At 59.9% G+C, this 56,806-nt stretch carries 52 protein-coding genes, 4 tRNA genes and 2 pseudogenes (2 of these 58 running past the window's edge); 21 read left to right on the top strand and 37 right to left on the bottom strand.

Annotated features, from left to right (window positions below; genetic code table 11):
• The 8 genes from murB to ACMXYH_RS08535 form a co-directional block, all read right to left on the bottom strand.
• A protein-coding gene (gene murB, locus ACMXYH_RS08570; RefSeq protein WP_415766831.1) for a UDP-N-acetylmuramate dehydrogenase crosses the window boundary here: on the bottom strand, positions 1-770 show its 5' portion. It extends 250 nt beyond the left edge of the window; 770 of the gene's 1,020 nt are visible here — the first part of the coding sequence; its start codon is at positions 768-770; its stop codon lies beyond the left edge, outside the window.
• Positions 767-1,231, bottom strand: coding sequence for a low molecular weight protein-tyrosine-phosphatase (locus tag ACMXYH_RS08565; protein ID WP_415766830.1), 465 nt, complete (start codon positions 1,229-1,231; stop codon positions 767-769). The genes murB and ACMXYH_RS08565 overlap by 4 nt, the downstream gene beginning before the upstream one ends.
• Positions 1,231-1,995 carry a 3-deoxy-manno-octulosonate cytidylyltransferase gene (kdsB, locus tag ACMXYH_RS08560; protein ID WP_415766829.1) on the bottom strand — a complete coding sequence of 255 codons (765 nt, stop codon included), beginning with the start codon at positions 1,993-1,995 and terminating at the stop codon, positions 1,231-1,233. Before kdsB ends, ACMXYH_RS08565 begins: the two co-directional genes overlap by 1 nt.
• The gene (locus ACMXYH_RS08555; RefSeq protein WP_007945752.1) at positions 1,992-2,177 is read right to left on the bottom strand and encodes a Trm112 family protein; all 186 of its coding nucleotides are present in this window, start codon (positions 2,175-2,177) and stop codon (positions 1,992-1,994) included. Before ACMXYH_RS08555 ends, kdsB begins: the two co-directional genes overlap by 4 nt.
• A gap of 25 nt (positions 2,178-2,202) precedes the next feature.
• Positions 2,203-3,213, bottom strand: coding sequence for a tetraacyldisaccharide 4'-kinase (lpxK, locus tag ACMXYH_RS08550; RefSeq protein ID WP_415766828.1), 1,011 nt, complete (start codon positions 3,211-3,213; stop codon positions 2,203-2,205).
• A complete protein-coding gene (locus tag ACMXYH_RS08545; RefSeq protein ID WP_046049060.1) occupies positions 3,213-3,644 on the bottom strand; it encodes an ExbD/TolR family protein in 432 nt (143 codons plus the stop codon). Before ACMXYH_RS08545 ends, lpxK begins: the two co-directional genes overlap by 1 nt.
• Positions 3,641-4,276 (bottom strand): MotA/TolQ/ExbB proton channel family protein, encoded by a 636-nt coding sequence (locus ACMXYH_RS08540; protein ID WP_046049059.1) that lies wholly within the window; start codon positions 4,274-4,276, stop codon positions 3,641-3,643. The genes ACMXYH_RS08545 and ACMXYH_RS08540 overlap by 4 nt, the downstream gene beginning before the upstream one ends.
• 98 nt (positions 4,277-4,374) lie before the next feature.
• Entirely contained in the window at positions 4,375-6,597 is a 2,223-nt protein-coding gene (locus tag ACMXYH_RS08535; protein ID WP_415766827.1) for a DNA internalization-related competence protein ComEC/Rec2, read from the bottom strand.
• Positions 6,598-6,732: 135 nt separating this feature from the next.
• Between ACMXYH_RS08535 and ACMXYH_RS08530 the strand changes: the two genes are divergently transcribed.
• On the top strand, positions 6,733-7,251 hold the full coding sequence (locus ACMXYH_RS08530; protein ID WP_129437482.1) for a DUF2062 domain-containing protein: 519 nt from the start codon (positions 6,733-6,735) through the stop codon (positions 7,249-7,251).
• Positions 7,252-7,418: 167 nt separating this feature from the next.
• On the opposite strand, the gene ACMXYH_RS08525 is transcribed toward ACMXYH_RS08530, so the two are convergent.
• The 4 genes from ACMXYH_RS08525 to ACMXYH_RS08510 form a co-directional block, all read right to left on the bottom strand.
• The gene (locus ACMXYH_RS08525; protein WP_129437484.1) at positions 7,419-8,198 is read right to left on the bottom strand and encodes an ABC transporter permease; all 780 of its coding nucleotides are present in this window, start codon (positions 8,196-8,198) and stop codon (positions 7,419-7,421) included.
• Positions 8,195-9,127, bottom strand: coding sequence for an ABC transporter ATP-binding protein (locus ACMXYH_RS08520; protein WP_415766826.1), 933 nt, complete (start codon positions 9,125-9,127; stop codon positions 8,195-8,197). The genes ACMXYH_RS08525 and ACMXYH_RS08520 overlap by 4 nt, the downstream gene beginning before the upstream one ends.
• Before the next feature lie 133 nt (positions 9,128-9,260).
• Entirely contained in the window at positions 9,261-9,884 is a 624-nt protein-coding gene (locus ACMXYH_RS08515) for a glutathione S-transferase family protein (RefSeq protein ID WP_415757456.1), read from the bottom strand.
• Positions 9,885-9,927: 43 nt separating this feature from the next.
• A complete protein-coding gene (locus ACMXYH_RS08510) occupies positions 9,928-10,587 on the bottom strand; it encodes a transglutaminase-like domain-containing protein (RefSeq protein ID WP_415766825.1) in 660 nt (219 codons plus the stop codon).
• Between the two features lie 249 nt (positions 10,588-10,836).
• On the opposite strand from ACMXYH_RS08510, the gene ACMXYH_RS08505 reads away from it, so the two are divergent.
• Together ACMXYH_RS08505 and ACMXYH_RS08500 are read left to right on the top strand one after the other, a co-directional pair.
• Entirely contained in the window at positions 10,837-13,284 is a 2,448-nt protein-coding gene (locus ACMXYH_RS08505) for an acyl-CoA dehydrogenase (protein ID WP_415766824.1), read from the top strand.
• An 86-nt stretch (positions 13,285-13,370) separates the two neighbouring features.
• Complete coding sequence (locus ACMXYH_RS08500) at positions 13,371-13,778, top strand: PA2817 family protein (RefSeq protein WP_415766823.1); 408 nt, start codon at positions 13,371-13,373, stop codon at positions 13,776-13,778.
• A gap of 167 nt (positions 13,779-13,945) precedes the next feature.
• Here the strand turns inward: ACMXYH_RS08500 and ACMXYH_RS08495 are convergent, their stop codons facing one another.
• Positions 13,946-14,944: a LysR family transcriptional regulator gene (locus ACMXYH_RS08495; protein WP_129437494.1), complete on the bottom strand. Its 999-nt coding sequence runs from the start codon at positions 14,942-14,944 to the stop codon at positions 13,946-13,948.
• A 91-nt stretch (positions 14,945-15,035) separates the two neighbouring features.
• Between ACMXYH_RS08495 and ACMXYH_RS08490 the strand changes: the two genes are divergently transcribed.
• The 4 genes from ACMXYH_RS08490 (at position 15,036) to ACMXYH_RS08475 (ending at position 19,099) form a co-directional block, all read left to right on the top strand.
• Positions 15,036-15,662: an alanyl-tRNA editing protein gene (locus ACMXYH_RS08490; protein ID WP_129437496.1), complete on the top strand. Its 627-nt coding sequence runs from the start codon at positions 15,036-15,038 to the stop codon at positions 15,660-15,662.
• 92 nt (positions 15,663-15,754) lie between these two features.
• Complete coding sequence (locus ACMXYH_RS08485) at positions 15,755-16,525, top strand: 2OG-Fe(II) oxygenase (protein ID WP_056742718.1); 771 nt, start codon at positions 15,755-15,757, stop codon at positions 16,523-16,525.
• Position 16,526: 1 nt separating this feature from the next.
• A complete protein-coding gene (locus ACMXYH_RS08480; protein ID WP_129437498.1) occupies positions 16,527-17,162 on the top strand; it encodes a LysE family translocator in 636 nt (211 codons plus the stop codon).
• 197 nt (positions 17,163-17,359) lie between these two features.
• Positions 17,360-19,099 carry a dipeptidase gene (locus tag ACMXYH_RS08475; protein WP_415766822.1) on the top strand — a complete coding sequence of 580 codons (1,740 nt, stop codon included), beginning with the start codon at positions 17,360-17,362 and terminating at the stop codon, positions 19,097-19,099.
• Positions 19,100-19,400: 301 nt separating this feature from the next.
• Here the strand turns inward: ACMXYH_RS08475 and ACMXYH_RS08470 are convergent.
• The 4 genes from ACMXYH_RS08470 to ACMXYH_RS08455 all read right to left on the bottom strand — a co-directional run bounded on the left by ACMXYH_RS08470 (position 19,401) and on the right by ACMXYH_RS08455 (position 19,815).
• Positions 19,401-19,476, bottom strand: a tRNA-Gly gene (locus ACMXYH_RS08470).
• Between the two features lie 3 nt (positions 19,477-19,479).
• Positions 19,480-19,555, bottom strand: a tRNA-Glu gene (locus ACMXYH_RS08465).
• Positions 19,556-19,660: 105 nt separating this feature from the next.
• Positions 19,661-19,736 (bottom strand) — tRNA-Gly (locus tag ACMXYH_RS08460).
• A 3-nt stretch (positions 19,737-19,739) separates the two neighbouring features.
• Positions 19,740-19,815 (bottom strand) — tRNA-Glu (locus ACMXYH_RS08455).
• A gap of 393 nt (positions 19,816-20,208) precedes the next feature.
• Between ACMXYH_RS08455 and ACMXYH_RS08450 the strand changes: the two genes are divergently transcribed.
• Positions 20,209-20,967: a hypothetical protein gene (locus tag ACMXYH_RS08450; RefSeq protein ID WP_178082656.1), complete on the top strand. Its 759-nt coding sequence runs from the start codon at positions 20,209-20,211 to the stop codon at positions 20,965-20,967.
• 153 nt (positions 20,968-21,120) lie between these two features.
• Here the strand turns inward: ACMXYH_RS08450 and ACMXYH_RS08445 are convergent, their stop codons facing one another.
• The 4 genes and pseudogenes from ACMXYH_RS08445 to ACMXYH_RS08430 form a co-directional block, all read right to left on the bottom strand.
• Entirely contained in the window at positions 21,121-21,984 is an 864-nt protein-coding gene (locus ACMXYH_RS08445; protein WP_375154723.1) for a methyl-accepting chemotaxis protein, read from the bottom strand.
• Positions 21,982-23,046, bottom strand: a pseudogene (locus ACMXYH_RS08440) (HAMP domain-containing protein); the annotation flags it as partial. The pseudogene ACMXYH_RS08440 and the gene ACMXYH_RS08445, both read right to left, overlap by 3 nt.
• 147 nt (positions 23,047-23,193) lie before the next feature.
• Complete coding sequence (locus ACMXYH_RS08435) at positions 23,194-24,585, bottom strand: PLP-dependent aminotransferase family protein (RefSeq protein WP_415766821.1); 1,392 nt, start codon at positions 24,583-24,585, stop codon at positions 23,194-23,196.
• Between the two features lie 184 nt (positions 24,586-24,769).
• A complete protein-coding gene (locus ACMXYH_RS08430) occupies positions 24,770-25,531 on the bottom strand; it encodes an SDR family oxidoreductase (RefSeq protein WP_415766820.1) in 762 nt (253 codons plus the stop codon).
• Positions 25,532-25,632: 101 nt separating this feature from the next.
• Between ACMXYH_RS08430 and ACMXYH_RS08425 the strand changes: the two genes are divergently transcribed.
• Both ACMXYH_RS08425 and ACMXYH_RS08420 read left to right on the top strand, forming a co-directional pair.
• The gene (locus ACMXYH_RS08425; RefSeq protein WP_165353229.1) at positions 25,633-25,770 is read left to right on the top strand and encodes a hypothetical protein; all 138 of its coding nucleotides are present in this window, start codon (positions 25,633-25,635) and stop codon (positions 25,768-25,770) included.
• Positions 25,767-26,771: an NADP-dependent oxidoreductase gene (locus tag ACMXYH_RS08420; protein ID WP_415766819.1), complete on the top strand. Its 1,005-nt coding sequence runs from the start codon at positions 25,767-25,769 to the stop codon at positions 26,769-26,771. The genes ACMXYH_RS08425 and ACMXYH_RS08420 overlap by 4 nt, the downstream gene beginning before the upstream one ends.
• Before the next feature lie 123 nt (positions 26,772-26,894).
• Here ACMXYH_RS08420 and pyrF read toward each other — a convergent pair whose 3' ends face one another.
• Positions 26,895-27,593: an orotidine-5'-phosphate decarboxylase gene (gene pyrF, locus ACMXYH_RS08415; protein WP_008148060.1), complete on the bottom strand. Its 699-nt coding sequence runs from the start codon at positions 27,591-27,593 to the stop codon at positions 26,895-26,897.
• 293 nt (positions 27,594-27,886) lie between these two features.
• On the opposite strand from pyrF, the gene ACMXYH_RS08410 reads away from it, so the two are divergent.
• The 3 genes from ACMXYH_RS08410 to xopAW all read left to right on the top strand — a co-directional run bounded on the left by ACMXYH_RS08410 (position 27,887) and on the right by xopAW (position 30,799).
• The gene (locus tag ACMXYH_RS08410; protein ID WP_129437510.1) at positions 27,887-28,645 is read left to right on the top strand and encodes a response regulator; all 759 of its coding nucleotides are present in this window, start codon (positions 27,887-27,889) and stop codon (positions 28,643-28,645) included.
• Entirely contained in the window at positions 28,645-29,697 is a 1,053-nt protein-coding gene (locus tag ACMXYH_RS08405; RefSeq protein ID WP_415766818.1) for a sensor histidine kinase, read from the top strand. The genes ACMXYH_RS08410 and ACMXYH_RS08405 overlap by 1 nt, the downstream gene beginning before the upstream one ends.
• Before the next feature lie 247 nt (positions 29,698-29,944).
• Complete coding sequence (gene xopAW, locus ACMXYH_RS08400; protein WP_415766817.1) at positions 29,945-30,799, top strand: XopAW family type III secretion system calcium-binding effector; 855 nt, start codon at positions 29,945-29,947, stop codon at positions 30,797-30,799.
• Between the two features lie 141 nt (positions 30,800-30,940).
• Here the strand turns inward: xopAW and ACMXYH_RS08395 are convergent, their stop codons facing one another.
• The 5 genes from ACMXYH_RS08395 to ACMXYH_RS08375 form a co-directional block, all read right to left on the bottom strand.
• The gene (locus tag ACMXYH_RS08395) at positions 30,941-31,996 is read right to left on the bottom strand and encodes an AI-2E family transporter (protein ID WP_046046467.1); all 1,056 of its coding nucleotides are present in this window, start codon (positions 31,994-31,996) and stop codon (positions 30,941-30,943) included.
• A gap of 69 nt (positions 31,997-32,065) precedes the next feature.
• Entirely contained in the window at positions 32,066-32,872 is an 807-nt protein-coding gene (locus tag ACMXYH_RS08390; protein WP_415766816.1) for a DUF4892 domain-containing protein, read from the bottom strand.
• Between the two features lie 8 nt (positions 32,873-32,880).
• Positions 32,881-33,540 (bottom strand): glutathione S-transferase family protein, encoded by a 660-nt coding sequence (locus tag ACMXYH_RS08385; protein ID WP_056745055.1) that lies wholly within the window; start codon positions 33,538-33,540, stop codon positions 32,881-32,883.
• A gap of 50 nt (positions 33,541-33,590) precedes the next feature.
• Positions 33,591-34,445 (bottom strand): alpha/beta hydrolase, encoded by an 855-nt coding sequence (locus ACMXYH_RS08380; protein WP_129437520.1) that lies wholly within the window; start codon positions 34,443-34,445, stop codon positions 33,591-33,593.
• The gene (locus ACMXYH_RS08375; RefSeq protein ID WP_415766815.1) at positions 34,442-35,248 is read right to left on the bottom strand and encodes an alpha/beta fold hydrolase; all 807 of its coding nucleotides are present in this window, start codon (positions 35,246-35,248) and stop codon (positions 34,442-34,444) included. The genes ACMXYH_RS08380 and ACMXYH_RS08375 overlap by 4 nt, the downstream gene beginning before the upstream one ends.
• Positions 35,249-35,473: 225 nt before the next feature.
• Between ACMXYH_RS08375 and ACMXYH_RS08370 the strand changes: the two genes are divergently transcribed.
• Positions 35,474-38,494, top strand: coding sequence for an RHS repeat-associated core domain-containing protein (locus ACMXYH_RS08370; RefSeq protein ID WP_415766814.1), 3,021 nt, complete (start codon positions 35,474-35,476; stop codon positions 38,492-38,494).
• Between the two features lie 19 nt (positions 38,495-38,513).
• Here ACMXYH_RS08370 and ACMXYH_RS08365 read toward each other — a convergent pair whose 3' ends face one another.
• The 5 genes from ACMXYH_RS08365 to ACMXYH_RS08345 form a co-directional block, all read right to left on the bottom strand.
• Entirely contained in the window at positions 38,514-38,957 is a 444-nt protein-coding gene (locus tag ACMXYH_RS08365) for a hotdog fold thioesterase (protein WP_415766813.1), read from the bottom strand.
• A gap of 32 nt (positions 38,958-38,989) precedes the next feature.
• Entirely contained in the window at positions 38,990-40,657 is a 1,668-nt protein-coding gene (locus ACMXYH_RS08360; RefSeq protein ID WP_415766812.1) for an AMP-binding protein, read from the bottom strand.
• Between the two features lie 166 nt (positions 40,658-40,823).
• Entirely contained in the window at positions 40,824-41,276 is a 453-nt protein-coding gene (gene sixA, locus ACMXYH_RS08355; protein ID WP_129437530.1) for a phosphohistidine phosphatase SixA, read from the bottom strand.
• Entirely contained in the window at positions 41,273-41,620 is a 348-nt protein-coding gene (locus ACMXYH_RS08350; RefSeq protein ID WP_123364751.1) for a DUF4389 domain-containing protein, read from the bottom strand. The genes sixA and ACMXYH_RS08350 overlap by 4 nt, the downstream gene beginning before the upstream one ends.
• Positions 41,621-41,639: 19 nt before the next feature.
• Positions 41,640-42,665 carry an NAD(P)H-dependent glycerol-3-phosphate dehydrogenase gene (locus ACMXYH_RS08345; RefSeq protein ID WP_134419054.1) on the bottom strand — a complete coding sequence of 342 codons (1,026 nt, stop codon included), beginning with the start codon at positions 42,663-42,665 and terminating at the stop codon, positions 41,640-41,642.
• A gap of 196 nt (positions 42,666-42,861) precedes the next feature.
• On the opposite strand from ACMXYH_RS08345, the gene ACMXYH_RS08340 reads away from it, so the two are divergent.
• From ACMXYH_RS08340 to ACMXYH_RS08310, 7 genes and pseudogenes are all read left to right on the top strand, one after another.
• The gene (locus ACMXYH_RS08340) at positions 42,862-44,985 is read left to right on the top strand and encodes a TonB-dependent receptor plug domain-containing protein (protein ID WP_415766811.1); all 2,124 of its coding nucleotides are present in this window, start codon (positions 42,862-42,864) and stop codon (positions 44,983-44,985) included.
• A gap of 1 nt (position 44,986) precedes the next feature.
• Positions 44,987-45,919 carry an ABC transporter substrate-binding protein gene (locus ACMXYH_RS08335; RefSeq protein WP_415766810.1) on the top strand — a complete coding sequence of 311 codons (933 nt, stop codon included), beginning with the start codon at positions 44,987-44,989 and terminating at the stop codon, positions 45,917-45,919.
• Positions 45,916-47,817, top strand: coding sequence for an ATP-binding protein (locus ACMXYH_RS08330; RefSeq protein ID WP_415766809.1), 1,902 nt, complete (start codon positions 45,916-45,918; stop codon positions 47,815-47,817). The genes ACMXYH_RS08335 and ACMXYH_RS08330 overlap by 4 nt, the downstream gene beginning before the upstream one ends.
• Before the next feature lie 247 nt (positions 47,818-48,064).
• On the top strand, positions 48,065-48,580 hold the full coding sequence (gene fabA, locus ACMXYH_RS08325) for a 3-hydroxyacyl-[acyl-carrier-protein] dehydratase FabA (protein ID WP_046046480.1): 516 nt from the start codon (positions 48,065-48,067) through the stop codon (positions 48,578-48,580).
• Positions 48,581-48,591: 11 nt separating this feature from the next.
• Positions 48,592-49,812 carry a beta-ketoacyl-ACP synthase I gene (fabB, locus tag ACMXYH_RS08320; RefSeq protein WP_415766808.1) on the top strand — a complete coding sequence of 407 codons (1,221 nt, stop codon included), beginning with the start codon at positions 48,592-48,594 and terminating at the stop codon, positions 49,810-49,812.
• 377 nt (positions 49,813-50,189) lie between these two features.
• A pseudogene (locus ACMXYH_RS08315) lies at positions 50,190-50,375 on the top strand (hypothetical protein); the annotation flags it as partial.
• Between the two features lie 240 nt (positions 50,376-50,615).
• Positions 50,616-50,891 (top strand): hypothetical protein, encoded by a 276-nt coding sequence (locus ACMXYH_RS08310; protein ID WP_415766807.1) that lies wholly within the window; start codon positions 50,616-50,618, stop codon positions 50,889-50,891.
• Positions 50,892-51,291: 400 nt separating this feature from the next.
• Here ACMXYH_RS08310 and ACMXYH_RS08305 read toward each other — a convergent pair whose 3' ends face one another.
• The 5 genes from ACMXYH_RS08305 to cysM all read right to left on the bottom strand — a co-directional run.
• Positions 51,292-51,834: a DUF2058 domain-containing protein gene (locus tag ACMXYH_RS08305; RefSeq protein ID WP_415766806.1), complete on the bottom strand. Its 543-nt coding sequence runs from the start codon at positions 51,832-51,834 to the stop codon at positions 51,292-51,294.
• Between the two features lie 28 nt (positions 51,835-51,862).
• Positions 51,863-52,696 carry a nucleoside triphosphate pyrophosphohydrolase gene (gene mazG / locus ACMXYH_RS08300; RefSeq protein ID WP_415766805.1) on the bottom strand — a complete coding sequence of 278 codons (834 nt, stop codon included), beginning with the start codon at positions 52,694-52,696 and terminating at the stop codon, positions 51,863-51,865.
• A gap of 125 nt (positions 52,697-52,821) precedes the next feature.
• Positions 52,822-55,065, bottom strand: coding sequence for a GTP diphosphokinase (relA, locus tag ACMXYH_RS08295; protein WP_129437548.1), 2,244 nt, complete (start codon positions 55,063-55,065; stop codon positions 52,822-52,824).
• A 123-nt stretch (positions 55,066-55,188) separates the two neighbouring features.
• A complete protein-coding gene (gene rlmD, locus ACMXYH_RS08290) occupies positions 55,189-56,541 on the bottom strand; it encodes a 23S rRNA (uracil(1939)-C(5))-methyltransferase RlmD (RefSeq protein ID WP_415766804.1) in 1,353 nt (450 codons plus the stop codon).
• Positions 56,541-56,806 carry the final stretch of a cysteine synthase CysM gene (cysM, locus tag ACMXYH_RS08285; RefSeq protein WP_415766803.1) on the bottom strand. It continues 637 nt past the right edge of the window, so the window shows 266 of its 903 coding nt (coding positions 638-903); its start codon lies off the right edge, out of view; it ends in the stop codon at positions 56,541-56,543. Before cysM ends, rlmD begins: the two co-directional genes overlap by 1 nt.

The following is a 56,806-nucleotide window of genomic DNA, read 5'->3' as shown; positions in this document are numbered from 1 at the left end:
TCACCTTTGAGTTGCGCGACGAGCGCCGCTGGCACCAAAGGATTCTTGAAGAAGCTGCCGGCATTGCCGAGCACTGCCGGGTCCGGAAGCTTTTCATTGCGGATGCTGCAAATCGCCTGGCTGACATCGGTGGCGGTCGGATGATCGATACCTTGCTCGGTCAGGCGCTGACGCACCGGGCCGTACTCCAGGTGCAGGTGCGCGGCGCGGTCCAGGATGAAACGAACCCGCAGGATCAACCAACGCCCCGGTTCCTGTTTGAACAGGCTGTCGCGGTAGGCGAAGTTGCATTCTTCCAGGGTGAAGTCCCGCAAGTCGCCGGTCTGGCGATCCAGCGCGGTCAGGCCGGCGAACACGTCCTTGATCTCCACGCCATAAGCACCAATGTTCTGCATCGGTGCCGCACCGACGGTGCCGGGAATCAGGCTGAGGTTCTCCAGCCCCGACAAACCCTGCGCCAGGGTGTGCTGCACGAACGGATGCCAAGGCTCGCCGGCCTCGGCTTCGATGACGACTTTGCTGCCGTCATCGCTCAGGATGCGAATCCCGCGCGTGGCCATGCGCAGCACCAGCGACTGGATATCGGCCGTCAGCAGCAAATTGCTGCCACCGCCAATCACCAGCAGCGGCACTTCATGTTCCACCGCATAGGCCAGGGCTTCACGCACGTCGGCATCGTTATGGGCCTCGGCAAACAGCCGGGCCTGAACATCGACGCCAAAGGTGTTGAACGGCTTGAGCGAAACCTGGGCGCGCACCTGCAAACTCATAACCGTCCCTTCAATTCGATCACCAGCAAATCACTGGCGCGCTCGATCAGGTCCAGCACTTGCTCAAAGCCTTGGTCGCCGTCGTAATACGGATCCGGCACTTCATCGATTTCCGACTGGTAGCGACGCAGGAACAGGTCCAGCTCGGCCTTGCCCCTGGCCGGTTGCAAGGTCTTGAGATTGCGCAGGTTGCTGTGGTCCATCGCCAGAATCAGATCGTAAGTGGCGAAATCGGCGCGAGACACTTGCTGGGCGCGCTGAGCGGACAGGTCATAACCGCGCAGCTTGGCCGCCGCCTGACTGCGCTTGTCCGGGGCCTTGCCGACGTGCCAGTCACCGGTACCGGCGGAGGCAACTTCGATTTGATCGGCCAGCCCCGCTTCGCGCAGTTTGTGTCGTAGCACGCCTTCGGCCGTGGGTGAACGGCAGATGTTGCCCAGGCAGACAAACAAAACCCGCATCAGGCCTCCAGCAGGCGACGAACGCGCTCAAGGTCTTCGACGGTATCGACGCCAGTCGGCGGTGCGATCAGCGCGTCCGCGACGTGAATCCGCACGCCGTGCCACAGGGCACGCAGCTGTTCCAGGGATTCGGTGTTTTCCAGCCAGCACGGGCCCCAGCTGACGAAGTCATGCAGGAAACCGGCGCGGTAGGCATAGATGCCGATATGCCGACGATACGGCACGCCTTCCGGCAATTGCTCGCGGCTTTTGGCAAGCGCGTCCCGGGCCCACGGCAACGTGGCACGACTGAAGGTCAGCGCCAGGCCATTAAGGTCGCTGACAACCTTGACCACGTTGGGGTTGAACAGGGTTTCCACGTCTTCGATCGGCTCGGCCAGCGTGGCCATGCGCGCTTCGGTGTGGGCGGCCAGGTTGGCGGCAACCTGATCGATCACGCTCGGCGGGATCAGCGGTTCGTCACCTTGGACGTTGACCACAATGGCATCGGGCGCAAGGCCCAGCTTCGCGGCGACTTCGGCCAAACGGTCGGTGCCGGAATTGTGATCTTCGCGGGTCAGCACCACTTCAGCGCCAAACCCTTTGCAGGCCTCGACGATGCGCGCATCGTCAGTGGCAACGACCACACGCTGAGCGCTGCTTTTGCTCGCCTGTTCCCAGACGTGCTGGATCATCGGCTTGCCGGCGATCAGCAGCAGCGGTTTGCCCGGCAGGCGGGTGGAGGCGTAACGCGATGGAATGACAACGGTAAAGGCTGTGGTCATTTATCCAGACGCTCGTCGGTGGTCAGGGTGCGGGCTTCGGTTTCGAGCATCACCGGGATGCCGTCGCGAATCGGGTAAGCCAGGCCTGCGCCCTTGCTGATCAGCTCGGTTTTGTCGGCGCTGAGCTTGAGCGGGCCTTTGCAGACCGGGCAAGCGAGGATATCGAGCAATTTGGTGTCCATGAGCATTCCCTGGATAAAAACGGAGTTAAGGCAAAAGACGAGCCGGCAACAGGCGCATCAGCTGCGTATCGAACCAGGCCACAAAGGCCGGCGATGGCGCAGCATCGACCGCCAGGTACCACCAATCGGCGGCGGCGAAGGCACGGCACTTCACCGCGTCCTTTTCGGTCATCACCAACGGCAATGACGGTGTGAAATTCAAGGCCTGCACGCTGTATTCGGCGTGGTCGGCAAACGCATGCGGGACTGGCTGCCAGTGTAGCGTTTCGAGGGTTGTGAAGAAACGCCGCGGATTACCGATCCCGGCCACGGCGTGCAGCGCCTGGCCTGCGGGAAAGTGATCGAGGGAACGCCGTTCGCCACTTTGCAGATTGATCAATTCGGTGGGTTGAAGCTGGAAGGCAAAACCGCCGTCGCGATCGGCATCGGCACCGTTGTAGAGCACCGCGTCGACGCTTTGCAGGCGCTCGACCGGTTCGCGCAACGGCCCGGCGGGCAGGCAACGCTGGTTGCCCAGGCCTCGGGCGGCATCGATCAGCACCAGTTCAAGATCGCGGGCCAGACGGTAATGCTGCATGCCGTCGTCGGACAGGATCAGGTCCAGTGGCTCACTCGCCAGCAGGGCTTTGACGGCGCTGCTGCGGTCCGGGTCGATCATCAACGGAATGCCGGTGCGCTGGACGATCAATAGCGGTTCGTCACCTGCGATATCGGCGCTTTGATCCGCCTCGACTCGCCAAGGCAGTTGCGGCGGTTTGGCGCCGTAACCCCGGCTGACCACGCCGACCCGCAAACCGCTGCGCTGGCAGTGCTGGATCATCCAGAGAATCAGCGGCGTCTTGCCGGTGCCGCCGACGGTGATATTACCGACCACGATCAGCGGCACCGGCGGTTGATAGATCTCGCCCTCACCCGCCAGAAAACGCTTGCGCTTGTTATTGACCACGCGCCGATACAGCCACTCCAGCGGCTGCAACAGCTTCAGGGCCGGATGACCTTGGTACCACGCGGCGAGCAAGCGATCGGACATGGCCATCAGGGCGCGGGCGGCGCCGCCTCGACAGTGGTCATGCGCAGGTGACTGAAACCGAGTTTACCGGCGGCGTCCATAGCGGTAATGACCGACTGATGCTGAGTCTTGCCATCAGCGCTGATGGACAGCGGCAGGTTGGTGTCGCCACTGGATTCTTTCTGCAGCGCGTCCATCAGGGTGGCCAGATCGTTTTTCGACAACAATTGGTTGTTAACCGAGAATACGCCCTCGGCGCTGATGGCAACGTCCAGATGCTTGACCTGCTGGTCTTCGGCAGGCGAACCGCTGACAGCTTCCGGCAGATCGACGCGCAATTGGGTTTCACGGGTAAACGTGGTGGTGACAACGAAAAACAGCAGCAGGATGAACACTACGTCGATCAGCGACGCGAGGTTGATATCCACATTCTCCCGTTGCTTGCGGCGGAATTTCACGCTTTGCCCCCATTCAGGTCAACATCACGATCGCCCTGTACCACTTCGACCAGTTTGATCGCTTCCTGCTCCATGCCCACCACCAGTTCATCGATCCGGCGTTGCAGGAAACGGTGGAAGAATACCGACGGGATACCAACCATCAGGCCTGCAGCGGTGGTTATCAGCGCCTTGGAGATACCACCGGCCAAAACGGCGGCGTTGGTGGTCATGCCCGACCCCATGAATGCGCTGAAGATATCGATCATGCCCAATACCGTCCCCAACAGCCCCAGCAACGGGGCCATGGCGGCGATGGTGCCCAACGCGTTGATATAGCGTTCGAGCTCGTGAATCACTCGCGCGGCGGCCTCTTCGATGCACTCTTTCATGATCTCGCGACCATGCCTGGAGTTGGCCAGGCCAGCAGCCAGGATCTCGCCCAACGGCGAGTTGGCGCGCAGTTCCTTGAGTTTGTCTTTATTGAGTTGTTTGTCCTTGATCCAGACCCAGACCTGCCCGAGCAAATGCTCCGGGGTCACACGGCTGGCTCGCAGGGTCCAGAGACGTTCGGCGACGATCGCCATGGCTGCGATGGAACTCAGAATGATCGGTATCATCATCCATCCGCCGGATTTGACCAATTCCCACACAGTGATAGTCCCCTCGAAAAAGTGCGCCACTCTAACATAGGGGGTCGGCGCACCGAAAACCGCGATGTCGCATCCGGTCGAGCGTTAATCACTCGGAGTCATTGCGCAGAGCGCCAGAAACGCCGTTCTTGACGCATCGTCCATGGCGGCTTGAAGCGTCCCAGTTGCAGACGGATGGCACCCTGCTCGGCGCTGTCATGGATCGATATGCCGCGCTTTCGATAGCGCGCCATGATCGTGGGATGGGGATGACCGAATGAATTGCCCTGACCGCGGGAGATCAACACCGCTTGGGGCTGCAACGCGGCAAGCAACGCCATCGATGACGAACTGCGACTGCCGTGGTGCGGCGCCTGCAACCAATCGGTGGTGACGGCCAGTGGACTGTCGAGCAGCGCCCGCTCGGCTGCGGCATCTATATCACCGGTCAATAACAGACGCTCACCGTTGGCTTCTATCTGCAGGACGCAGGATTTTTGATTGCTGTCGCTGGCCGAAGACCATTGCCAGAGCTGGAACCTCACATCATCCCAGATCCATTGCTTGCCACTCTCGCAGCCTTCTGCCTGCAACTCGGCCGGCAGCGCCAGGGGATCGCCACTGACCACCCGTTTCACCGGCAGGCCATTGGCAACGGCCCGGGCGCCGCCCGCATGATCGGCGTCGGCATGGCTGATCAGCATCAAATCGAGTCCATTCACGCCCAGCTTGCGTAATGTCGGCAGCACCACCCGCTCACCCAGGTCGAAATCGCCGAAACGTGGCCCGGTGTCATATAACAGTGCGTGATGACGGGTGCGCACCAGGATTGCCAAACCCTGGCCGACATCCAGCTGCCAGACTTCGGCGATGCCTTCAGGCAAGACCTGCCTGGGTGGAAAAACCAGCAACAGCAGCATCGGCCAACCCAACGAGCGAAACGGCACACCTCGAGGTATCAATAGTAGAAAGGCACCGAGTGTGCCGAGTGCCCATATCCACAACGGGATGGCCACCGGCACCCACGCGGGCAAGCACCCGGCCATCAGCGTCAGGCCCTTGAACAAGAGGTCGATCAAACCTCCTGCCAACCACAGCAACCCTTCGCCCACGTAAGGAAGGGGTAAAAGCAACGTACCCAGCAGTGCCGGAGGCAGCACCACCAGACTGATCCACGGCACCGCGAGCAAATTGGCCACCGGCCCGCTGAGACTGATCGGCAACCCGAGCACCAGCAGCAACGGGCACAGACCAATCGCGATCAGCCATTGGGCGCGGGTCCACGTTTGCCACCAACGCCATGGGCCCAGCCGACCACCGAAGGTGAAGATCAACACCGCCACCGCCGCGAACGACAGCCAAAAACCCGGTTGCAGACTCGCCAGCGGATCCAGCAGCAAAACACCGTCGAGCGCCAGCAACAGCGGCCACCAGGCGCCGAGGTGACGAAATCGCAGGCGCCACAACAGCACCAGACCGATCATCATGCAGGCCCGCCGCACCGGCACCTCGAAACCGGCCAGCAGCCCATAACCGAGAGCGGCCGCGAACGCCAGTCCACAGGCCCACGGCAGCCAAGGCAAGCGTTTCGGCCACAGGCCATAACGGGCCAGCCCGGCGATCAACAGATACACCAGCCCTGCCAACAACCCGATGTGTTGTCCGGAAATCACCAACAGATGGACGGTGCCGGTGTCTTGCAGCACCTCCCAGTCTTCGCGACTCAGTCCGGCGCCGTCCCCCAGCACCAACGCCGTCAGCGCACCCGTTCGCCCCTGGGCATCCACGGCCTGCAAGCGCTGACGGATGCCGTCGCGCCAAGCCCATTGGGCTTCCTTGAGTCGCTGGCCATCCTTGACCGTCCCGGTAGCGCCGATACGTTGCGCCAACAGCCAGGCGTCGTAATCGAAGGCATGGGGATTAAGCAGCCCCGCAGGACGCTTCAACTTGACCGCCAGTCGCCAATGTTCGCCGCTGTTGACCGGCGGCCCGTCATACCAGGCCAGGCGTATCCGTTGCGGCACCTTGCCGTGTCGCGACCGGGCGTCCGCCAACTCGAAACGCACGACGGCCTCATTGTTCTGGGGCAATCCCGTCACCCGACCTTCGACCCAACGGGTTTCGCCATCGAGGCTCATCGGCAGCCGATCATCCAGCGCCCACTGTGCATTCGCGCCTGCCCAACTGAAGCCGAACAGGAAAAATGCCAGTGGATAGCTGCGAAACGGCAGCAACATCAAACCGATTACCGGCAGCAACATCCATAACCAGACCGGCGGTAATACCGGTAAAAAACGCAGGATCAACAGACCCAACGCCAGCGCCATCATCCCTGTGCGCATACGCCCGTCCTTGAGAGTCCCCTCCTAGGCATAGCCGGCTAATCGCACAGGCATCGTTATTAATTGTCACAAAGTCTGAATGGGCGGTGCATAGAATCCAGACATACTTGCCGCCTTAACCGACCGAGAAGCCTTATGCCCCGGCGCTTATTCAAACGTTACATGCCAGACCCGACCAGCATCAAGGAACACAAATCCTTACGCTTTCTCGGCACCCTGCTGCATGACCCGAACCTCTGGCACCTCAACCGCCATTCCGTCGCACGAGCCATGGCGGTTGGTCTGTTCGCGGCGTTCCTGCCGATTCCGTTGCAGATGCTGGTCGCCGCCATTCTCGCCATCATGGTGCGCGGCAACATGCCGATTGCGGTCAGCCTGGTCTGGCTGACCAACCCGATCACCATGCCGGCGGTGTTCTTCTGCACTTACCAGACCGGTGCCTGGCTGATGGACGTTCCCACCCGCCATTTGCCGGACGAATTGACCTGGGAATGGATCAGCGGCGAACTCTCGACTCTTTGGCAGCCGTTTTTACTCGGCTCGGTGGTGACGGGACTGGTGCTCGGCGCACTCGCCTATTGCCTGACCATGATGTATTGGCGCTGGTGGGTCGGGCGGCAGTGGCGGCGACGCCAGAAAAGACGGATGCAGTGAACGCAAAACGGCCTCCACTTGGGAGGCCGTTTGTTTTTGCGGTGTTTGGACTGACGCCTTCGCGAGCAAGCCCGCTCCCACAGGGGATCTTCGTTACGACATAGATCCAGTGTGGGAGCGGGCTTGCTCCGGGCGGCGTTCCGACGAAGCAGGCGACTCGGGGTCCCTTAAGTACGCATCCCGCGACCGCTGACCAGCAGTCGTGCGCAACCGATGTACAACACAACAGTTGCCACCAGCATGAAGGTGATCGCCACGCTGATCCTGATGTCCGAAACGCCAAGAATGCCGTAACGGAACGCGTTGACCATGTGCAGCACCGGGTTGGCCAGGGACACGGTCTGCCAGAACGGTGGCAGCAAGGAGATCGAGTAGAACACCCCGCCCAGGTAGGTCAGCGGTGTCAGCACAAACGTCGGGATTATCGAGATGTCATCGAAGTTGCGCGCAAACACGGCGTTGATGAAGCCCAGCAGCGAGAAGATCGTCGCCGTCAGTACCACCACCAGAATGGTCACGCCCAGGTGATGCACCTGCAATTGGGTAAAGAACAGCGACAGCAGGGTCACGATGACCCCGACCATCAAGCCACGCAGCACGCCGCCCAGGGTGTAGCCGATCAGAATCGTATGCGGCGACACGGGCGACACCATCAATTCTTCGATGGAACGCTGGAACTTGCTGCCGAAGAAACTCGAGACCACATTGCCGTAGGAGTTGGTGATCACCGACATCATGATCAGCCCCGGCACGATGTACTCCATGTAGGTGAAACCACCCATGTCACCGATCTGCCGGCCGATCAGATTGCCGAAGATCACGAAGTACAGAACCATGGTGATGGCCGGCGGCAGCAGCGTCTGCGGCCAGATCCGGGTAAAGCGTTTGACCTCTCGGTAAACGATGGTGTTGAGGGCAACGAGGTTGGGTTGCAGCTCGGAACTCATACCGCCACCTTCGACAGATTTTTCTCCACCAGGGACACGAACAACTCCTCGAGGCGATTGGTTTTGTTACGCAGGCTCAACACTTCGATGTCCTGCTGCGCCAATTGGGTGAACAGCGCGGTGATGCCCATGGCCTTGTCGACCTGAACTTCGATGGTGTGGCTGTCGAGCAGCTTGGTCGGGTAACCGAGCAACGGCGGCGCGGTTTGCAAAGTGTTTTTGAGGTCGAGCAGGAACGTTTCCACATGCAGTTGGCCGAGCAACTGTTTCATGCTGGTGTTCTCGACGATGGTGCCGTGGTCGATGATGCCGATGTTGCGGCACAACTGCTCAGCCTCTTCCAGGTAGTGGGTGGTGAGGATGATGGTGATGCCTTTCTTGTTCAGCTCGGTGAGGAACGTCCACATCGAGCGACGCAGTTCGATGTCCACACCCGCCGTCGGTTCGTCGAGGATCAGCAGGCGCGGTTCGTGAACCAGCGCACGGGCGATCATCAGTCGACGCTTCATGCCGCCAGACAGTGAACGCGACGGCGTATCGCGCTTGTCCCACAGACCGAGCTGGGTCAGGTACTGCTCGGCGCGTTCCTTGGCGATTTTCGGTGGGATGCCGTAATAACCGGCCTGGGTCACGACGATATCGAAGGTTTTTTCGAACTGGTTGAAGTTGAATTCCTGAGGCACTACGCCGATGGAGCGCTTGAGCTGCGCAGGATTCTTGTCCAGGTCGTGACCGAAGATATTCACCGTCCCGCTGGTCTTGTTCACCAGGGTCGAGAGGATGCCGATGGTGGTGGATTTGCCGGCGCCGTTAGGGCCGAGCAAGGCGAAAAAGTCACCTTCGGCGACGTCCAGATCGATACCACTCAAGGCCTGGAAACCGTTGCCGTAGGTTTTGGTTAGCTGCCGGATGGACAGAGCGGAACTCATATCGGATTTACGCACCAAGAAGGGAAGAAAGGGACAAATAAGGGCGGGCGGCGACTAATACAACCGCGGCGCACGAGCGCAATGGTGCTTGTCGCCGCCACACAAGTACAGTCAAGTGTGTCGATAGTGAGTATTAAGTCAACGCGGTCATAACCGCTTTCTGATACGCCGGACGCTGTTTCAGGCGTGCATACCAGGCTTGCAGATGAGGCTGCGGTGCGCGCTCGATCGGCATCTCGAACCAGGCATAAATGAAGCTGCCCAGAGGAATGTCGCCCATGCCGATCTCATCGCCGGACAGGTACGGTTGGGTCGCCAGCGCCTGATCAGCCATGGACAGCAGGCCATCGCACTCCTTGATCGCCGCGTTGATGGCCGGCCAGTCCTGCTTGTCTTCCGGGGTGCGCAATACGCCCCAGAACACCGTGCGGAACGGCCCGGCAAAACTTGAAGTGGTCCAGTCCATCCACTTGTCGGCAGAAGCCCTCGCCTGCAGATCTTCTGGATACCAGGCGGTGCCGTTGGCGTGGCGAGCCATCAAGTAACGCACGATGGCGTTGGATTCCCACAGCACGAAACCCTCGTCTTCAATTACCGGCACGCGACCATTGGGGTTCATCGCGCGGTACTCCGGCGTATCGACTACACCAAAGGCGCCGCCCGCATCGATGGCTTCATAAGCCAGGCCCAGCTCCTCGGCGGCCCACAAAGGTTTTCTGACATTCGACGAGTTTTTCCGACCCCAGATCTTCAGCATGACCGCCTCTTTATGGATGAATGCGCAGGCAGCATACGCCGGATCAGGCGCGACTCAAATCGCTCTGCATGTCACCCAGCAGCACGGGCAGTGTGTCGCTGAACAGATGCGGATAGCACTTCTCCAGGTGCTCGAAAAAGAACGCTTCAGGCACGTCGGCGAACTGGCCGTGGTCGATCAGGTATTCCATCAATTGCTCGCCGTCGCGATTGAACGGATGGAAAACGCTGTCGTTGATGCCGTCGAATTCCAGTGGTGCGACATTGAACAGTTCGCACAAGCCTTGGTTGAACGCTGGCGTGGCTTTGACCCAGCGATCGTTCAGATACAGCTCCGTATAGCCGTGCATGGCGAACACATCGCTCTTGAGCAAATCGAGCAACCGTGGCGTCGACAAATGATTGCGCACATCCGCCAGACCGATCCGCGCGGGAATCCCGCAATGCCGGGCTGCACCTGCCAGCAGCGTGGCTTTGGGTACGCAATAACTCTCCCCCACCGCCAACGCATAACTGCCGCACAAGGTGCCCGGGGCGCGACTGAAGGTGTAAGGGTTGTAACGCACGGCTTCGCGCACGGCGTAATAGAGATTGATCGCCTGCTCTAGAGGATCGCGACGGCTGCCGCGATGTTTTTCGGCGAACTCCACCACCGACGGGTGGTCACTATCGATGAAGCGGCCGGGACTCAGATACTCGTGCATGAGAACAATCTCCTGGGGAAGCCACGAGTCTAGCGACACGTTCAGCACAGAGATAACGACGTTTCGGCCAAACATGGACGCTTTGCCGCCCGCCCAACGAACGATTTCCGAGGCCGGTTGCCCACCATGCCTACAAAACTCATTCATGGTTTCCCACGAATTCAATCACATCGCTCTGACCACCCTGTTTTACGGATGCCGTCTAAGCTCTGAAAGTTGGTTTTGCCCTGGTTTCACGGAGGATTAAATATGCTGCTGTTGTGGATACTGGTTCTGGTTGTCGGGATTGCTTATTTAGCCCACCGTCGTATCGCCCCGCTGCCCGCCCTGTGCGTCGTTGCCGTTTACGTGGTGGCGATGGGTGCTTTCAGCCGCGCTTCAGGCTGGTTGCTGCTGGTTCTGTGGGTGTTGATCGCGGTTGTCGCAGCGCCCTTGTTATTACCCGACCTGCGCCGCAAATACTTCAGCGCGCCGCTGTTCAGTTGGTTCCAGAAAACCCTGCCGCCGATGTCGCAAACCGAGCGCGATGCAATCGATGCCGGCACGGTGTGGTGGGACGGCGAACTGTTCAGCGGTCGCCCGGACTGGAAAAAACTGCTGTCCTATCCAAAAGCACAGCTGAGCGAAGAGGAACAGGCCTTTATCGACGGCCCGACCGAAGAACTCTGCGCCATGGTCAGCGACTGGCAGATCGGTCAAACCATGGACCTGCCTCCCGAAGCCTGGGCCTACATCAAGGAAAACGGCTTCTTCGCCCTGATCATTCCCAAGGAGTTTGGCGGCAAAGGTTTCTCCGCCTATGCCCACTCCCAGGTGGCGATGAAACTGGCGACCCGCAGCGGCGACCTTGCTTCTACCGTGATGGTCCCCAATTCCCTCGGCCCGGCCGAACTGCTGCTGCATTACGGCACCGACGAGCAACGCAACCACTACCTGCCACGACTGGCGCACGGCGATGACATCCCGTGCTTCGCACTGACCGGCCCCCTGGCCGGCTCCGATGCCGGCTCCATGCCCGACACCGGGGTGATCTGCAAAGGTGAATGGGAAGGCAAGGAAACCTTGGGCCTGCGTCTGAACTGGGAGAAGCGTTACATCACGCTGGGACCGGTCGCCACCCTGCTCGGCCTCGCGTTCAAGGCCTACGACCCGGATCACCTGCTGGGTGAGGAGGAAGACCTGGGGATCAGCCTGGCGTTGATCCCGACCGATACCGCCGGTGTTGAAATCGGCCGTCGCCACTTGCCGTTGGGCGCGTCATTCATGAACGGCCCGAACTCCGGCAAAGATGTATTCGTACCGTTGGAGTTCCTCATCGGCGGCCAGGAAATGATCGGCAAAGGCTGGATGATGCTGATGAACTGCCTGTCGGTCGGGCGTTCGATTTCGTTGCCAGCGGTCGGCACCGGTGCCGCCAAGTTCACCAGTCTGGTGACCGGCCAGTACGCTCAGGTCCGTGAACAATTCAATGTCCCACTGTCAGCCTTCGAAGGTATTCAGGAAGCGATGGCCCGTATCGGCGGCAACGCCTGGATGATGGACGCGGCGCGGATGCTCACGGCCAATGCGGTGGATTTGGGCGAGAAACCGTCGGTGCTGTCGGCGATACTCAAGTACCACCTCACTGAACGCGGCCGCGAGTGCATCAGCCACGCCATGGATGTTCATGGCGGCAAGGCAATCATCATGGGGCCGAACAACTACCTCGGTCGCAGCTGGAACGGCGCGCCGATTTTCATCACCGTGGAAGGCGCGAACATTCTCTCGCGCAACCTGATGATCTTCGGTCAGGGTGCGATTCGCTGCCATCCATTCGTGCTTAAGGAAATGGCCCTCGCCGGTCGTGAAGACAAGGACCAGGCCCTCACCGAATTTGATGGCCTGCTGCTCAAGCACATCGGTTTCGCCGTGAGTAACGCCGCCAGCACGCTGGTGCTGAACCTTGGCTTCGGTCACTTCGAACACGCGCCAGGCGACAAGCTCAGCCAGGGTTACTTCCGCGCCCTCAATCGCCAGGCTGCTGCGTTCGCCATGCTCGCCGACCTGAGCATGATGCTGCTGGGTGGCGAATTGAAACGACGCGAACGTCTGTCGGCACGTCTGGGGGATGTGCTCAGTAACATGTACCTCGCCTCCGCCGCACTCAAGCGTTACCACGACCTCGATTCACCGGAGCACATGGCGCCGCTGTTTACCTGGGCCATGGAAGAAAGCCTGGGTCAGTCGGAACGAGCGCTGGATGAACTGCTGACCAACTTCCCGAACAAGGTATTGGGTTGCCTGTTGCGGGTGATCGTGTTCCCGTTCGGCCGTCGTCATAAAGGGCCGTCGGACAAACTCGGCGCCGAAGTGGCGGCGGTGATCGGTCGCGCCAAGGGCGATCCGACCCTGGAAGAGTTGCTCGGCGGTTGCTACCGGCCGCAATCCACTGATGACCCGGTCGGCGCCCTGCAACATGCGTGTAACCTGCTGAGTGCCGCGCAACCGCTGCGCAAAAAGCTTCATATCGCGCTCAAAAGCGGTCAGGTCAAACCGGTCGCCGGGGAACACGTCATCGATGCAGCGCTTGAGGCTGGCGTGTTGCAGCCCGTGGAAGCGCAGACCCTGCGGGACGCCGAAGCGGCGCGGCGCAAGGTGATTGATGTCGATGATTTCGACAAAGAGGAACTGGCGCTGGCGCAAGGAAAGGTCCGCTGATCCAGCCAGCCATGTCTCTCTACCATGCAAAAAAGGCGCAGGCGCTTTATACTCCCGCGCCCGTTTTGCTCTTGAGGACTTATCTCGTGTCCAATGTCGTTGCCGATCATCTTGTCTTGCTCGACCACCTGCGCAGCATCCTGGTCGCCGTAGGTGAGGCCGAACAGGTTCCCGAAGAAAGCCATGCCTTGTTCCTGGAGCGCTTCGACGAACTGCGTGCGTTGCTGCCGGTCGACCCGATCGAAAGCCAATACCTGGGCCAGGACATTCTGTGCCAGGTGATCACCCGCTACCCGCAAATCGCCCACCTGGTACCACGCGACCTGCTGTGGTACTTCGCCGGTGACTGTCTGCATTACATGCCCGACGATGAAATCGACTTGTACCAGGCGCTGGAAGAACGTCGTTTCGAAGCTGAAAAAAACGACGAACCTTTCGACTGGAACCAGGAAAAACAGCTGCTGGCGATGTCGAAAGACGACAGCAAGCACTGATCCTCGGTCAGAAATGCAAAGGCCCGCATGGTTGAACATGTGGGCCTTTTTTTTGCCGGGTGATGGGGTGTTTGGGCGGACGCCTTCGCGAGCAAGCCCGCTCCCACATTTGGTTTGTGTACGCCGCCGATCAAGTATGGGAGCGGGCTTGCTCGCGAAAAAGCCCGTCAAAGCAACCCATCACTCTCGGGCAACTCATACTCTGCCGCGCCCCTGCCCAATGCATTAGGCTTACCCGGCTTGCTCAGGGTCGGTTCCTTCTCCAGGCACTCCACCAGATAGTCGATCAGTACCCGTAGCTTCGGTGGCAAATAACGGGTCGGCGAATGCAGCAACCAGGCGCCGCCGTGGTAAGAAGCCAGAAAGGTCCAGTCCGGCAACACCTGCACGATCAGCCCCTGCTCCAGCGCATAACGTGCGGTGAAGTACGGCAGGCTGCCAATCCCGATGTGCTGCAACACTGCGCCCAACCGCACGCCGGTGTGATTGGCCGCATACCGTCCGCGCACGCCAACGGTGACAGCCTTGGTGCCTTTCTTGAATTTCCAGCGTGCATCGCTCGGGGTTTCGCCCAGGTAGATGCAGCTGTGGTTGAGCAAGTCGTGGGGATGGGTCGGCGTGCCGTGTTCGGCCAGGTATTGCGGCGTTGCACAGAGCAAATGATCGATGGTCAGCAATTGCCGCCCGACCAGTCCGGCAGGCGGCCGATCTGTAATACGAATCGCCAGATCAACGTTGTCGTCGATCAAATCCACCTGGCGGTCCTCAAGCAACAGTTCCACATCCACTTTGGGATAACGACGCAAAAATTCCGGCATATGCGGATGAATCACGAAACGCCCCACCGCCTTCGGCACACTGACGCGCACCAGTCCTTCCGCTTCATGGGTGAATTGGCCACTGATTTCCATTACCGACTTGGCTGCGCTGACCATCTCCTGGCAACGCTTGAACACCTCTTCCCCACCGTCGCTCAAGCGCAACTTGCGCGTGGTTCGCTGCAGTAAACGGGTGGCGAGCGCCTTCTCCAGGCGCGAAATGCTTCGACTGACCGCCGAGGGGGAGGAACCCAACTGTCGAGCAGCCTCGGAGAAGCTGCCAGTCTCGACAACCTTGACGAAGATCGCCATTTCACCGAGCAGCGGTAGTGGAAGATTTATGCTCACAGCGCAACAGTCCTTTGATGTTTTAACGGATTATCACGCAATTCCACGCTTCATATAATAAAAAATAGAATAGTTAATAAGGGCATGGAATATGACGCTTCGCCTCTTTTTCCATAGTGATGACCTCAAGGCCAATGTGGAAGTCCTGGATTGCACGCCCCACGAGAACGAATTTGCCGTGGTGCTGCGCGCCACGTTGTTTCATCCCCAAGGCGGTGGCCAGCCCTTTGACACCGGCTGGATCGGCGAAAGCCGGGTGCTGCGCGTGGTTCAGGATCCGGACCGGATCATTCATTTCGTCGACCATCCGGTAAAACCGGGCATGACTCAGATTCGGGTCGACGAACAACGCCGCCAGTTCAATTCACGAATGCATTCCGCCGGCCACCTGATCGGCCACTTTGTTCAGGCGCTAGGGTGGATGCCGATCAAGGCTCATCACTGGCCGGGCGAAGGACGCGTGCAATTCAAGCCGGCAGAGTCGGCAAAAGAGGTTGATGCCGAGATGATTCAGCACGGTATCGAGCAGTGGATCGCCCATGATTTGCCGCGCCTGACGTCGATGCGTGAAGGTGCCCGGGAAATCGGTTTCGGTGAACTGCCCGCCTACGGCTGCGGCGGCACCCATGTACGTAGCCTGAAGGATTTGGGCACGGTCACGATCGCTTCCCTTTCACTGAAGAAGGGAACGCTGTCAGTCCACTACAGCGTGGATTGAGCATTTGGGCGATGCCGTTCCTGTCATCGCCTGACGCCGGGGGAACCTGCGGTCGCGGGTTCTGTTGACTATCTGATAGATGGACCTAAGACATGATGCTTGACGTCGAGCGTCTCGATGAGACGTGCATAAAAAAACTAGCCAACGAAGAAGTCCTCGCCATCCGCGTCAAAGGCTTGTTGCCCAAGCCACTGGCGATTCAGATTGGCGACAAGATCCTCGCCCCTGGCTTCGAAGGCTATATCAATGCGCCGAGCATCGGTCGCATCGGCATGGCGTTTTATGAAGCGGAAAACCAGCCGCTGCTGATCGAAGATTATTTCGAACGCGCCACCCGCAACATTGCGGAATTGCGCAACCGGTGTGCGCCCTATTCGTCCCCCGTCGACACCCTGCGCTGCATGCTCGACGAGTCCTGGCCGGCGGGTGCGCACCTGGAAAATCTCTACGGTCGCAAGATGTATGTCGGGCTGTCCCGGGTGGTGAAACCCGGGATCTGTTTTCTGGCCCACCACGACATTTTCGCCAAGGACGCCCCGGACAGTTACCAGGCCAAAAGCCTGGAAGCGCAGTTCGCCTGCAATGTTTACCTGAACATGCCCGCCGAGGGCGGTGCACTGCAGATGTGGGACCACGACATCTCTCCGGACCAGTTCGACGAAATGCGTGGCGACAGTTACGGAATCGATCCGGCTCTGCTCGGGACTCCGACCCTGGAGATTCTTCCCGAGCCCGGTGATTTCATCATGTTCAATTCGCGCTGCATGCACTCGGTGACACCGGGTGTGGCTGATCCGCGCTTGAGCCTTTCGTTCTTTGTCGGCTATCGCGGCAATGCATCACCCCTTACTTTCTGGAGTTGAGATGCTTTCGAATTATCTGGGCGAATTTCTGGCGCTGGCAACTATCCACTTTCTGGCCGTGGTTGCACCCGGACCGGACTTCGCAGTGACCATCCGTCAGAGTGTGCGCTTCGGTCGACTGGTCGGGATTTGCACGGCGCTGGGCATCGGTGCGGGTATTTCCGTGCATGTGCTTTACACCCTGCTTGGCGTCGGCGCGCTGATGCACACGACGCCTTGGCTGCTGACGGTGGCCAAGGTTGTGGGTGGCGCTTACATTTTGTATCTCGGCGTCAGCCTGCTTCGCAGCAAGCCCAAGACCGTACTGGAAGGCGACAAACCTGACGAACCGGCCGTAGAACAAACATTGCTGAAGGCATTTACCACCGGATTCCTGACCAACGCGACCAACCCGAAAGCCACACTGTTTTTCCTGGCGATCTTCACCACCATCATCAGCGCCACAACGCCACTGAAGATCCAGGCGCTTTACGGAATCTGGATGTGTTTTGTGAATGCGCTGTGGTTTGTGATCGTCGCGCTGTTCTTTTCCAGCGCCCGGGTACGGCTGCTGTTTATGCGCATGGGGCACTGGTTCGAACGCACCATGGGGGTGATTCTGATCCTGTTCGCCGGGCGCCTGATTCTGTCGATGTAAAACCTGCGCCCTTGCAAAAGGCCTGCTCAGTCTGACTGCCGGGCCTTTTTCGTTTCTGCGCCGCTTTTGCATTTCTGTGCGACAGATCCCACTTCGGGGACTCCCCTATCGCTCTCTCGTGGTGTTAGCTTGGTAACGTTTCTGTCTCATCGATCAGAAACTTCTCACAAACTGCCTGCAAAGGAATGCCCTCAGCAATGAATTTCTCACTCAAGCACCTGGCCGCGTCAACCCTGATACTGGCCAGCCTTTCGTCGTTCACCCTGACCGCGCACGCTAACATCACCCCGCAACAGAGCGCGGCCATCCTCAAGACCTTCAGCGACGAATCGGTAACGGATTTCAGGCAGTTCCTGGGAGGCCTGGCCAAAAGCGACCTTGGCAAAACCGACGACCTCGGCCCGGCCATCAATGCCTTTCTCGACAACAAGACCCTTTCTTCAGAACAGCAGAACGAGATCCATCGCCTGCTCGGCCTCTATGCTCGCGTGAAGTACGGCAGCGCCGCCACCGAGACCCTGCGCGAGTTGGTGGCCATCCCGACCTTCCGTGTGGATGGCGTTGACCAGCACGACAATCCCGAATTCATCAAGATCGCCGACAAGATCAAGAGCCTTGCCCAGACCTTCAACCTGAATTTTCGCAACATCGACAACCGCGTCTATGAGATATCCCTGGAAGGCAGTGGCGATGAAGTCGTGGGCATTCACGCGCATGCCGACGTGGTGCCCGTGACGCCGGAGAACTGGGTCCTGAAAGACGGCACCCGACTCGATCCGTTCAAAATCACCCTGATCGGCGACCGCATGTATGGCCGGGGTACCGAGGATGACAAGAACGGCATCGTGGTAGCGCTCTACGCCATGAAGATCATCAAGGAAGAGAAGCTGCCGCTGGCCAGGAATCTCAAGCTGCTGGTCGACACCACCGAAGAAACCACCGGCGACGCCATCCCCTATTACTTCGAAAACAACCCGACACCCAACTACAACCTGGCGCTGGATGGCAGCTACCCGGTGGTGATTGCCGAGAAAGGCTACGGCACCGTCATGGCGAACTTCGCCAAGCGCAAAGCAGAGGGCAAGGGCGCTGAAATCATCTCGATGACGGGCGGCATGGCCACCAACCAGATTCCGTCGACATCGGTCGCCACCCTTTTAAGTGACAAGCCTGCTGAATTGGCCGCCAGCCTGCAGAAGGCAGGTAGCGATTATGCCAAGCGCAACGGCGGCAATTTCGAAGTAACCGCCAAGGTCGTCGGCAAGGACGTCAAGCTGACGGTCACCGGCGTTTCGGCCCACTCCTCCGAGCCCGAGTCAGGCGTCAACCCGGTAGCCAGGATGCTGGACTTCATCAACAGCCTCGACGGAAAAGTTGCGCTCAAGCACAACCACATTACCGACGCCGCCCGCTACGCCGCCGACAACTGGGGGCTGGATTACCTGGGTGGCAAATTGGCGGTCGGCTTTTCCGATGCCTTCATGGGACCGCTGACCGCTTCCCTGACTTATGTCGCAATGGATGAAAAAGTCTTCAAGCTCGCGGTAAACCTGCGCGTGCCAAAGGGTAAGTCGCCGGAAACGCTCAAGACCGAAATCGCCGACAAGCTTGATGCCTGGAGCAAGAAGACCCACGTCGCGGTAGCCATCGACTACTCGATCGCCGAGCCGATGTACCGCAATCCTGAGGGTGAATGGGTCAAGGCCCTGCAGGCTGTAGCCAGCGAAAACCTTGGCATGGAGCACAAGTTCGGTACTTCCGCCGGCGCCACCTCGGTCCATGAACTGCCCAATGGCGTGCAATTCGGCCTGGCCAGGCCCGAGGTCAAGTACACCGGCCACACTGACAACGAGTTCAAGACCGTCGACCAGTTCCTGCTGGATCTGCAGATCGTGACCGAGATGATGGGGCGCATCGGGCAGTTGCCGAAACTCTGATCGCTTGCCGGACCCGCCATGCTGGCGGGTCCAAACAAAAAAGGCCACAGAGAACGACACAATCTGTAGCTGGCGAAGCCTGCGTCCGGCTGCGCAGCAGTCGTGAAATCAGACGGTGCGGTGTTTCAGGAAATCCGTGCGTACAGGATTTACGACTGCTACGCAGCCGGACGCAGGCTACGCCTGCTGCTACAAAGTGCGTTGTCGCCTACCTGACCAAACTAAGGTTCTTTTTTGTTGCGCCATAAAAAATGCACAAACAAAAACGCCGCTCATTGCTGAGCGGCGTTTTCGTTAAATATGGAGCGGGAAACGAGACTCGAACTCGCGACCCCGACCTTGGCAAGGTCGTGCTCTACCAACTGAGCTATTCCCGCAAATGGCGTCCCCTAGGGGACTCGAACCCCTGTTACCGCCGTGAAAGGGCGGTGTCCTAGGCCACTAGACGAAGGGGACACGCTAACTGAAACACATGGTGTGTATTTCAGTGCCCAAATCCGCATCCGAAGATGCTGGTTCTGGTTTCACTCAGCCCTGCCCGAAAGCAACGCTGTTTAAAATTGGAGCGGGAAACGAGACTCGAACTCGCGACCCCGACCTTGGCAAGGTCGTGCTCTACCAACTGAGCTATTCCCGCATATGGCGTCCCCTAGGGGACTCGAACCCCTGTTACCGCCGTGAAAGGGCGGTGTCCTAGGCCACTAGACGAAGGGGACACACGTACAACATTCACTCCCTACCGCGTTTCGCTGTGTGCTTTACGCTGTAAGTGGCGCGCATTCTATGGATGGATTGAGGGGTCGTCAACCCCCAGATATAAATTTATTTAAATCAATGACTTCGCCCCGCTTTCAGACACTAATCGGGCTTTTTCGTCGCCCGGGGTTTGACGCCTATATTCTGACACCCGCCAAGACGTTATAGTCCACCCACGCCAAAGATGATGGCAATGTGCACCTCGCACGCTATTACTTATATAAGCAGGGACGCGGCCGATACAGGCAGTGCAGTAGCCGATTCAACTCGCCGAGCGGCGCTATGCGTCCCAATGCCAAGCCACTACACTCGCACGCGAACCCCATAAAGAGGTCTTACCGGTGACACCACTCATGATCACCCTGCTAGTCGTAGCCGGGATCGCACTATTGATCGCCATTGGCTACATGAACCATGTGGTGGAAAACAATAAGCTGGAAAAGGCCCGCGCCAAAGTTGAGCTCAACGATCGTCTGCGTCGTTGCGGCGAAATCACCGAGACCTTTCCGGGCCAATTGATGACACCGGCACTCAAGCTGCTGTTGACCCGCCTGGAACTGAACGTCTGCCAACGCCTGCTCCATCTGGAAAAAACCAGCTCCAACCTCAAGGCACGGATTGGCGAACTGAACGCCCTGGTTGGCCAGGGCGAATCGATCCCGGTCAACAACCCGCCGGCACCGATCCAGACCGAAGCCAAAGCCAAGGACGTACGTTTCCTGCTCGAAGCCCTGCACGGCCAAATCACCCGCGCCGCACAGGACGGCTTCCTGCCAACCAACGAAGCCAAACGCTGGATCCGCGAAGTTCGCCACATCCTGGTCCTGCTGCACATCGAGTTCTTCAACAACCTCGGCCAGCACGCCCTGCAACAGAACCAGCCCGGCCAGGCCCGCCTGGCATTCGAACGGGGCGTGCAATACCTGCGCAAACAACAGGAACCGCAGGTCTACGCCGAACAACTGGAATACCTGGAAAAACTCCTGGCTCGCGCCAACGCACAAGTCATGGACAACATCGCCCCGGTAGAAGGCGAAGTGAACCAGCTGACCGAAGGCCTCAAAGACGTCGAGGCCGATGCGGACTGGAAGAAAAAAGTGATCTACGACTGATCAAAGAAAGTAGAAAAGCCACCTAAGCAGGTGGCTTTTTTTTGCGCTGAGTTTGGCGTGTACACCCAGGAAGGATAGGTCGACTGTCAGGCCGCCATCGCGGCGATGCGGCGACCCGACAAGCCCGGCTCCCACAGTTGATAGGTGTACGCCTCAAAGCCGAAAGTGCCCCACCATCCCCTTCAACTCAACCCCCAACTGCGCCAACTCAATACTGGAAGCCGCATTCCCCTGCATCGCCAACGAAGACTGATCCGCACTGGCCCGAATACTCGTGACACTGCGATTAATCTCCTCAGCCACCGAACTCTGCTCCTCGGCAGCCGCTGCAATCTGCTGGTTCATCTGCTGAATCAAAGACACTGCTGCTGCAATACTCCCCAGCGCACTCTCAGTCTGCAACGCATCACTCACCGCCAGCTTCACCAGCTCGCCACTGTTCTGAATTTGCTGAACAGAAGACTGAGCCGCCGAACGCAAGGCGCTCACCAGTCGTTCAATCTCCTCGGTCGATTGTTGAGTACGCTTGGCCAGGGCCCGCACTTCATCGGCGACTACCGCAAAGCCCCTGCCCTGCTCGCCGGCTCGAGCCGCCTCGATCGCGGCGTTGAGGGCCAACAGATTGGTCTGTTCAGCCACACTCTTGATGACGCTCAGCACTGTGCCGATGTTCTGGATTTCCGCACTCAAACTTTCGATGCTCGAACTGGCCGAGGTGGCTGAATCCGCCAACTGCTCGATCCGCGCCATGCTCTGGCGCACCACCTGCTGACCACTTTCAACCTTGCCGTCCGCCGTCTGCGCCGCCTGAGCGGCTTCCTCCGCGTTACGCGCAACGTCGTGCACGGTGGCGGTCATCTGATTCATCGCGGTAGCGACCTGTTCGGTTTCTTCCTTCTGGCTGCTGACTTCAAGGTTGGTCTGCTCGGTCACCGCCGACAGCGACTGCGCCGAACTGGCCAACTGTTCGATACCCGCCTGCAAACCGCTGACAATACTGCTAAGCCCCGCGCCCATCTGCTGCATGGCCTGCATCAGCTGCCCGATTTCATCACGACGGGTCACTTCAACCGTCGCACTCAAATCGCCAGAAGCAATCTGTTGAGCAACACGGATCACCCTGCGCAACGGTGCCACGATCAACCGGGTAATCACCCAGGCCGCAATCAGCCCGACCAGCAGCGCCAGCGCCGAGGAACCGATGATCAGCAGCGAGTTCTTTTTCAGCTCTGCCTGCATCGACTGGTCTTCGGCGACATAGGCCTGATCCACCCGCTCCACCACCTGAGCGGCGCGCTGATGCAGCTGCTCATAGACAGTCTTTTCCTGCGCCAGCAGGCCCGTGTACTCGGCCAGTTTTTCGCTGAATCCGCCAATGTGCCCGACCACTTCATTGAGGACCGTCTGGTAACCCTCATCCTTGACCGTGGTTTTCAGTTGCTCGGCCTGGGTCAGTGCCTGGTCGGCCTGCTCGATCTTGCCCTGCCCTGCGCTGTCGTCGCCCTTGCGGCTCAGGTCCAGGCGCACACGTGCTTCGTTCATGGCTTGCAACATCAACCGTGACACCTGGCTGACCTGATTGGCCTGCTCGATAAACTGCCCCCCGTCCTTGCCTTCGGATTCCTTCAAGGCATAAGCGCCGTCATCGGCCAGCCCGGCCTGCAACACGTCAAGATTATTGGCCACGCTGGACACTGACCAACTGGCCATCTCCAGCGCCAGGTCCTTGGCCTGGCTGAGCGAAACGAACTCGTCAAAGGCCTTGCGGTAAGCCCCCAAGGACTGCTCGACGTCATTCATCACCGGCACGTTGGCCGCAGACGCCGTTTTCAGTTGGGTTGCCAGGGCGATCAGGCCGTCAACGCCCTCGTGCAGGGCATCGGCGGTTTTCGGGTTGCCGTGCAAGGCGTATTCCTGCTCGAGCAGTCTCACCTTGAGCAAACCGCTGTTGAGCGACGACATCTGCTTGAGCCCGTCGAAGCGCTGGCTGATGGTTTGCAAGGACCATACGCCGATGGCCGCCACCAAGGCTGTCAACAGCAGCACCAGTACAAACCCGACACCCAGTTTTTTTGCCATACCGAGGTTGGCAAAACGTCCTTGCACGGCCGAAATCATTGCACTTAGTCCCCTGACATAGTCTGTTAACGCAGATTCGCAACGGGCCTGTATCAACACAAGTCTCTGGCGTCGGAATAATGGCAAAAAGCTACGCTTACGTCGTTTTCAGAACGCTTGAGGTCGATCCAGAGCGGTGGCCTGAAAAAACGCCCGGGCTCGCGGATCACAGGCATAGGCCACATTGATACGCTGCCAGTCACTGGCCTCTGCGGTGGGACTGAATGCCGTCGCAGAAGACAACAGGACACCGAAGCGCTGGGCTTGTTTGCGCACCTGAGCGTAGTCGGACATCCGCGATCGCGCCCAGATGAACAGGCCTCCAACCGGCTTACCGAAAACCTCCCATTCGGCGTCTTCAAGCACTTGCAACGCAGCCTCCCTGTCATTGCTCAAACGCTGGCGCTGGCGCTGGACCAATTTGCGGTAGGCACCGCTGGCTAAAAGGCTTGCCAGCACCGACTCGCAAAACCGTGAAGCGCCCATGCTGCTGATCATTTTGACCTCGGCCAGCTGCGAAATAACCCCGGCGCCGGCCACTACAAAACCGACCCGCAACGAACTGCTGAGGGTTTTGGAGTAGCTGCCGACGTAGATCACGTTGTCATCGATACCCAACGCAGCGAGGCGCGTACCGGGGCCGCTGTGCAAATCCGCATAGACGTCATCCTCGATTACCAGAAGGCCATAGGTTTTGGCCAGTTGCAGAACACGCTGCGCCACCGCCGGCGCCAGGCTGCTGCCAGTGGGATTGTGATAGAAGCTATTGATGAAGACCCCGCAAGGTCTGTACTTAACCAGCAGCGCCTCAAGCGCTTCAATGTCCGGCCCGCGCGGGGTTCGCGGCACCTCGATCATGCTGACACCGTGCAGCCTGAGCAGGTCGAACAGCAAGGAATAACCGGGATTCTCCACCACCACGCAATCACCCGGCTTGAACAAGGTCCGCACGATCAGGTCCAGCCCCTGACTGGCCCCCGCCGTTGTCAGGATCCGGCTTTCCTCCACCAGGATATCGAGCTGTTTCAGGCGCTTGTGGATCTGCTGGCGCAAGGCTGGCAGGCCCAGCGGCGTGCTGTAGTTGAACAGACCGGCCATGTCGGTGCGGCTGACCTGGCGGATCGCGTAGCTCAGGTCGTCAGTTTCGCGCCAGCTCTCGGGCAGTCCGCCACACCCCAGTTTGAGTTCGCCCGAAGTGCCGCACTGCTTCGTTTCTGCCCCCTCGAACCAGGGGCAATCCTGTTGCCCCTGAGCGGCCAGCGCTGGCATGGCGACAATGAAACCGGCGCCATGACGCGACGCCAGCACCCCTTGAGCCACCAGACGCTCACAGGCCTCAACGACGCTGGACTGACTGAGCAAATTGATCCGGGCGATTTGCCGCACGGAAGGCAAACGCGTCCCCGGTGGCACCTCGCCACGGCAAAGCCAGCAGGCTAGCGCGTCGACGATTTGCTGTACGACCGGCACCAATGCCTGTCGATCGATTCTCAACTCCATGAGCAAGCAAACTCCTGTCCGTTTTGCGGGAAACAGTTAATCACAGGAGCGGTCAATCAGCTGTGCGACAACGCCGCTAAAACCATCGGTTCTAACCATTTGAAACACATTGTCCGGCACCTTTAAGGAACCGAAAAAAAACCCGCACAAATGCGGGTTTTTTCCTACGTTGCAGTGCCTGGTTTCAGAACGCCGTGACGCCACCGTCCACCGCCAGTGAATGCCCTGTGGTGAATGCTGCGCCGTCGCTGCACAGGTACAGCACCGCGCTGGCGATTTCCTCGACCTTGCCGATGCGCCCGACCGGGTGCATGGCATTGGCGAACTCGCCTTTCTTCGGGTCGGCTTCATAGGCACGGCGGAACATGTCGGTGTCGATCACTGCCGGACACACCGCGTTCACGCGAATCTTTTTCTTGGCGTATTCGATGGCTGCCGATTTGGTCAGGCCGATCACCGCATGTTTCGACGCCGCGTAAATGCTCATCTTCGGCGCAGCCCCGAGGCCGGCTACCGAAGCGGTATTGACGATTGCACCGCCGCCCTGGGCCAGCAGTAAGGGCAACTGGTACTTCATGCACAACCAGACGCCTTTAACGTTGACGCCCATGATCGCGTCGAACTCATCGACCGTGCCTTCGGCCAGTTTGCCTTTCTCGATCTCGATGCCGGCATTGTTGAAGGCATAGTCGAGACGGCCGTAGGTATTGACCACCTCGTCCATCAGATTTTTTACATCGCTTTCCAGCGTGACGTTGCAGCGCACGAAAGTGGCTTCACCGCCAGCGGTACGAATCAGCGCCACCGTGCCCTCACCACCCGCCGCATCCAGGTCGGCCACTACCACTTTCAAGCCTTCAGCAGCGAATGCCTGGGCGGTCGCGCGGCCAATGCCATTGGCGGCGCCCGTCACCACGGCGATCTGGCCAGAAAACGTCATGCTCATTGTTATGTCCTCGAAGAGAAGATGCGGGGGATCGCGTATTCGCAATCTAGCCACAAGGGCCTGCGGCGCGGCAGCACTATCAGAAGGCCGGTTGGGTGCCCATGAGTGACAGTGATAAAACCGCCGGTTCGACTATCACTGCACTGGATCGATATGCATTCGCCGCATCAGCCAAACTTGCGGCATCGACCATGAAGGTCTATCAACAAGTCTTCATTCATCTTGAGTGCCTGTCATGACTACCCAGACCAATCGCCAGTTCCTGCTCGCCAAACGTCCGGTGGGCGCGGCGACCCGCGAGACCTTCTCCTATCAAGAAGTACCAGTCGGCGAACCGGCTGCGGGTCAGATCCTGGTCAAAAACGAATACCTGTCCCTGGACCCCGCCATGCGTGGCTGGATGAACGAGGGCAAGTCCTACATCCCGCCGGTCGGTATCGGCGAAGTCATGCGCGCATTGGGCGTAGGCAAAGTCGTTGCCTCGAATAATCCGGGTTTCGCGGTCGGGGACTACGTCAACGGTGCCTTGGGGGTGCAGGATTACTTCCTCGGCGAGCCACGAGGTTTCTACAAGGTCGATCCGAAACTGGCGCCTCTGCCGCGCTATCTGTCGGCGCTGGGCATGACCGGGATGACCGCCTATTTCGCCCTGCTCGATGTCGGCGCGCCTAAGGCGGGTGACACCGTGGTGTTGTCAGGTGCTGCGGGTGCGGTGGGCAGCATTGCCGGGCAGATCGCCAAGATCAAAGGTTGCCGGGTAGTCGGCATTGCCGGGGGCGCGGACAAGTGCCAGTTCCTGATCGACGAACTGGGTTTTGACGGTGCCATCGATTACAAAAACGAAGACGTCCACGCCGGCCTCAAGCGCGAATGTCCGAAAGGTGTCGATGTGTATTTCGATAACGTCGGCGGCGATATCCTCGACGCGGTGTTGAGTCGCCTGGCCATGAAGGCGCGGGTAGTGATCTGTGGCGCCATCAGCCAGTACAACAACAAGGAAGCGGTCAAAGGCCCGGCCAACTACCTGTCGCTACTGGTCAACCGCGCGCGGATGGAAGGTTTTGTGGTGATGGACTATGCCGCGCAGTTCGCCGCCGCCGGGCAGGAAATGGCCGGCTGGATGGCCAAGGGGCAGCTCAAGAGCAAGGAAGATATTGTTGAAGGACTGGAGACGTTCCCGGAGACGCTGATGAAGTTGTTCAGCGGTGAGAATTTCGGGAAGTTGGTGTTGAAGGTTTAACCCCAACTATAAATGTGGGAGCGGGCTTGCTCGCGAAGGCGGAGTGTCAGCCGACATCAACGTTGACTGACACTCCGCCTTCGCGAGCAAGCCCGCTCCCACATTTTGATCTTCGGTGTTGGGTCAGGCCAGTTCGGCGACTACGGCTGCCAACGCCTTGGCCGGGTCCGCGGCCTGGCTGATCGGACGGCCGATCACCAGATAATCGGAACCGGCATCCAGCGCCTGACGCGGCGTCAGAATGCGGCGCTGATCGTCCTGGGCGCTGCCCGCCGGACGAATCCCCGGGGTCACCAGTTGCAGCGACGGGTGCGCCGATTTCAGGGCCTGGGCTTCCAGGGCCGAGCACACCAGACCGTCCATCCCGGCTTTTTCCGCCAACGCGGCCAGGCGCAACACTTGCTCCTGCGGCTCGATATCCAGACCGATACCCGCCAGATCCTCACGCTCCATGCTGGTCAGCACGGTCACGCCAATCAGCAGTGGTTTCGGACCGGTGCGCTGGTCGAGCACTTCGCGGCACGCGGCCATCATGCGCAAACCACCGGAGCAGTGCACATTGACCATCCACACGCCCATCTCAGCAGCCGCCTTGACGGCCATGGCGGTGGTGTTCGGGATGTCATGGAACTTGAGGTCCAGGAACACTTCGAAACCCTTGTCACGCAGGGTGCCAACGATTTCCGAAGCGCAGCTGGTGAACAGTTCTTTACCGACTTTGACCCGGCACAGCTTCGGGTCCAACTGATCGGCCAGCTTCAGTGCGGCGTCACGGGTGGGAAAATCCAGGGCGACGATGATAGGAGTCTGGCAGGCGGACATGAGTGGGCTCTCAGGCAGGTCGAAATCGGCGCGCATTGTAGCGGAACCAGCGCCTCTGCGGGACCCGATGATCGGTAATTCGTCGAGGCGGCTCAAGCAAGACTAGCCCTTGCGCCAAATGTGTCGAGTCAGATACACACATGACACGCCTGCAACACCCTTCAACGTTACCTTCGGCAGCCGCAACACGTCCTTACAGCACTTCCCGCCTCCGGGCCGGACGCCTATGCTGAAACCACAACCTCGCAGCCCATCTTTGTGGTTGGCAGCCTACCTGGCAGATGAACACACGCATGCACAACCTCCACGCACCTGTGAACGACGATCAAAAAGCGCCCGACGACGACAAACGCTGGAGCATTCGCGCCCTGATCGTCGACGATGACGTCCCGATCCGCGAACTGATGATCGACTATCTGGCCCGGTTCAACATTCATGCCAGCGGCGTCACCGATGGCGCCGCGATGCGCCTGGCGCTGCACGCGGAGCATTTCGACGTGGTGGTGCTCGACCTGATGCTGCCCGGCGAAGACGGTTTGTCACTGTGCCGCTGGCTACGCGCCGAATCGGACATCCCGATTCTGATGCTCACCGCCCGCTGCGAGCCGACCGACCGGATCATCGGCCTGGAACTGGGCGCCGACGACTATATGGCCAAGCCGTTCGAACCGCGAGAATTGGTGGCGCGCATCCAGACTATCCTGCGCCGGGTGCGCGACGATCGCACTGAACAACGGGCGAACATCCGTTTCGACAACTGGCGCCTGAACAGCGTGCTGCGTCAGTTGATCGCCGCTGATGGCCTGGTGGTGCCGCTGTCCAACGCCGAGTTCCGTTTGCTCTGGGTGTTCATCGAACGTCCGCGCCGGGTACTCAGCCGCGAACAACTGCTGGACGCCGCTCGCGGTCGCTCGATCGAAGCCTTTGATCGCAGCATCGACTTGCTGGTCTCGCGCTTGCGCCAGAAACTTGGTGATGACCCGAAAGCCCCGCAGCTGATCAAGACCGTTCGCGGTGAGGGTTATCTGTTCGACGCCAGAGACATCGGTTGATGCGTGCGCGCTTCGATACGCTCTTCGGCCGCCTGTTTGGCATGCTGCTGGTGGCGATCATCCTGGCGCACTTGTTGGCGTTTTTCTGGTTTCACTATTACGGCCCGCCGCCGCCCCCTCCGCCGCCGGGGTTTTCCGAAAACTTCGACGGACAGCGCCCGCCGATGGACCCGCGCTTCGTAAATCGGCCACCGCGGCCGTGGTTCGGCGGCCCCTTGGTGCCGCTGACCTTTCAACTGGTCTCGCTGATCATCGCCGCCTGGTACGGTGCCAAACTGTTGAGCCGGCCGATCCAGCGCCTGAGCGATGCTGCCGAGCGACTGAGCGAAAACCTCGACAGCCCGCCTCTGGATGAGTCCGGCCCACGGGAAGCACGGCAAGCGGCACACACCTTCAACAAGATGCAGCAACGCATTCGTGAACAAGTGCAGCAACGTTCGCGGATGCTGGGCGCCGTCTCCCATGACCTGCGCACGCCGCTGTCGCGGCTCAAGCTGCGGCTGGAGCAGATCGACGACAACAAATTGCAAGGCCAGATGCGTCAGGATCTGGACGACATGATCGGCATGCTCGACGCCACCCTCACTTACCTGCATGAACAGCGGACCAGTGAAGTTGTGCAATGGATGGATGTGCAGGCGCTGGTCGAATCCCTGAGTGAAAACGCCCAGGACCAGGGCGCCGATGTGCTCACCAGCGGCCACTGCGCGCCGCTGCAAGTGCAGCCGATGGCCTTGCGCTCGTGCATCAACAACCTGCTGGACAATGCCCTGCGTTATGCCGGGCAGGCAATGATTACGCTTGAAGACACGCGCGAAACCCTGGTGATCCGGGTCATCGACCATGGACCGGGTATTGCGGCGGATAAACGTGAAGCCGTGTTCGAGCCGTTCTTTCGTCTGGAAGGTTCGCGCAACCGCAACTCCGGTGGCGTCGGGCTGGGCATGACCATCGCCCGCGAAGCGGCCGAACGCCTGGGTGGGCAGTTGAGCCTGGAAGAAACCCCCGGTGGTGGCTTGACCGCCGTTATACGGCTACCTCGATCCTTGTAGCAGCTGGCGAAGCCTGCGTTCGGCTGCGAAGCAGTCGTAGATCCTGCCACATCAATCGTCCTGAAACACCGCGATGGATGGTCTCACGACTGCTTCGCAGCCGAACGCAGGCTTCGCCAGCTGCTACACGGATCTGTCGTGCTCTGTGTACCGCTCGGTACAAACCTCACATACCCACGACAACTTGCCCCTTGAGGCTGCATAAGCCGGTGCACCCACCGGCTATCCATTCCAAGGAGTGAGCGCAATGATCGGCAGCGTCAGCAGTTACACGAGCTATACCAGCACCAGCACCACCACCACCACCACCAGCACCGCCCGCAGCCAGCAATTTCAGAAAGAATTGCTCGCCAAACTCGACAGCAACAGCGATGGCGCGGTGGATCAGGATGAACTCAAGAGCGCCCTGTCGCAGAAAACCGACGACGGCCTGCTGGTGAGCCTGAGCAAGAACTTCGCCGACCTGGACAGCGACGACAGCGGCAGCCTGAGCAGTGAAGAAATGGCCGCGATGGCCCCTCCGCCGCCACCGCCACGGGATCAGGCACCGAACACCGAACTGGCTGACGCGCTGATCAGCGCCCTGGACGCCGACGGTGACGGCGCCATCAGTAGCGATGAACTGAGCAACGGCCTGGCCAGCGCCGGCAGCAGCGCCGACAGCACAGAAATCTTCTCGGCCCTGGACAAGAACGAAGACGGCTCCGTCAGCCAGGACGAACTCGCCGCCAGCCTCGCCCCGCCTCCGCCGCCACCTCAACAAGTGTCCAGCGAAGAACTGTTCAGCCAGCTCGATGCGGACAGCGACGGCAGTGTCAGCGCCACCGAACTGACCAGCGCGTTGCAGACCAGCAGCACCTCATCGACCGGCACCGATACCAGCGCCGCGTTGCTCAAAGTGCTGGATAGCGACAGCAGTGGCGGCGTCAGCAGCGACGAGTTGAACGCGGCGTTGCAAGCCGGCCGCGAGCGAAACACCGACAGTTCCACCGCTCAGTCGAACGTGACCGAAGCCCTGAATAAAATGATCGCCGACCTGAGCAAGCAGTACTCGCTCGACAACGTGGCGACCGTGGGCAAATACCTGAACGTCGCGACCTGAGTCAAAAGCATCGCGAGCAAGCTCGCTCCCACAGTTGATCTGCATTGATCACATAATTTGTTATCGATACAAAATCAATGTGGGAGCGAGCTTGCTCCGGGCGGCGTTCCGACGAAGGGGCCGTAAGCCCCAACAAAAACCTCAGGGCCGGCGATCCTCAACCCGAGCCTGACTCTTGCTCCAGTCGTTCAGCAGGCTGTAGGCCACCGCCAACAACGTCGGGCCGATAAACAAACCAATAAACCCAAAGGCAATCAACCCGCCAAACACCCCGAGCAGCACAATCACCAACGGCAAATTCCCGCCCCGGCTGATCAGGTACGGTTTGAGCACGTTGTCGACGCCACTGATGATGAACGTCCCCCAAATTCCGAGAAACACCGCCATCCCGTACTCACCCTTCCAGGCCAGCCACGCCGTGGCCGGAATCCACACCAGCGGCGGCCCCATCGGAATCAGGCTCAACAAAAACGTGACGATCCCCAGCACCAGCGCCCCGGGCACCCCGGCAATCAAGAACCCGATCAACGCCAGAACCGCCTGGGCCGCTGCCGTCCCGATCACACCGTTCACCACCCGCTGCACCGTGCCCGCCACCAATTCGATGTAATACCCGGCACGGTCACCAATCAGACGTTCCAGCAACCCGTGAACAAACGCCGCCAGACGCGGCCCGTCACGGTAGAAAAAGAACACGAAGACGATACTCAACGTCAGCTCAAGTATCCCGCCGCCAATCTGCGCACTGCGCGCCAGCAACCAATTGCCGACCTGACCCAGATAAGGTTTGACCGCCAGCATCATCGCCGCGCCCTGCTGATCAATGCTGTTCCAGACCCCCACCAGCCGCTCGCCCACCAAGGGAATACTGCCCAGCCAGGTCGGCGCTTCCGGCAACCCGTCGACCTGCACATCCTTGATGAACGCCGTGGCATCGCGCACATGGTCCGCGAGGTTGAACCCCAGCCAGACCAACGGCAACGCCACCAGCAACATCCAGCCCAGCGTCAGCACTGCGGCCGCCAGAGATTCGCGACCATTGAGCAAACGCGTCAGCAAACGCATCAGCGGCCAACTGGCAAACGCCAGCACCGCGCCCCAGAACAGCGCCGACCAGAACGGCGCCATCACCCAGAAGCTCGCGCCAAACAGCACCAGGAGCAGGATCTGCACCAACAGCCGGTCGTTATTGATCATCTAAATCTCGAAAAAAGTCAGATCGCAAAAGAGTAGGCGAACGTAGCTTGTACGTTCGCCTGATAAAGCTTATCGCAACAGTTGGATGTGCAAGCCAGCACCTTCGACGCTACCCGCTTCCATCCTGGCGGTACGCACACCCTGCCCGATCAGTGCCTGACGCCAGGCTTCGGCCTTCGGCCCGGAAACACTGACCCGCAACGTGGTGTCCAGATTCAGCCCACGAGAGATCAGGCGCAGCCAGGCATCGTCAGGATCGCCGGTCAATTTGGGGAAATCGAGCTCACCGGTGCTTTTGAGCTCCCGAAGCAAGGTTGCAGAGGTCGGCAGCAAATCGCCCAGCGGCGCAGCGGCGTCGAACTGTTCGACGTGCAGATAAGCTTTGCGATTGCCGCGCGTGATGCTGTAAAGCGCCACCAGCGTGTTGTCCTGTGGGGCCGCCAGGCGCAACAGCAAAAACGCTTGCTGATCATCAGCGCCATAGAGCTTGGCATTGCCGAAGACATCATTGGCCCACAGGCTGCTTTCGCCGCAATCACGGGCCTGGCACCAGAACAACAACTGGGCGTCCTGCTTCTGCAAGGCTTCACGAGCGGCAGTGAAGGCCTCGGTGGAGGAATGCTCCGGCGGCAACTCGTAGGTCACCGAAGTGGTTTGCCCTCGGGCAGCGACCTGGCCATCAAAGCGCAACTGGCCGCTGATTTTGCGGATCGAGCCCAGTGGATAGATCCGCTCAAGTTCGGCGACCGGACGATAGTCAACGATCTGCGCATCGGCCATACGCGGAACGATCGGCAGGTCCTGACTGCCCGGAATATCGGCGGCAAACAACAGCGGACTGAAACAACACAGCGACAGCAGACTGAGTGAACGCATGGATAGACTCATCGGATCAGCATGGCCTGGGCACCCTTGATGATACTGGCGTCATCGATGCGCTCAGGCACCAGCAAACCGCGCTGTACCGCCGGACGCGCCTCCATGGTTGCCATCCAGCGCTGCAGGGCCGGCAAACCGTCGACCTCGACACCCGACCACTCATGGCCACGGACCCACGGATAAGTGGCGATGTCGGCAATGCTGTATTCACCGGCCAGAAACTCCACGGCTTGCAGGCGCGTGTCGAGCACTTCATAGAGGCGGCGGGTTTCATGTTGATAGCGATCGATGGCGCCCTGGAGTTTCTCCGGGAAATAACGGAAAAACACGTTGGCCTGACCTTGCATCGGGCCGATCCCACCCATCTGGAACATCAGCCATTGCAGGACCACTGAACGCCCCTTGGGGTCTTTTGGCAGCAGTTTGCCGCTCAGTTCAGCCAGGTAAATCAGGATCGCGCCGGATTCAAACACGGCGAAATCGCCGTTGGCGCGGTCGACAATGGCCGGAATCCGGCCATTGGGATTGATCTTGAGGAAGCCCTCGGACTTCTGTTCCTTTTTGTCGAAACTCAAGGCGTGCACCGTGTAGGGCAGGCCGAGTTCCTCGAGCACGATAGAGACCTTGTGGCCATTCGGGGTCGCAGCGGTGTAGAGATCTATCATGGTTGTCTCCCATTTCAACCCGCCCAGCCTCGACAGTTGCCCGGCGCAAGTCAAGGAACGGCGAAGAACCGATTGAAACAGTCTGCGACAAGGTCGGCGCCGGGTTCGTCATTCAGGTGTAAATGATGGCCGCCAGGCAGCTGTTCACGGCTAAAGGGTAGACGCTCCAGCAACTCGGGATGTTTGGCGAGCATGCCGTCGGCAGCCACCACCAGTTTTGCAGGACAAGTGACTCGCTGGACGAAGGCCATCGCCTGTTCGGTGGTCAGACGCAGCGGCGACGGTAACGTCAGTCGGTTATCGGTGCGCCAGGTATAACCGCCCGGCACCGGCATCAATCCCCGTTGGGCCAGCAGTTCTGCGGCTTCGCGACTGACAGCGACCAAGCCTTTCATGCGCGCCTCGATGGCCCGGTCGAGCGTGTTGTAGACCGGTTTGCGCTTCTCCCGCAAATCCAGCTGCGCTTGCAGGGCCATGCCCATCCGTTCGGCAGCGTTTTCGCCTTTGTCTGTAGGAGGAATGATGCCGTCGATCAACGCCAGGTGGGTCACGCGTTCCGGCAACGAACCGGCCAGCACCAGCGAAACGATCGCGCCCATGGAATGCCCCAGCAGGCCAAAGCGCTTCCAACCCAATTGCTCGGCCACTTGCAGCACGTCATGGGCGTAGTCCCACAGCGCGTAACCGGCACCGGTCGGCCGATGCCCGGAATGACCGTGACCGGCCATGTCCAGCGCGATGATGCGCAAGCCTTTGAGCTTCGGCGCCAGCCGGGCGAAGCTGTTGGCGTTGTCCAGCCAGCCATGCAAGGCGATCACCGGCATGCCGTCTTCGGGGCCGAACAAGTGCGCTGCCAACTCGATGTGCGGCAGGCTCAGGCGAACTTCTTCAACGACGTTGCTCATGCGCAATCCTGTTGACGGCGACCTTCCCAACGGCTGAACAGGTTCTTCAGCAGCGTGGCGGTGTCCAGGGGACGTTCGAGGGGAAACATGTGGCCGCCAGGCATGGTCAGGGACTCGCCCTGCGGCAAGCGCCCCACGAGGCTTGCGTGATGACGCATCACCACCCGGCTCTTGTGCCCCCGAACCACCGCCAGCGGCACTTTCAGTTGCCGTGTGCGGCCGGGACTGGTGTGCGGCACGCCGCGGTAGATACTGATTTCCGTGGCCGGGTCGAAGCGCAGGCGCAGCTTGTCGCCCACCTTGTGCAAACCGTGTTGCAGGTAAGCGTCAAAGCATTCCGGGTCGAAACTGCGAAACAGGGTTTTGCCAGCGAAATAGAGTCGAGCCGCCTCCAGATCGGCGAACTCTTCCCGTCGTCCCAATGTACGGCCGGCCGGGGTCAGGCGATCGATGAAACCGAAGCGTTTGGCGGCGCGGATCACCCATTGATCAGCGCGGGTCAGCACCGGCGAATCGAGCATCACCACGCCACGATAGAGCTCGGGGCACCGCAACGCCGCGTGCAGATGCAGCACGCCACCGAAGGAATGGCCGACCCCCCACACAGGTTCCGGTTGCTGCCTGAGGTGATGAATCAGCTCGTCCACCAGGTTGTACCAGTTGTCGTCCGCCGGAAAACGCGGGTCGTGGGCGTGCTGCTGCAGATGCGTCACCTGATACTCGGGCGCCAGCGCCGCGAACAACTTGCCGTAGGTGCCCGAGGGGAAACCGTTGGCGTGGGCGAAAAATATCTGTTGCGACATACCGGTCAATCCATGAGCTAGAACAGGGTTTGATTGTCTGCAAGCCAGTCGCGAACCGCAATGACCGTAAGTGCCAGGAATGATGACAGCCTTGCTTCACCCATGAAAAACCTCCTGAGCATACTTCGGGTTATCTCGCCACCTGATATTTCTGACAGTTGACACCCCGGAAGCAACCAAGAATAACTGCACCTGTTCCGACGCTCTTCAGGGAGTACTACTTTTATGCACGCACAAACCCCGGCTGTCACCGTGAAGGATCCGCGAGGGCACAACGTCGTCACTGTGTCCTATTGTCGTGATGCACCCGGCAAGACAGCAGAGCCTCGGATTTACCGCCAATCCTATAATGCCGCGGGTCGCCCGACGTTCAGTCGCGACCCTCGTCTGTTCAAGCTGCTTGAGGCCGAGCCGGACGCCCGGCCAAACCTGATGACAGTTTCCAGTCTCACGGGTACACCCCTCTACAGTGACAGCGTGGATGCGGGAAGCAGGCTGACCCTGTCCGGTGTGGCCGGTCAAAACCTCATCGGCTGGGACAGTCTGTTCACTCAGGTTCGAACCGAATACGACCTGTTGCTGCGCCCGGTCAAAACCGTCGAGCAGGCTCAAGGCACACCCGCAAGAAACCGTTCGTTTTACGCCTATGGTGACAACACCCCGGAATCTGCCTCGCACAATCAATGCGGCCAGTTGATCCGCCATGACGACAGCGCCGGCACTGTGCATTTCACTGACTTCGCGCTGACGGGCGGAGTCAGCTCGCAGACTCGACATTTTCTCGAAAATCTGGGCGAACCGGACTGGCCCGATGCCCAAGCCGAAAGAGACATGTTGCACGAAGTCGGTGAAGGTGCGATTTCACAAAATTCATTCAACGCTCAGGGGAGCGCAGTCAGCCAGACAGATGCACAAGGCAACATTCAGTTCTCGGACATGAACATCGCCGGCCAACTCGGCCAGGTTCGCTTGAAAATCGCCGGGCAATCGCAAGACATATCACTACTGAGCGGCATCCACTACGACACCTTTGGCAACATTGAGCGCCAGACCGCCGGCAATGGCGTGATCAGCGAAGCCCGATACGACTCACAGGACGGCCAATTGCTGGAACTCCAGGCCGGACTTCCCGACCAGCCACCGCTTCAACACCTGGTGTACGGCTATGATCGGGTCGGCAATATCCTCAGCATCAAAGATGCGGCTCAGCGCACCCGTTTTTTTCGCAACCAGAAGATCGAACCGACCAACACGTTCACCTACAACAGTTTGTATCAGCTGATAGAGGCAAACGGCTGGCAGAGGGTCAATAGCCAGAACGGCCCCCAGGAGCCGGTGTTTGTTTCCCCTCCCGACCCGGGACAACTGGAAAATTACCGACAGACCTATACCTACGATTGTGCAGGCAACCTCACGACACTGGTTCACTGCGCTGCCAGCCACAGCTGGACACAGCAGACGATGATTTCGAAATACAGCAATCGGGGACTGGCGCAAAAGGCTGATGGCGGGCTGCCCGACGAGAGTGAAATCGCGGCCGGCTTCGATGCCAACGGCAACAAAAGGCAGTTGATGGCGGGTCAGGATCTGACCTGGAGCTTGAACAACCGTCTGCGGCAGGTCGATCAAGTAGTGCGCGAGAACGGACCCAATGACAGCGAAATCTATCTTTACGACGAGGCTGGTCAGCGCAAGCGCAAAATTCGCGTCACTCAAGGCAGTTCCTTAACGCGAACGCACCAAGTGCGCTATTTACCAGGGCTGGAAATCCGTGAATCTCCCGAAGAGGTTCTACATGTCATTTCGGTCCAGGCCGGACGCTGTGCGGTACAGGTTCTGCATTGGGAGCCGGGCAGTGGCAATGCCGATCAGTATCGTTACAGCCTGAGCAATCATTTGGGCTCCAGTACATTGGAACTCGGTCAACAGGCCGAACTGATCAGCGAGGAAATGTACTTCCCCTATGGTGGCACTTCATGGTGGGCCGGCCGGGACAAAGTACAGGCCAGCTATAAGACCCGGCGATACTCAGGCCAGGAACGTGATGCCACCGGCCTGTACTACTACGGGCAACGTTACTACGCCCACTGGTGGGGGCGCTGGCTCAATGCCGACCCGGCAGGTAGTGCCGATGGCCTGAACCTGTTTGCCATGGTACACGGCAATCCGGTCAGGTTTGTCGATCTCCAAGGACTGGCGGGGGTCGACACCGTCAAGGCGATGGGAGCGACGGCGGCGCGAGAACTTCCCAGCGCCTTGATTGCCGCCGCCGCGCAATATGCCGTAACGGCGCTCCTGTCGCCCATGAGCGTAGGAGTCACTGTTGCTGGCGCCACAGTGGGCGCAATTACCGGCGGCATCAGCGGTTATGCGAGCGCCAACTGGGCCCAGTCCGCAATCTCCGTCGATGATCCCGGCAGCTGGGGGCCTCTGCTCGCGAAAGCCAGTGGAGCTGCTGTGGGTGCCGCGCTGGGGGCTGCACCTTCCTTGCTCGGAATACTCGATCCAAAAGGTAATACGGCAGCCGTCACTCAAATCGGCGGCGCTTTTGGAACAGCGTTTCGCGAACTGACCTCCCAATACTTAGCCAATGCCGGCCCGAGCAATCCCTCCGTAGGCCGTGCAGACTTCGTCACCGGACTTGCCAGTATGGGCACCGTGGGTGCCGTTGGAGGTGCCGTGGGCTTTGGTGGCTCGGTGCTGTTCGGGGCTGAGCCTGCGGGTAAAGGCCTGCAGTCCACCCTCGCAGCCTCTACGGCGACGGCGGCCGGTGCGGCCGGCGCCTCTGCCGTGAGGGGATTGCGTGGAACGCCAACCAAGCCGTCCAAAGGCAGTGGGCCGACATTCGACTCGTCCAAAGCTGTCGTCGGATACAGCAGTCGGCACTTCTTTGCCTCCCTGGGCCAGTTAGCCAATCTGGCTGTCGCACAGATACCTGGATACAGCGCACTGGACGTGAACACTCAAGCTGCGGTGACGCGGGCGGTCGGCAATGCCATCGGCGACTTGCGATCGACCTTCGTGACCACCGCAACACCCGGCTTGAGTGCAGAATTGGGGCAGTCGTCCTGGGATCTGGAAATGAACACGGTCGGCACCGGCATCACCCGAGAGAACGTGCCGACTTCAAGCGATGCGGCCTATGACCCGGCTGCCACCGAAATTTTCTACATCACCAGCGAGACAACGCGCGGGCAACGCAGCTATTCACGATCCAATCTGCACCATGTGATGACGCACATGTAAACGGAACGGCTTGACGCCATCAACGAGACGGCGGTTGTTCCCCCAACGGAACAACCGCCATGGTCAACCGCGATACACAACTGGTCTTCCCCTCATCGCTGGTCAAACGGATATCCCAGACATGCGTCGTGCGGCCAATGTGAATCGGCTTGGCCACCGCCGTGACTCGCCCACTGCGCAAGCCGCGTAAATGGTTGGCGTTGATTTCCAGGCCCACGCAGTAAAACTTGCTGGCGTCGATGCACAGGTAACTGGCCATCGATCCCACGGTTTCAGCCAGCACCACCGAGGCGCCGCCGTGCAGCAAGCCGTAAGGCTGGTGAGTGCGATGGTCGATGACCATGCTCGCGGTCAGGGACTCGTCGTCGAAGGCTTCGAAACGAATATCCAGTACTTCGCCGATGGTGTTTTTCTGGATTGCGTTCAACTGCTCGACGTTGGGAGTGGTGCGCCACAGACTCATTGCTGACATCCTTTGTTGGTTTTATTCGTGACTCAATCCTGCCACAGCACCGCTTCGCTGCGCTCGCTCCATTCTTCGAAACGGGCACCGTAGGCGGCTTCGATCACGTTGCGTTTGATCTTCAGGGTCGGCGTCAGAAAGCCGTTTTCCACCGCCCAGCTGTCTTTGACCACCACCAATCGATGCAAGCGTTCGTGTTTGTCGAGGACGCCATTGACCTCCTCCAAGAGTTTTTCCAGGCTTGAATGCAGGCCCGCCCGCGCCGTTCCGCTGGCGTCCTGCTGACCGACCGCCGAGAGCACGCACAGCCCCAACGGTGCACTCAGGCCATCGCCGACCACGCACACCTGCTCGATGCGCGAATGCTCCGCCAGACGATTTTCGATCGGCGCCGGGGCGACGTATTTGCCTTTGCTGGTCTTGAAGATTTCCTTCAGTCGCCCGGTCAGGCGCAGGTTGCCTTCGGCGTCTTCCTCGCCCTTGTCGCCGGTGCGCAGGAAGCCGTCGCCGGTGATGGTTTCTGCGGTTTTCTCAGGCTCCTTGAAATACCCGAGCATGGTCGCGCCGCTGCGCACCATGACCTCGCCCGACTCAGCGATCCGCACCTCGACCTCCGGGCAGGGCTTGCCGATCCAGCCAGGTTTGTTCTGGCCCGGCAGGCCTACGTGCGAATAGCCGCAGCTTTCGGTCATGCCGTAGACCTCCAGTACATCCAGGCCCAGTTTGCGGTACCACAGTAGCAAGGTCTGCGGCACTGGCGCGGCGCCGGACAAGGCGATGCGCAAGGCATCCAGCCCGAGCCCGGCCAGGACTTTGTGGCCGACCCGCTTGCCGATAATCGGCAGACCGAGAAGGAAGTCGAGGCGCTTTGCCGGGATCTTGCTGTACACGCCCATCTGGAATTTGGTCCAGATCCTCGGCACACCGAACAGCGCGGTCGGACGTGCACGGCGCAAATCGGCCAGGAAGGTGTCGAGGCTCTCGGCAAAAAACACCGTTTGCCCGGTGTAGATCGACGCCAGTTCAACGAACATCCGCTCGGCGACATGGCACAGCGGCAGGTAGGACAGCAGCCGATCCGACTCATTCAAGCCAAACAACTGCGTACCGCGAGTGGCGGCAAACCCCAGATTGGCGAAACTGTGCATCACGCCTTTGGGTATGCCGGTGGTGCCGGAGGTGTAAATGATGGTCGCCAACTGGTCGGCGGACGGCTTGGGATCGTCCTGGATCGGTGAGCTCTTTTGCAGGTCGGCCCAGCTGAAATCGAAAGTACCAGGCGGATGTAACGGCAGGCTGATCGTCGGCAGATCAGGGCTGACTCCGCGAGACATGCCGGGCCAGTCATCGAGCTTGCCGATGAACACCAGCGCCGCGTCGGAATGTTCAAGGACCTGGGCCACGGTCTCGGCGGTGAGGTTCGGGTAGAGCGGCACCGACACGTGGCCGGCCATCCAGATCGCCAGGTCAGCGATGATCCAGTGCGCGCAGTTTTTCGAGATCAGAGCGATGTGGCTGCTTTGGGGCAATTCGCGCGCGCGCAACCAATGCGCGGCGCAGCGCGCCTGATGACCGACGTCGGCCCAAGTCAGGGTCTCGACCTCTCCGCCGCCCGTGGGCTGGACCAAAAAGCGCTGCCGGGGATGGCGCGCTTCACGCTCGTAGAAGACGTCCAGCGGCAAACGAAAAGCAGCAGGCATGCGACTCGCTCCTTTGTTTTTGGTCTGGAGCAAGCGTAGTCAACCAAGCAGTTGCTCGGTTAATTATTTGTCGGCAAAAACAAGATCAAAAGATCGCAGCCTGCGGCAGCTCCTACATGGATTGTGTACACCTGTAGGAGCTGCCGCAGGCTGCGATCTTTTGCTTTTAAGGGTGCTTGATGCCTTTGAGCTTCATCGCGCCGGCCAGCGGCAAATCACCTTCAAGTTCTGCAAGGCCGGCGGTGCGGACTGCTTCCGGGTCCTGTACATGTCCGTGCTGAAGGTAACCCAGCAGGTTGCCCACCAGCGGGTTATGACTGACCAGCAGCGCGTGATCCACAGACACCAACTGCTCCGCCACCGCTTGCGGACGGTTGTCGGGGGTTAGCCAGTCGACGGTGCGAATCTCCGGCGCGAAATTCAGCGCTGTACGCACAATTTCTGCGGTCTCCTGCGCGCGCAGGTAAGGACTGGCATAGATCGCGGTCAGCGGCTTGCCGGCCAACTCGGCGGCAGTGCGCAGCACTTCTTCACGACCATGGGCAGTCAGTGCCCGTTCCGAATCAGGACGCTTGCCGTGTGGCTCGGCTTCACCATGACGCAGTATCCAGAGTTTCATAGCTTTGGCTCCTCATCTCGGGCAGGGTGTGGTGCCGGCGCCACAGCGTGCGGTGCTTCACCTTCCGGTGTACGCGGCGTCGGCCAGTCGGCGAACGGCCACGGTTTCTGGTCGCTGTGGAAGCTGCCGAAACGACCGATCTGCGCCAGGAACTGGCTCAGGCTGTCGCCGAAGTTCATCAGGCTGGCGCTCGGGGCGCCATATATCAAACGATAGATCAGTTGCACCAGAACCACGGCACCAAGGATGAACTGCGCCACTTGCCAGACCAGCACGTAGACGATCATCCACAACACTCGCAGCAGGATGGATTCGTACTTGTCCTCAGTTTTCGGATCGTTCATGTCTCGCTCTCCCTGATGCTCAGTTGAAACCGCTGGTGGAAATAAAGTCGACGTCGGTTTTCGGCTCGGCACGCATTAATAGACCGATCACCTGCTCCAGCGTGCGCCCTTCGAACAGGATGGCATGCAGCCCGGCGACCAGCGGCATGTACACGCCCACCTCCTGGGCCTTGGCCTTGAGCACCTTGAGGGTGTTCACGCCTTCAGCGACTTCGCCCAGGCGCGTCACCGCGTCTTCCAGGCTCAAGCCCTGGCCGAGGGCGAACCCGACCTGGTAGTTACGGCTTTTCGGCGACGAGCAGGTGACGATCAAATCGCCGACGCCCGCCAAACCGAGAAAGGTCATCGGGTTGGCGCCCTGATTCACCGCAAAGCGGGTCATTTCCGCCAGCGCCCGGGTGATCAGCATGCTCTTGGTGTTTTCGCCCATGCCCAACGCCACCGCCATGCCGGCGATGATCGCGTAAACGTTTTTCAGCGCCCCGCCCAACTCCACGCCGAAGCGGTCGGCGCTGGCATACACGCGAAAGGTCCGGCCGTGCAACGCCTCCTGGACCCGCTGACAGAGTTCTTCGTCTTCGCTGGCGACCACCGTGGCGGTCAGCGCGTGTTCGGCGATTTCACGGGCCAGGTTCGGCCCCGACAGCACGCCAATACGCGCTTGCGGGGCGATCTCTTCGAGGATTTCGCTCATCAGTTTGAAGGTGTGGGCTTCGATGCCTTTGGTCAGGCTCACCAGCAACTTGCCGCTCAAACGTTCGGCGTGCGGCATCAATACCGAGCGCAGCGCGCTGGACGGCAGTGCGACGAAGCACAGATCGCAGGCCTGCAGAGTGGCCAGCAGGTCGGTGACCGCTTCCACGGCCGGCAGAATCTTGATGCCTTTGAGGTAACGCGGGTTCTCGCGATTGACCCGAATGGCCTCGGCCTGCTCGGGGTCACGCATCCACAGCCGGACCTGATGCCCGTTCTCGGCCAGCAGATTAGCCACGGCGGTACCAAAACTTCCGCCTCCCAGGACCGCAATTGGGCGCTGTTCAGTCATATGCAATCCGTTAATCCATACCAGTGGCGATGACGGCATTATACGGAGCGGCCCAGTGGCGGCCAGCCCCCGCATCAATTACCGACACTTGTAGGAAGAAGACCAAGAAAACCGAGGAAAATGCCCACAACGTGACTGGAAAAGTCATTGCGCTCGGTTAACATGCGCGCCAATTGTTCGCTATCAAGGATGTGTTGTGTCGTTTGGCTCTCCATCACCTCGCTCGCCGCTGGTACTGGCGCTGATCTTCAGCTCGCCATTGCTCGCCGACGACTTGTTCCTAGACAGCGAGCCGCTGCCGCAAGTTTTGACCGCGACGCGACTCAAGCAGTCGCCGGCCGCGGTACCGGGGAGCATGACGGTGATCGACAGCGAACTGATCAACGCCAGTGGCGCCCGGGACATCAGTGAGTTGCTGCGACTGGTGCCGGGAATGATGGTCGGCAACATCAACGGTAACCAGGCGGCAGTGAACTATCACGGCACCAATGCGACCGAAGCGCGACGCCTGCAAGTGTTGATCGACGGCCGTTCGGTGTACCGCGCAGGCCTGGCCACGGTGGACTGGAGTGACATTCCGGTGGCCATGGAGGACATCGAGCGCATCGAAGTTTTTCGCGGCCCGAACACCGTCAGCTATGGCGCCAATGCGCTGATGGCGGTGGTCAATATCATCACGCGCAACCCGGCCGACAGCCACGGCACGCGAATGAAAGTCACCCGAGGGCAGCGCGGCATCGACGACTTTTACGCCAGCCAGGGCGTGGGCTGGGACGGCGGCGACCTGCGCCTGTCACTGTCCGGTCAGCAAGACGACGGCTTCGACTCGGACCGTAACGGTGCCGATTACCGCGACAGCCGCCGCTTGAATCGCTTTAACCTCGCGGTCAGCCAGACGCTCACTGAAAACCAGAGTATCGACTGGCAATTGAATGCCAAGGATGGGAGCAACCAGCGTCCGTATACCTACCGCCCGGTCTTCTCGGGGATTACCGCTACCGGGAACAATTCCGACGTCATCGCCAAGGACTACGCCGGCTCACTGCGCTGGAACCTCGACATCAATCCCGATCACAGCCTTTACATCCAGGGCTCGGCGCAACACTGGGATCGTCAGCAGACCTGGCGTGCCTGCGATGCCGAGGTTTCGTTCAGCCCGCAATTGACCGAACTCTGGCAACTCAACCCGAATTACACCGAACGCCTGGCGCGCAACATGGAGCGCTACACCGGCCCCGGCGCGCCCGCAGGTGACCCGGCCCAGCGCGCACTGGCCAATCAAGTGCTCGACCAATGGCGAAACGGCGCCCGGCAAACCCTCTGTGGCGATATTGACCAGAGCACCCGGGAATCGCGCTACGACCTTGAATTGCAGGACACCCTCAGCTTGTCCGATAGTCTGCGGCTGGTCAGCGGCATGAATTATCGTTACGACCGGGCAGATTCCGAGACCTACTTCAATGGCACCCTCGACGACACCACCTGGCGGGCGTTCGGCCAGCTCGAGTGGCGCGCCACCGAGCATTGGTTGCTGCAGGGCGGAGCGATGTTCGAAGACACGCAATTGATCGGCAGTTCGCTCACACCACGGGTGGCGGTCAACTACCTGATCAACCCGCGCCATGGCCTGCGGGCGGTGTATTCGGAAGCCATCCGCTCGCCGGACATGTTCGAGAACAACGTCAACTGGAGCTATCAGGTAAAGAACCTGCGGCCCAGCGCCTATGGCCAGTCCAGCGCCCGTTATTTCGTCAAGACCCGTGGCCCCGGTAACCTCGAACAGGAACACATGCGCTCCCGGGAGCTTGGCTATAACGGCTACTTTGCCGAAGTGGGGCTGGCGGTCGATGTGAAGCTGTTCTACGACGAAATCACCGGGATGATCAGCGAACCGCTGCGCAACAATCAGTACATCGCCAGCAACTCAAACAGCGCGCGCTTCTCCGGGGCAGAAACCCAGCTCGACTGGCGAATCAGCAGCGCCGATCGCCTGCGCCTGACGTATGCCTACGTCGATGCCGAGGCGAGCAACCCACTCGACGCACAACAAACTGCCCGAAACAGCGGTTCCGCCGGTTGGCTGCACAACTGGGGCCATGGCTGGAACAGCGCGCTCTTCTACTATGGTGACGATGCCCTGAACGGCTACCGCTTCGAACGGGTCGACACGCGCATCGCCAAACGCATCGGCCTGGGCAAGGCCAGCCTGGAACTGGCCGGCGTGCTCCAGCAACGCCTCGACGGCCAGCCCACAACCTTCGTCGACAACAACTACGACGAGCGCCGGGTGCTTTACTTCAGCGCAGAGCTGGCGTTCTAAGATGCTCTATAGCCCGTCACGCAAGACGCCAATCCTTGGCCGCCTGCTGGCCGGGTTGTGCCTGGTGGTTGCCGGGCTGTTGAGCAGCCTGGATGCCAGCGCCGCGGACATTTTGCTGACCGGCGCCGAGGACAGCCCGGGCATGCAATCCTTCACCCAGGCCCTGAGCGCGTTGCGGCCTGCCGATAACGTGCACTTCCAGCCACTGGCCAGTCTGCCGGCGCCAGGCAAACTGCCCGCCGGCACCCGCTTGATTCTGCTCGACCTGCCGAGCCTCGACTGGCGCCTGCAAGACGCCCAAGGCCCGGCGACGCTGGTGCTGCGCATCAGCCGCCTGCAAGCCCGTCAGCATCTGGGGGCCTCCCTGCCCCCGCGCCTCAGCCTGCTCTGGAGCGACCCGCCCCTGGAGCGACAATTGCGCCTGACCCGACTGCTGCTGCCTCAGGCCAAACGGGTCGGCGTGCTCTTCGACAGCCACAGCGAATTCCTTTTGAAAGAATTGCATCAGGCCGCCCACTCCCTGGGCCTTGAGGTGGTCACCGAGCGCTGGGATAACACGAACGACAGCCGGCCGCTGCAGACCTTGCTGAAAAACAGCGACGTGTTGCTGGGCCTTGATGATCCCGATCTGTACAACCCGAAAACCGCGAAAAACCTGTTGCTCAGCAGCTATGCACGGCAACTGGCGCTGATCGGCCCTAACGCCGGGTTCGTCAGGGCCGGGAGCCTGGCCAGCACCTACAGCGATCAGAGCGATTGGCTGGCGATGCTCGACGAGTTGCTCGACCGGCCACCGGCCACGTGGCCACGCATGCACTACCCGCAACGCTTCAAAGTCTTAAGCAACCCGCAAGTGGCTCGTTCATTAGGTATTGAACAGATGAACGAAGCGTCTGTCGCAACACAGTTGGCCGAAGGAGAAAACCGCCCATGACCTTCCGTCGCCGTTGGGACATCAACACCCGCACACAAATCATCAGCCTCGGCCCTGCCCTGTTGCTGACGTTGCTGTTGATCAGCTTCTTCACCTTCGTGCGAATCCAGGACCTGCGTCAGGAGCTCAATCACACCGGGCAACTCATCGCCAACCAACTGGCGCCAGCCACCGAATACGGGGTGATCTCGGGCAACAACGAGGTGCTCGACAGTTTGCTCAAGGCCACCCTGGCCACGCCCAACGTGCGCTTTCTGGAAGTCCAGGACAGTGCCAACCGGATTCTGGTGTACGTCGAGCAACCGTCGGAAACCCACACCCGCTCGCACCAGGTCGAAGTGTTCCAGGCCCCGGTGCGGCTGCAACGAATCCAGCTGCACAATGATTTCCTGCAAGGCAGCCGCGTCGCCAACACGGCGCCCACCGAGGATTATCTGGGTCGGGTGATCGTCGGCCTGTCCAATGACGCCTTCAGCCAGCGTCAGCAGGAAATCCTGCTCAAGGCCGGGATCCTGGCGCTGTTCGCCCTGCTGTTTACTTTTCTGGTCGCCCGGCGCCTGGCCGGCAGCCTGTCGCAACCGATCCGCGACATCGGCAACGCGGTCAAGGCGATTCAGGACGGCGACTACAAAACGCCGCTGCCGATCGTCGACGACACTGAACTGGGCGCGCTGTCGCAACACATCAACAACCTCGCCAACGGGCTCGAACAAGCCAGTCGCGAACAGCATCAAGCGATGGCGCAGTTGATTCAGACCCGCGAGGAAGCGGAAAAGGCCAACAACGCCAAATCCGATTTCCTTGCAATGATGAGCCACGAACTGCGCACGCCGATGAATGGCGTGCTGGGCATGCTGCAACTGCTGGAAACCACCGAGATGACCGAGGAGCAGGTCGAATACGCGGCGCTCGCCTCGGAGTCCACCGAACACCTGCTCAAAGTCATCAACGACATTCTCGATTTCTCGCGCATCGAGCGTTCGGAACTGGAGCTGGAGCACATTCCGTTCAACCTCGCGGACCTGATCGGCAGTTGCGCCCAGTCGTTCTCGCACAGCGCCGTGCAACGCGGGCTCGACCTGGCGCTGTCGATTCCGGACGACATGCGCGCGTTGCAGGTGCAGGGCGACCCGACGCGGATCCGGCAGATCCTGGTCAACCTGATCGGCAATGCGCTGAAATTCACCGAACAGGGCCGCGTCAGCATCGAACCGCAATGGCAGTCGCTGGATCACGAACTGCTGTGGTTCACCTGCACCGTGCGCGACAGCGGGATTGGTATCTCGGCTGAAAGCCTGGAATTGATGTTCAACGCCTTCCAGCAGGCCGACAGTTCTATTTCGAGGCGATACGGTGGCACCGGGCTGGGCCTGCCGATTGCTCGCACACTGGCTGAACGCATGGGCGGCACGTTGCGCGCCCAGAGCGAGGAAGGTCGCGGCTCGGTGTTCACCCTGGAAATCCCGCTGGCGCTCTATAAACAGACGCTGCCCGTGCTGGCGCCGCGCATACCGACCGGCAACGGTGATGGCGAAGGGCGCAACGTGTTGCTGGTGGAAGACAATCCGGTTAATCAGACGGTCATCGAAGCAATGTTGCGCAGTCTGGGCTTTACTGTCAGCGTCGCCACCGATGGTGCCCAGGCAGTGCGCAGTGCCGAGAGTCTGATTTTTGAAGCCATTTTGATGGACTGCCGGCTACCGATCATCGACGGCTACGAGGCCACCCGACAGATTCGCCAATTACCCGGCTGCACAGACTTGCCGATCATCGCGCTGACCGCCAACGCCTTGCAGGGCGACCGCGAAGCCTGTTTATCGGCGGGAATGAACGATTACCTGGCCAAGCCCTTCAAACGCACAGATTTGCAGCAAATTCTGCAGCGCTGGGTGCAGTAGTGCAGGCCTTTCGGCTATCTGCGACTGGCGTGAAAGGCGAAAGTGCGGCAGTCTTAGGCACCCGAACAGGCCCGAAAAGGGGCTTGAATAATAATTTCAGTGCACAAGTGTACATTCATGTCCTTGGTGCTGTGACTTTCACCACAACGCAATAGTCTATGAGTAGGCTGCTGACTCGAGGCATGAACGCTTCGATCGGCCGGGAAGATTTGCCCCACCTGCCGCATGGGACTATTGAGGAGCTCGCATGACCAAACAAAACGCCTTTACTCGGGAAGACCTGCTGCGCTGCAGTCGCGGTGAGCTGTTCGGCCAAGGTAACGCGCAACTGCCCGCCCCCAACATGCTGATGGTGGATCGCATCACCCATATCAGCGAAGAGGGCGGCAAGTACGGCAAAGGTGAATTGGTCGCCGAGCTGGATATCACTCCGGACCTGTGGTTTTTCGCCTGCCACTTCGAAGGTGATCCGGTGATGCCAGGCTGCCTGGGCCTCGACGCCATGTGGCAACTGGTCGGCTTCTTCCTCGGCTGGCAAGGTCTGCCGGGCCGCGGGCGCGCCCTGGGTTCGGGCGAAGTGAAATTCTTCGGTCAGGTTCTGCCGACCGCCAAGAAAGTAACCTATAACATTCAGATCAAGCGCGTACTGAAGGGCAAGCTGAACCTGGCCATCGCCGATGGTTCGGTCAGCGTCGACGGCCGCGAGATCTACACCGCCGAAGGCCTTCGGGTCGGCGTTTTCACCTCCACTGACAACTTCTAAGGGTTATCCGCATGCGCCGCGTCGTTATCACTGGTCTGGGCATCGTTTCGTGCCTGGGCAATGACAAAGAGACCGTCTCCGCTAACCTGCGTGCAAGCCGCCCTGGCATCCGGTTCAACCCGGAATATGCCGAAATGGGTCTGCGTAGCCAGGTTTCCGGCTCCATTGACCTTCCCCTCGAAGAGCTGATCGATCGCAAGATCTATCGCTTCGTCGGCCACGCGGCGGCTTACGCCTACCTGGCCATGAAAGACGCCATCGCCGACTCCGGTCTGACCGATGAGCAAGTCTCCAATCCGCGTACCGGCCTGATCGCCGGCTCCGGTGGAGCCTCCACGTTGAACCAGATGGAAGCGCTGGACATCCTGCGCGAGAAAGGCGTCAAGCGCGTCGGCCCATACCGCGTCACGCGGACCATGAGCAGCACCGTTTCCGCTTGCCTGGCCACGCCGTTCAAGATCAAGGGCCTGAACTACTCCATCGCTTCTGCCTGTGCCACCAGTGCTCACTGCATCGGTACCGCCATGGAACAGATCCAGATGGGCAAGCAGGACATCGTGTTCGCCGGCGGCGGTGAAGAAGAACACTGGAGCCAATCGTTCCTGTTCGACGCCATGGGCGCACTGTCCAGCCAGTACAACGAAACCCCGGAAAAGGCTTCCCGTGCCTACGACGCCAAGCGTGACGGTTTCGTCATCGCCGGCGGTGGCGGCATGGTCGTGGTCGAAGAGCTGGAACACGCTCTGGCCCGCGGCGCGAAGATCTACGCGGAAATCGTTGGCTACGGCGCGACCTCCGATGGCTACGACATGGTCGCCCCTAGCGGCGAAGGCGCCATCCGCTGCATGCAGATGGCCATGTCCACCGTTGACGCTCCGATCGACTACCTGAACACCCACGGCACCTCGACTCCGGTCGGCGACGTCATGGAAATGAAAGGTGTGCGTGAAGTGTTCGGCGACAAAGCCCCGGCCATCAGCTCCACCAAGAGCCTGTCGGGTCACTCCCTGGGCGCCGCCGGCGTTCACGAAGCGATCTACTGCATACTGATGATGGAAGGCAACTTCATGGCGGGTTCCGCCAACATCGACGAACTGGATCCGGAAGTGGCTGACATGCCGATCCTGACCAAGACTCGTGAAGACGCCACCATCAACACCGTGATGAGCAACAGCTTCGGCTTCGGTGGCACCAACGCTACGCTGGTACTGAAGCGCTGGGCAGGTAAGTAATACCTAGCCCGCTACGCGGCACATAAAAACGCCCCGACTGGTTCGGGGCGTTTTTTTGTGCCTGAAAAATTGAACACTGCAATCCCTGTGGGAGCGAGCTTGCTCGCGATGGCGATAAGTCAGGCAACATAAATGTTGACTGTAATGGCCCCATCGCGAGCAAGCTCACTCCCACAAGGATTGCGGTGAACATGAAGCTTTTGTCATGAAACTCAACGCCCTGCGACCGAATGTCGCGTGTTTGGCGGGCTGCAGGACTTTTGCAGAATTCGCAAAAATTCGTTACCAAACTCAGTCGTTTACTTAGCAGGCTAACCAAACATATAACGGAGTCCTGCACACGCCTTGCTGCAGATAACAGAGATTGGAGCTAGCAGATGACTGTAAAAGTAACTGAACGCGACGATTCACATAAGTCCCACGAAGGCGTAGCCGCCGGTATCCGGATCTGGGACGTGCACCAACAAGACATGCTGGTGGGGATGTTCCACTCCGAAACCGACGCCCACAGCTACAAGGCCGAACTGGAAAAACTGGAGCAGCAACGAGAGCTCCGATCCGCCTACGCAATGACAGCATTGAAAACGACAAACCCCGCCATGAGCGTAATGCTGTTCACTTAAGGTTGGGGTACATATCCGTTTCTGCGGTAACGACGGCTAGCGGTTTCGCTTTTACAGCGAGTCACTTTCGAAAAGCGCGAAAGTAACCAAAGCGCTTTGCCCCGCCATTCGGTGCCTCGCCCAGGCTCGGCATGCCCTCACTCCGGCATTGCTCCGGGGGCCCGCCGCCATCGGCCATCCATGGCCGGTGGCGGCTACCGCGGCATCCTTGCCGCGGTGCCCCCTGCGCAACGCCTGCGTTCGGCCTCTGGGAAAGGGGCAGCAGATCTGAAGCCAAAGCAAAGCAACAGCAACGGCAAGATCAAAAGATCAAAAGATCAAAAGATCAAAAGATCAAAAGATCAAAAGATCAAAAGATCAAAAGATCAAAAGATCAAAAGATCAAAAGATCAAAAGATCAAAAGATCGCAGCCTCGCTTCGCTCGACAGCTCCTACAGGGAAATGCGTTCACTTGAAGCCAGGCCGGCCGGTATAGGCCGCCTCGCGTTGGCGTTTGCGGTGCACGCCCCCTCGAGAGGCCGAGCGCAGGTTCTGCGCAGTGGGCAACCCGGCATGGATGCCGGGTTAGCCGCCCCCGGCCATGGATGGCCGAATGGCGGCGGGCCCACGGAGCAGGACCGGAGCGAGGGCATGCCGAGCCTGGGCGAGGCACCGAACGAAAGGGGCAAGAGCCCTTGGTTACTTGGGGCTTTTCCAAGTGACTCGCTGTAAAAGCGAAACCGCCCTCAGCCATCACCTAAATGACGGATATACACCCAATCAAAGCCCCCGATCAGCACCCACCACCAATGTGTAGGTCCGCCTGAAGCCCCAAGACTAAGTGAACAGCACGTCGTTGTTGCAGCCTTTAACGGCTTACCACATCAGATCGTCAGGGATCTGATAGGCCGCGTACGGATCGTCTTCGGCAGCGACTTCTTCGGTCTTTACATTCAGCTGCACGATGCGCTGTGGATCGCGCTCCTGGATCTTCAGGGCCGCCTCACGCGGGATCACTTCATAACCGCCGGCGTGGTGCACGATGGCCAGCGAACCGCTGCTGAGCTTGTTGCGCATCAGCGTGTTGACGGAAATGCGCTTGACCTTCTTGTCGTCGACGAAGTTGTAGTAGTCCTCGGTCGTCAGCTTCGGCAGACGCGAGACTTCGATCAACTGTTTGACCTGGGCGGCGCGGGCTTTCGCCTCGGCCTTCTCCTGTTGCTGGCGGTTCAGCTCCTGGTCGCGCTTGACCTTCTCGGCCATGGCTTCCTGGGCGGCACGCTGCTGCGAGTCATCAAGTTCGATCTGACCTTTGTGGGCCAGACGCTGCTGCTTCTGTTTCTCTTTGCCGACCTGTTTGGCCTGCTTCTGGTTGACCAGCCCTGCTTTGAGCAACTGGTCGCGAAGGGAAATGCTCATGGTGCTTATTACTCACTTAGGCAACTGCTCAACCGCAGCTGGGCAAATTCTTTTCCTGACGTTTGGCTTCGCCCCACAAGGCGTCCAACTCTTCGAGGGTGCAATCTTCTATGGGACGGTGGGTGTCGCGCAATGCCTGTTCGATAAAACGGAAGCGTCTTTCGAACTTGCTGTTGGCGCCACGCAGTGCAGTTTCGGGATCGACCTTGAGATGACGCGCCAGATTGACCACGGAAAACAGCAGATCACCGACTTCATCGGCAATCGCTACCGAGTCATTGTCGGCCATGGCTTCGAGCACTTCATCGAGCTCTTCGCGCACTTTGTCGAGCACCGGCAAGGCGTCCGGCCAGTCGAACCCAACCTGCCCTGCGCGCTTCTGCAACTTCGCCGAACGGGACAATGCCGGCAGTGCTGCGGGTACGTCGTCGAGCAAGGACAGCTGGGTTGGCGTGGATGATTTCTCGGCGCGTTCTTCAGCCTTGATCTCTTCCCAGCGTTGTTTGACCTGCTCTTCACTCAGGCGCGGAACATCCAGCGGCGCGTACAGATCACCGGTAGGAAACACGTGCGGATGACGGCGAATCAACTTGCGGGTGATGCTGTCGACCACACCTTCGAATTCGAAGCGTCCCTCTTCACGGGCCAGCTGGCTGTAATAAACCACCTGGAACAGCAAATCCCCCAACTCACCCTGCAAGTGATCGAAGTCACCGCGCTCGATGGCGTCGGCGACTTCGTAGGCTTCCTCAAGGGTGTGCGGGACGATGGTTTCGTAGGTTTGCTTGATGTCCCACGGGCAGCCGAACTGCGGGTCGCGCAGACGGCTCATCAGGTGCAGCAAGTCTTCAAGTGAATACATCAATCAATCTCTACTCAAAACCAATGTGGGAGCGAGCTTGCTCGCGATAGGGCCGGCACATCCAACATCACTGTTGACTGAACGGCCCTCATCGCGAGCAAGCTCGCTCCCACAGGGGATCACCATCACGGCGTACGGTTACGACGGGTTTCGATGATGTTCGGCAACTGGGAAATCCGCCCCAGCAACCGCCCCAGTGCATCCAGCCCCGGAATCTCGATGGTCAGGGACATCAACGCGGTGTTGTCCTCTTTGTTCGAGCGGGTGTTGACCGCCAGCACATTGATCCGCTCGTTGAGCAGCACTTGCGAAACGTCACGCAGCAGACCGGACCGGTCGTAGGCGCGGATGATGATGTCCACCGGATAGGTGAGCACCGGCACCGGCCCCCAGCTGACCTGGATGATCCGCTCGGGCTCGCGCCCGCCCAGTTGCAGCACCGAGGCGCAGTCCTGGCGGTGAATGCTCACGCCGCGGCCCACGGTGATGTAACCGACAATCGCATCCCCCGGCAGCGGCTGGCAGCAGCCGGCCATCTGGGTCATCAGGTTGCCGACGCCCTGGATCTGGATGTCGCCGCGCTTGCCCGGTTTGTAACCGGTGGCTTTGCGTGGAATCAGTTCCAGCTGTTCGCTACCGCGTTCCGGCTCGACCAGTTGCTGCGCCAGGTTCACCAGTTGTGCCAGACGCAAATCGCCTGCACCCAACGCGGCGAACATGTCTTCGGCCATTTTCATGTTGGCCTTTTCGGCCAGCTTGTCGAAATCTACCGCTGGCAGACCGAGGCGGTTGAGTTCGCGCTCCAGCAAGGTTTTACCGGCGGCGACGTTCTGATCGCGCGCCTGCAATTTGAACCAGTGAACGATCTTCGCCCGTGCCCGCGAGGTGGTGATGTAACCCAGGTTCGGGTTCAGCCAGTCGCGGCTCGGGGTGCCGTGCTTGCTGGTGATGATCTCGACCTGTTCACCGGTTTGCAGGCTGTAGTTGAGCGGCACGATGCGCCCGTTGATCTTCGCGCCACGACAGTTGTGACCGATTTCGGTGTGCACGCGGTAGGCGAAGTCCAGCGGTGTCGCGCCCTTCGGCAAGTCGATGGCGTGACCGTCCGGGGTGAAGATGTACACCCGATCCGGTTCGATATCGACCCGCAGCTGTTCTGCCAGGCCGCCGATGTCGCCCAATTCTTCATGCCACTCGAGGACCTGACGCAGCCAGGAGATTTTCTCTTCGTAGTGGTTGGAGCCGGATTTGACGTCGGTGCCCTTGTAGCGCCAGTGCGCGCAAACGCCCAGCTCGGCTTCTTCGTGCATGGCGTGGGTGCGGATCTGCACTTCCAGCACCTTGCCCTCGGGGCCAATCACCGCGGTGTGCAGCGAGCGGTAGCCGTTCTCTTTCGGGTTGGCGATGTAGTCGTCGAATTCTTTCGGGATGTGCCGCCACAGGGTGTGGACGATACCGAGCGCGGTGTAGCAGTCGCGCATTTCCGGCACCAGCACGCGAACGGCGCGCACGTCGTAGATCTGGCTGAATTCCAGACCCTTGCGCTGCATTTTGCGCCAGATCGAATAGATGTGTTTGGCCCGACCGCTGATGTCGGCATCGACGCCGGTGGCGGTCAGCTCATTCTTCAGTTGGCTCATCACGTCGGCGATGAAGCGCTCGCGATCCAGACGCCGCTCATGAAGCAACTTGGCGATCTGCTTGTACTGATCGGGCTCAAGGTAACGGAAGGACAAGTCCTCCAGTTCCCACTTGATGTGACCGATACCGAGACGGTGAGCCAAAGGCGCGTAGATGTCGAAGACTTCACGGGCGACGCGGTTGCGTTTTTCGTCATCGGCGGTTTTCACCGCACGAATCGCGCAGGTGCGTTCGGCCAGTTTGATCAGCGCAACGCGAACGTCGTCGACCATGGCGACCAGCATCTTGCGCAGGTTTTCGACCTGGCCCTGCGTGCCCAGTACCAGGGATTGACGGGGGCTGAGGCTGGCGCTGATCGCCGCCATGCGCAACACGCCGTCGATGAGTTTGGCGACCACCGGACCGAAGCGCTGGCTGATCGCCGGCAACTCAATCTGGCCTTCGCGCACGCCGCGATACAGGATCGCGGCAACCAACGAATCCTGATCGAGTTTGAGGTCGGCGAGAATCTCGGCGATCTCAAGGCCCGTGCGGAAACTCGAGGTCCCTTCGGACCACAGGTTTTTCGCCGCATTGGCTTGTTGTTCAGACGCACGAGCAAACTCGCACGCTTCTTTCAAGGCTTCGCGATCCAGTGCCGGATCGACACTGACCGCGTGATCGAGCCAAGCCTCGAGATTGATACTGCCGTCGGTGTTGATCGGCTGGTGTGCTCTCACCTGTACCATCTTGCTTACCTTCCCTACGACGCAGATTCAATGCGTCAAATCGCTGACCTTCGTTGCCCGTGCGCCCACATCAGGGCCGGTACGCGGCTGCACGGGCGGGCCAGTCGGACCAGACGAGCCGTCCTAGCTCGCTTCAAATAACGCCATGGCCTCGACATGTGCCGTCTGAGGAAACATATCGAGAATCCCGGCACGTTTTAACCGGTAGCCCTGCTTGATCAATTCGACCGTATCGCGCGCCAGCGTTGCCGGATTGCACGACACATACACCAACCGTTTGGCGCCCAGGGACGCAAGCTTGCGCACTGCCTCGAAAGCACCGTCACGCGGTGGGTCCAAGAGTACCGCACAAAAGCCTTCGCGCGCCCATTCGGCATCGGTCAAAGGCTGGGATAAATCGGCCTGAAAAAACTTCGCATTATGAAGATTGTTGCTAGCAGCGTTCGCGGCTGCTCGCTCGACCATCGCCTGCACACCTTCCACCGCCACCACTTCGCGAACGACCTTGGCCAGCGGCAAGGCAAAGTTACCCAAACCACAGAATAGATCGAGAACTCGTTCCTCCGCCGTCGGCTTCAGCCACTCCAACGCCTGGGCGATCATCGCTTCGTTGACCCCGGCGTTGACCTGGATGAAATCTCCCGGTCGGTACGCCAGGTTCAAATCCCACTGTTCAAGCCGATAACCCAACGACTGGTCAGCCTCGACCGGTTGCGGTTCCCCGTCGCCGTGCAGCCACAGTTGGGCTTCATGGAAAGTGCAGAAATCCTTGAGGATCGTCATGTCGGCGTCGGACAGCGGCGCCATGTGCCGCAGCAACACCGCCAACGACGAACCGCTGAACAACTCCACATGCCCCAGCGCCTGAGGTTTGCTCAAGCGCCGAAGCATTTCCGGCAAGCGGGTCATGATCGGTTGCAAGGGCTGTACCAGCACCATGCATTCGTTGATCGCAACGATGTCCTGACTGCCAGCGGCGCGGAAACCGACTTCGAGCTTTTTCGCCTTCATGTCCCAGCGCACCGCCACTCGGGCGCGACGCCGGTAACCGAATTCCGGACCGTTCAAAGGCGCGGCCCATTCTTCGGGTTCAACACCGGCGACCTTCGACAATTGCTCGGCGAGCATGCGCTGTTTCAGGGCGAGTTGTTCGTTGTGCGGCAGATGTTGCACGCTGCAACCGCCACAGCGACCGGCATGCGGACACGGTGCCGGGCGGCGCAGTTCGCTGGCCTGGAACACCCGTTCGGTGCGCGCTTCGACCACTTTGCCGTGGGCGCCCAACACGCGCGCTTCGACTTCTTCACCGGCCAATGCGCCGATGACGAACCAGGTGCGACCTTCAAAAAACGCGATACCGCGACCGTCATTAGCCAGGCGCTCAATACTCAAGCGCTGCTTTTTGCCGGTCGGAATTTGCGGGGCCTTGCTGCCGCCGGTGGGCTGGAAGCGCAGGCCTCTCTCTTGCTTGGCCATCAGTTAGGCGCGTCGAAAATGCCGGTCGACAAGTAACGGTCGCCACGGTCGCAGATGATCGCGACGATCACCGCGTTTTCAACTTCTTTGGACAGACGCAGCATGGCTGCCACGGCACCGCCCGAGGACACGCCGCAGAAGATGCCTTCTTCGCGGGCCAGACGACGGGTCACGTCTTCGGCTTCGCTTTGCGCCATGTCGACGATCCGGTCCACGCGCTCGGCCTGGTAGATCTTCGGCAGGTATTCCTGCGGCCAGCGACGGA

Origin of the sequence: Pseudomonas frigoris (assembly GCF_047758635.1) — a bacterium.
Classification (GTDB): Bacteria; Pseudomonadota; Gammaproteobacteria; order Pseudomonadales; family Pseudomonadaceae; genus Aquipseudomonas; species Aquipseudomonas frigoris.
Note: the sequence above shows the minus strand (reverse complement) of the source record. Positions and strands in the feature narration are given on the sequence as shown.

Bases quoted from the DNA above. Each gene is read 5' to 3' on its own strand.
- ACMXYH_RS08565 (WP_415766830.1), bottom strand. From the start codon at position 1,231: ATGCGGGTTTTGTTTGTCTGCCTGGGCAACATCTGCCGTTCACCCACG.
- kdsB (WP_415766829.1), bottom strand. From the start codon at position 1,995: ATGACCACAGCCTTTACCGTTGTCATTCCATCGCGTTACGCCTCCACC.
- ACMXYH_RS08555 (WP_007945752.1), bottom strand. From the start codon at position 2,177: ATGGACACCAAATTGCTCGATATCCTCGCTTGCCCGGTCTGCAAAGGC.
- lpxK (WP_415766828.1), bottom strand. From the start codon at position 3,213: ATGGCCATGTCCGATCGCTTGCTCGCCGCGTGGTACCAAGGTCATCCG.
- ACMXYH_RS08535 (WP_415766827.1), bottom strand. From the start codon at position 6,597: ATGCGCACAGGGATGATGGCGCTGGCGTTGGGTCTGTTGATCCTGCGT.
- ACMXYH_RS08530 (WP_129437482.1), top strand. From the start codon at position 6,733: ATGCCCCGGCGCTTATTCAAACGTTACATGCCAGACCCGACCAGCATC.
- ACMXYH_RS08525 (WP_129437484.1), bottom strand. From the start codon at position 8,198: ATGAGTTCCGAGCTGCAACCCAACCTCGTTGCCCTCAACACCATCGTT.
- ACMXYH_RS08520 (WP_415766826.1), bottom strand. From the start codon at position 9,127: ATGAGTTCCGCTCTGTCCATCCGGCAGCTAACCAAAACCTACGGCAAC.
- ACMXYH_RS08515 (WP_415757456.1), bottom strand. From the start codon at position 9,884: ATGCTGAAGATCTGGGGTCGGAAAAACTCGTCGAATGTCAGAAAACCT.
- ACMXYH_RS08510 (WP_415766825.1), bottom strand. From the start codon at position 10,587: ATGCACGAGTATCTGAGTCCCGGCCGCTTCATCGATAGTGACCACCCG.
- ACMXYH_RS08505 (WP_415766824.1), top strand. From the start codon at position 10,837: ATGCTGCTGTTGTGGATACTGGTTCTGGTTGTCGGGATTGCTTATTTA.
- ACMXYH_RS08490 (WP_129437496.1), top strand. From the start codon at position 15,036: ATGACGCTTCGCCTCTTTTTCCATAGTGATGACCTCAAGGCCAATGTG.
- ACMXYH_RS08485 (WP_056742718.1), top strand. From the start codon at position 15,755: ATGATGCTTGACGTCGAGCGTCTCGATGAGACGTGCATAAAAAAACTA.
- ACMXYH_RS08480 (WP_129437498.1), top strand. From the start codon at position 16,527: ATGCTTTCGAATTATCTGGGCGAATTTCTGGCGCTGGCAACTATCCAC.
- ACMXYH_RS08475 (WP_415766822.1), top strand. From the start codon at position 17,360: ATGAATTTCTCACTCAAGCACCTGGCCGCGTCAACCCTGATACTGGCC.
- ACMXYH_RS08450 (WP_178082656.1), top strand. From the start codon at position 20,209: ATGATCACCCTGCTAGTCGTAGCCGGGATCGCACTATTGATCGCCATT.
- ACMXYH_RS08445 (WP_375154723.1), bottom strand. From the start codon at position 21,984: ATGGGCGCGGGGCTTAGCAGTATTGTCAGCGGTTTGCAGGCGGGTATC.
- ACMXYH_RS08435 (WP_415766821.1), bottom strand. From the start codon at position 24,585: ATGGAGTTGAGAATCGATCGACAGGCATTGGTGCCGGTCGTACAGCAA.
- ACMXYH_RS08430 (WP_415766820.1), bottom strand. From the start codon at position 25,531: ATGAGCATGACGTTTTCTGGCCAGATCGCCGTGGTGACGGGCGCCGCC.
- ACMXYH_RS08425 (WP_165353229.1), top strand. From the start codon at position 25,633: ATGAGTGACAGTGATAAAACCGCCGGTTCGACTATCACTGCACTGGAT.
- ACMXYH_RS08420 (WP_415766819.1), top strand. From the start codon at position 25,767: ATGACTACCCAGACCAATCGCCAGTTCCTGCTCGCCAAACGTCCGGTG.
- pyrF (WP_008148060.1), bottom strand. From the start codon at position 27,593: ATGTCCGCCTGCCAGACTCCTATCATCGTCGCCCTGGATTTTCCCACC.
- ACMXYH_RS08410 (WP_129437510.1), top strand. From the start codon at position 27,887: ATGCACAACCTCCACGCACCTGTGAACGACGATCAAAAAGCGCCCGAC.
- ACMXYH_RS08405 (WP_415766818.1), top strand. From the start codon at position 28,645: ATGCGTGCGCGCTTCGATACGCTCTTCGGCCGCCTGTTTGGCATGCTG.
- xopAW (WP_415766817.1), top strand. From the start codon at position 29,945: ATGATCGGCAGCGTCAGCAGTTACACGAGCTATACCAGCACCAGCACC.
- ACMXYH_RS08395 (WP_046046467.1), bottom strand. From the start codon at position 31,996: ATGATCAATAACGACCGGCTGTTGGTGCAGATCCTGCTCCTGGTGCTG.
- ACMXYH_RS08390 (WP_415766816.1), bottom strand. From the start codon at position 32,872: ATGCGTTCACTCAGTCTGCTGTCGCTGTGTTGTTTCAGTCCGCTGTTG.
- ACMXYH_RS08385 (WP_056745055.1), bottom strand. From the start codon at position 33,540: ATGATAGATCTCTACACCGCTGCGACCCCGAATGGCCACAAGGTCTCT.
- ACMXYH_RS08380 (WP_129437520.1), bottom strand. From the start codon at position 34,445: ATGAGCAACGTCGTTGAAGAAGTTCGCCTGAGCCTGCCGCACATCGAG.
- ACMXYH_RS08375 (WP_415766815.1), bottom strand. From the start codon at position 35,248: ATGTCGCAACAGATATTTTTCGCCCACGCCAACGGTTTCCCCTCGGGC.
- ACMXYH_RS08370 (WP_415766814.1), top strand. From the start codon at position 35,474: ATGCACGCACAAACCCCGGCTGTCACCGTGAAGGATCCGCGAGGGCAC.
- ACMXYH_RS08365 (WP_415766813.1), bottom strand. From the start codon at position 38,957: ATGAGTCTGTGGCGCACCACTCCCAACGTCGAGCAGTTGAACGCAATC.
- ACMXYH_RS08360 (WP_415766812.1), bottom strand. From the start codon at position 40,657: ATGCCTGCTGCTTTTCGTTTGCCGCTGGACGTCTTCTACGAGCGTGAA.
- sixA (WP_129437530.1), bottom strand. From the start codon at position 41,276: ATGAAACTCTGGATACTGCGTCATGGTGAAGCCGAGCCACACGGCAAG.
- ACMXYH_RS08350 (WP_123364751.1), bottom strand. From the start codon at position 41,620: ATGAACGATCCGAAAACTGAGGACAAGTACGAATCCATCCTGCTGCGA.
- ACMXYH_RS08345 (WP_134419054.1), bottom strand. From the start codon at position 42,665: ATGACTGAACAGCGCCCAATTGCGGTCCTGGGAGGCGGAAGTTTTGGT.
- ACMXYH_RS08335 (WP_415766810.1), top strand. From the start codon at position 44,987: ATGCTCTATAGCCCGTCACGCAAGACGCCAATCCTTGGCCGCCTGCTG.
- ACMXYH_RS08330 (WP_415766809.1), top strand. From the start codon at position 45,916: ATGACCTTCCGTCGCCGTTGGGACATCAACACCCGCACACAAATCATC.
- fabA (WP_046046480.1), top strand. From the start codon at position 48,065: ATGACCAAACAAAACGCCTTTACTCGGGAAGACCTGCTGCGCTGCAGT.
- fabB (WP_415766808.1), top strand. From the start codon at position 48,592: ATGCGCCGCGTCGTTATCACTGGTCTGGGCATCGTTTCGTGCCTGGGC.
- ACMXYH_RS08310 (WP_415766807.1), top strand. From the start codon at position 50,616: ATGGCCGGTGGCGGCTACCGCGGCATCCTTGCCGCGGTGCCCCCTGCG.
- ACMXYH_RS08305 (WP_415766806.1), bottom strand. From the start codon at position 51,834: ATGAGCATTTCCCTTCGCGACCAGTTGCTCAAAGCAGGGCTGGTCAAC.
- mazG (WP_415766805.1), bottom strand. From the start codon at position 52,696: ATGTATTCACTTGAAGACTTGCTGCACCTGATGAGCCGTCTGCGCGAC.
- relA (WP_129437548.1), bottom strand. From the start codon at position 55,065: ATGGTACAGGTGAGAGCACACCAGCCGATCAACACCGACGGCAGTATC.
- rlmD (WP_415766804.1), bottom strand. From the start codon at position 56,541: ATGGCCAAGCAAGAGAGAGGCCTGCGCTTCCAGCCCACCGGCGGCAGC.